This is a genomic window from Paenibacillus pinisoli (assembly GCF_003605435.1).
Lineage (GTDB): Bacteria > Bacillota > Bacilli > Paenibacillales > Paenibacillaceae > Pristimantibacillus > Pristimantibacillus pinisoli.
Window position 1 is genome coordinate 1,150,797 of sequence record NZ_QXQB01000002.1, and the last position, 57,671, is coordinate 1,208,467.

At 52.0% G+C, this 57,671-nt stretch carries 52 protein-coding genes and 1 pseudogene; 15 read left to right on the plus strand and 38 right to left on the minus strand.

Annotated elements, in window-relative coordinates; all coding sequences use genetic code 11:
• Window positions 1-87: 87 nt before the first annotated feature.
• The 3 genes from D3P09_RS12450 to D3P09_RS12460 all read left to right on the plus strand — a co-directional run bounded on the left by D3P09_RS12450 (window position 88) and on the right by D3P09_RS12460 (window position 3,091).
• The gene (locus tag D3P09_RS12450) at window positions 88-1,074 is read left to right on the plus strand and encodes a hypothetical protein (RefSeq protein ID WP_120110186.1); all 987 of its coding nucleotides are present in this window, start codon (window positions 88-90) and stop codon (window positions 1,072-1,074) included.
• A gap of 332 nt (window positions 1,075-1,406) precedes the next feature.
• Window positions 1,407-1,739 carry a PadR family transcriptional regulator gene (locus D3P09_RS12455; RefSeq protein WP_120110188.1) on the plus strand — a complete coding sequence of 111 codons (333 nt, stop codon included), beginning with the start codon at window positions 1,407-1,409 and terminating at the stop codon, window positions 1,737-1,739.
• Window positions 1,736-3,091 (plus strand): FtsW/RodA/SpoVE family cell cycle protein, encoded by a 1,356-nt coding sequence (locus D3P09_RS12460; protein ID WP_120110190.1) that lies wholly within the window; start codon window positions 1,736-1,738, stop codon window positions 3,089-3,091. Before D3P09_RS12455 ends, D3P09_RS12460 begins: the two co-directional genes overlap by 4 nt.
• A gap of 218 nt (window positions 3,092-3,309) precedes the next feature.
• On the opposite strand, the gene D3P09_RS12470 is transcribed toward D3P09_RS12460, so the two are convergent.
• The 7 genes from D3P09_RS12470 to D3P09_RS12495 form a co-directional block, all read right to left on the minus strand.
• The gene (locus tag D3P09_RS12470; RefSeq protein WP_120110192.1) at window positions 3,310-4,062 is read right to left on the minus strand and encodes an ABC transporter permease; all 753 of its coding nucleotides are present in this window, start codon (window positions 4,060-4,062) and stop codon (window positions 3,310-3,312) included.
• Window positions 4,063-4,770, minus strand: coding sequence for an ABC transporter permease (locus D3P09_RS12475; RefSeq protein ID WP_120110193.1), 708 nt, complete (start codon window positions 4,768-4,770; stop codon window positions 4,063-4,065). It abuts the gene before it with no gap.
• Window positions 4,767-5,681 (minus strand): ABC transporter ATP-binding protein, encoded by a 915-nt coding sequence (locus D3P09_RS12480; protein ID WP_120110195.1) that lies wholly within the window; start codon window positions 5,679-5,681, stop codon window positions 4,767-4,769. Before D3P09_RS12480 ends, D3P09_RS12475 begins: the two co-directional genes overlap by 4 nt.
• 87 nt (window positions 5,682-5,768) lie before the next feature.
• Window positions 5,769-7,196: an ATP-binding response regulator gene (locus tag D3P09_RS12485; RefSeq protein ID WP_120110196.1), complete on the minus strand. Its 1,428-nt coding sequence runs from the start codon at window positions 7,194-7,196 to the stop codon at window positions 5,769-5,771.
• Window positions 7,193-7,867, minus strand: coding sequence for a response regulator transcription factor (locus D3P09_RS12490; protein WP_120110198.1), 675 nt, complete (start codon window positions 7,865-7,867; stop codon window positions 7,193-7,195). The genes D3P09_RS12485 and D3P09_RS12490 overlap by 4 nt, the downstream gene beginning before the upstream one ends.
• Window positions 7,836-7,961, minus strand: coding sequence for a hypothetical protein (locus tag D3P09_RS28320; protein ID WP_279387125.1), 126 nt, complete (start codon window positions 7,959-7,961; stop codon window positions 7,836-7,838). Before D3P09_RS28320 ends, D3P09_RS12490 begins: the two co-directional genes overlap by 32 nt.
• 122 nt (window positions 7,962-8,083) lie before the next feature.
• The gene (locus D3P09_RS12495; RefSeq protein ID WP_120110817.1) at window positions 8,084-8,812 is read right to left on the minus strand and encodes a polysaccharide deacetylase family protein; all 729 of its coding nucleotides are present in this window, start codon (window positions 8,810-8,812) and stop codon (window positions 8,084-8,086) included.
• Window positions 8,813-8,922: 110 nt separating this feature from the next.
• Here D3P09_RS12495 and D3P09_RS12500 point away from each other — a divergent pair, with 110 nt between their 5' ends.
• Complete coding sequence (locus tag D3P09_RS12500; RefSeq protein WP_120110200.1) at window positions 8,923-10,056, plus strand: hypothetical protein; 1,134 nt, start codon at window positions 8,923-8,925, stop codon at window positions 10,054-10,056.
• Here D3P09_RS12500 and D3P09_RS27670 read toward each other — a convergent pair.
• The 11 genes from D3P09_RS27670 to D3P09_RS12550 form a co-directional block, all read right to left on the minus strand.
• Window positions 10,037-10,204 (minus strand): hypothetical protein, encoded by a 168-nt coding sequence (locus D3P09_RS27670; protein WP_165867415.1) that lies wholly within the window; start codon window positions 10,202-10,204, stop codon window positions 10,037-10,039. The genes D3P09_RS12500 and D3P09_RS27670 overlap by 20 nt on opposite strands.
• A 204-nt stretch (window positions 10,205-10,408) precedes the next feature.
• Window positions 10,409-11,584 carry a PQQ-binding-like beta-propeller repeat protein gene (locus D3P09_RS12505; protein ID WP_120110202.1) on the minus strand — a complete coding sequence of 392 codons (1,176 nt, stop codon included), beginning with the start codon at window positions 11,582-11,584 and terminating at the stop codon, window positions 10,409-10,411.
• 83 nt (window positions 11,585-11,667) lie between these two features.
• Complete coding sequence (locus D3P09_RS12510; RefSeq protein ID WP_165867416.1) at window positions 11,668-13,332, minus strand: RNA polymerase sigma factor; 1,665 nt, start codon at window positions 13,330-13,332, stop codon at window positions 11,668-11,670.
• A gap of 165 nt (window positions 13,333-13,497) precedes the next feature.
• Window positions 13,498-14,823, minus strand: coding sequence for an AAA family ATPase (locus tag D3P09_RS12515; RefSeq protein ID WP_243644111.1), 1,326 nt, complete (start codon window positions 14,821-14,823; stop codon window positions 13,498-13,500).
• Between the two features lie 2 nt (window positions 14,824-14,825).
• The gene (locus D3P09_RS12520) at window positions 14,826-16,253 is read right to left on the minus strand and encodes an RtcB family protein (protein ID WP_120110205.1); all 1,428 of its coding nucleotides are present in this window, start codon (window positions 16,251-16,253) and stop codon (window positions 14,826-14,828) included.
• A gap of 311 nt (window positions 16,254-16,564) precedes the next feature.
• Window positions 16,565-18,499 (minus strand): LuxR C-terminal-related transcriptional regulator, encoded by a 1,935-nt coding sequence (locus tag D3P09_RS28100; RefSeq protein ID WP_120110207.1) that lies wholly within the window; start codon window positions 18,497-18,499, stop codon window positions 16,565-16,567.
• Between the two features lie 136 nt (window positions 18,500-18,635).
• Window positions 18,636-18,908: a hypothetical protein gene (locus D3P09_RS12530; protein WP_120110209.1), complete on the minus strand. Its 273-nt coding sequence runs from the start codon at window positions 18,906-18,908 to the stop codon at window positions 18,636-18,638.
• Between the two features lie 110 nt (window positions 18,909-19,018).
• Window positions 19,019-19,690, minus strand: a complete 672-nt coding sequence (locus D3P09_RS12535; RefSeq protein ID WP_120110211.1) for a peptide-methionine (S)-S-oxide reductase MsrA — start codon at window positions 19,688-19,690, stop codon at window positions 19,019-19,021.
• A gap of 120 nt (window positions 19,691-19,810) precedes the next feature.
• Window positions 19,811-20,941, minus strand: coding sequence for a slipin family protein (locus tag D3P09_RS12540; RefSeq protein WP_243644114.1), 1,131 nt, complete (start codon window positions 20,939-20,941; stop codon window positions 19,811-19,813).
• A gap of 30 nt (window positions 20,942-20,971) precedes the next feature.
• Window positions 20,972-21,178 carry a hypothetical protein gene (locus D3P09_RS27375; RefSeq protein ID WP_133304997.1) on the minus strand — a complete coding sequence of 69 codons (207 nt, stop codon included), beginning with the start codon at window positions 21,176-21,178 and terminating at the stop codon, window positions 20,972-20,974.
• Window positions 21,179-21,565: 387 nt separating this feature from the next.
• The gene (locus tag D3P09_RS12550; RefSeq protein ID WP_120110214.1) at window positions 21,566-22,441 is read right to left on the minus strand and encodes a patatin-like phospholipase family protein; all 876 of its coding nucleotides are present in this window, start codon (window positions 22,439-22,441) and stop codon (window positions 21,566-21,568) included.
• Window positions 22,442-22,624: 183 nt separating this feature from the next.
• Between D3P09_RS12550 and D3P09_RS12555 the strand changes: the two genes are divergently transcribed.
• Window positions 22,625-22,945: a PadR family transcriptional regulator gene (locus D3P09_RS12555; protein WP_120110216.1), complete on the plus strand. Its 321-nt coding sequence runs from the start codon at window positions 22,625-22,627 to the stop codon at window positions 22,943-22,945.
• Window positions 22,946-22,949: 4 nt separating this feature from the next.
• Window positions 22,950-23,573, plus strand: a complete 624-nt coding sequence (locus tag D3P09_RS12560; protein WP_120110217.1) for a DUF2812 domain-containing protein — start codon at window positions 22,950-22,952, stop codon at window positions 23,571-23,573.
• A 111-nt stretch (window positions 23,574-23,684) separates the two neighbouring features.
• Here the strand turns inward: D3P09_RS12560 and D3P09_RS12565 are convergent, their stop codons facing one another.
• Window positions 23,685-24,437 carry an SDR family NAD(P)-dependent oxidoreductase gene (locus tag D3P09_RS12565; RefSeq protein ID WP_120110219.1) on the minus strand — a complete coding sequence of 251 codons (753 nt, stop codon included), beginning with the start codon at window positions 24,435-24,437 and terminating at the stop codon, window positions 23,685-23,687.
• 190 nt (window positions 24,438-24,627) lie between these two features.
• On the opposite strand from D3P09_RS12565, the gene D3P09_RS12570 reads away from it, so the two are divergent.
• Window positions 24,628-25,524 carry a LysR family transcriptional regulator gene (locus tag D3P09_RS12570; RefSeq protein ID WP_120110220.1) on the plus strand — a complete coding sequence of 299 codons (897 nt, stop codon included), beginning with the start codon at window positions 24,628-24,630 and terminating at the stop codon, window positions 25,522-25,524.
• A 92-nt stretch (window positions 25,525-25,616) separates the two neighbouring features.
• On the opposite strand, the gene D3P09_RS12575 is transcribed toward D3P09_RS12570, so the two are convergent.
• The 8 genes from D3P09_RS12575 to D3P09_RS12610 all read right to left on the minus strand — a co-directional run bounded on the left by D3P09_RS12575 (window position 25,617) and on the right by D3P09_RS12610 (window position 33,875).
• Window positions 25,617-26,282 carry a class II aldolase/adducin family protein gene (locus tag D3P09_RS12575; RefSeq protein ID WP_120110222.1) on the minus strand — a complete coding sequence of 222 codons (666 nt, stop codon included), beginning with the start codon at window positions 26,280-26,282 and terminating at the stop codon, window positions 25,617-25,619.
• An 87-nt stretch (window positions 26,283-26,369) separates the two neighbouring features.
• The gene (locus D3P09_RS12580) at window positions 26,370-27,644 is read right to left on the minus strand and encodes a TRAP transporter large permease (RefSeq protein WP_120110223.1); all 1,275 of its coding nucleotides are present in this window, start codon (window positions 27,642-27,644) and stop codon (window positions 26,370-26,372) included.
• Window positions 27,644-28,186, minus strand: coding sequence for a TRAP transporter small permease (locus D3P09_RS12585; RefSeq protein WP_120110225.1), 543 nt, complete (start codon window positions 28,184-28,186; stop codon window positions 27,644-27,646). Before D3P09_RS12585 ends, D3P09_RS12580 begins: the two co-directional genes overlap by 1 nt.
• A gap of 142 nt (window positions 28,187-28,328) precedes the next feature.
• The gene (locus D3P09_RS12590) at window positions 28,329-29,351 is read right to left on the minus strand and encodes a TRAP transporter substrate-binding protein (protein WP_120110227.1); all 1,023 of its coding nucleotides are present in this window, start codon (window positions 29,349-29,351) and stop codon (window positions 28,329-28,331) included.
• Window positions 29,352-29,453: 102 nt separating this feature from the next.
• On the minus strand, window positions 29,454-30,476 hold the full coding sequence (locus D3P09_RS12595) for a zinc-dependent alcohol dehydrogenase (RefSeq protein ID WP_120110228.1): 1,023 nt from the start codon (window positions 30,474-30,476) through the stop codon (window positions 29,454-29,456).
• Between the two features lie 47 nt (window positions 30,477-30,523).
• Window positions 30,524-31,171, minus strand: coding sequence for a GntR family transcriptional regulator (locus D3P09_RS12600; protein ID WP_120110230.1), 648 nt, complete (start codon window positions 31,169-31,171; stop codon window positions 30,524-30,526).
• A 40-nt stretch (window positions 31,172-31,211) separates the two neighbouring features.
• Window positions 31,212-32,585, minus strand: coding sequence for a four-carbon acid sugar kinase family protein (locus D3P09_RS12605; RefSeq protein ID WP_120110232.1), 1,374 nt, complete (start codon window positions 32,583-32,585; stop codon window positions 31,212-31,214).
• A gap of 21 nt (window positions 32,586-32,606) precedes the next feature.
• A complete protein-coding gene (locus tag D3P09_RS12610) occupies window positions 32,607-33,875 on the minus strand; it encodes a ribulose-bisphosphate carboxylase large subunit family protein (RefSeq protein ID WP_120110234.1) in 1,269 nt (422 codons plus the stop codon).
• Window positions 33,876-34,138: 263 nt separating this feature from the next.
• Here D3P09_RS12610 and D3P09_RS12615 point away from each other — a divergent pair, with 263 nt between their 5' ends.
• The 3 genes from D3P09_RS12615 to D3P09_RS12625 all read left to right on the plus strand — a co-directional run bounded on the left by D3P09_RS12615 (window position 34,139) and on the right by D3P09_RS12625 (window position 37,127).
• A complete protein-coding gene (locus D3P09_RS12615) occupies window positions 34,139-35,827 on the plus strand; it encodes a ribonuclease J (RefSeq protein ID WP_120110236.1) in 1,689 nt (562 codons plus the stop codon).
• A gap of 84 nt (window positions 35,828-35,911) precedes the next feature.
• Window positions 35,912-36,547 (plus strand): spore coat protein, encoded by a 636-nt coding sequence (locus tag D3P09_RS12620; protein ID WP_120110238.1) that lies wholly within the window; start codon window positions 35,912-35,914, stop codon window positions 36,545-36,547.
• Window positions 36,548-36,608: 61 nt separating this feature from the next.
• Window positions 36,609-37,127, plus strand: a complete 519-nt coding sequence (locus D3P09_RS12625) for a DUF3231 family protein (protein WP_120110240.1) — start codon at window positions 36,609-36,611, stop codon at window positions 37,125-37,127.
• Window positions 37,128-37,306: 179 nt separating this feature from the next.
• Here D3P09_RS12625 and D3P09_RS12630 read toward each other — a convergent pair whose 3' ends face one another.
• The 7 genes and pseudogenes from D3P09_RS12630 to D3P09_RS12660 form a co-directional block, all read right to left on the minus strand.
• On the minus strand, window positions 37,307-38,050 hold the full coding sequence (locus D3P09_RS12630) for an SDR family oxidoreductase (protein ID WP_120110242.1): 744 nt from the start codon (window positions 38,048-38,050) through the stop codon (window positions 37,307-37,309).
• A gap of 287 nt (window positions 38,051-38,337) precedes the next feature.
• A complete protein-coding gene (locus tag D3P09_RS12635) occupies window positions 38,338-39,003 on the minus strand; it encodes a TetR/AcrR family transcriptional regulator (protein ID WP_243644116.1) in 666 nt (221 codons plus the stop codon).
• Window positions 39,004-39,154: 151 nt separating this feature from the next.
• Window positions 39,155-40,294, minus strand: a complete 1,140-nt coding sequence (locus D3P09_RS12640) for a toxic anion resistance protein (protein ID WP_120110244.1) — start codon at window positions 40,292-40,294, stop codon at window positions 39,155-39,157.
• 66 nt (window positions 40,295-40,360) lie between these two features.
• Complete coding sequence (locus tag D3P09_RS12645; RefSeq protein ID WP_120110246.1) at window positions 40,361-42,049, minus strand: vWA domain-containing protein; 1,689 nt, start codon at window positions 42,047-42,049, stop codon at window positions 40,361-40,363.
• 13 nt (window positions 42,050-42,062) lie between these two features.
• On the minus strand, window positions 42,063-42,800 hold the full coding sequence (locus D3P09_RS12650) for a hypothetical protein (RefSeq protein WP_120110248.1): 738 nt from the start codon (window positions 42,798-42,800) through the stop codon (window positions 42,063-42,065).
• Window positions 42,801-43,124: 324 nt separating this feature from the next.
• Window positions 43,125-44,348, minus strand: a complete 1,224-nt coding sequence (locus tag D3P09_RS12655) for a hypothetical protein (RefSeq protein WP_120110250.1) — start codon at window positions 44,346-44,348, stop codon at window positions 43,125-43,127.
• A 191-nt stretch (window positions 44,349-44,539) separates the two neighbouring features.
• Window positions 44,540-44,859 (minus strand): annotated as a pseudogene (locus tag D3P09_RS12660) (response regulator); the annotation flags it as partial.
• 220 nt (window positions 44,860-45,079) lie between these two features.
• Between D3P09_RS12660 and D3P09_RS27380 the strand changes: the two are divergent.
• The gene (locus D3P09_RS27380) at window positions 45,080-49,252 is read left to right on the plus strand and encodes a fibronectin type III domain-containing protein (RefSeq protein WP_133304998.1); all 4,173 of its coding nucleotides are present in this window, start codon (window positions 45,080-45,082) and stop codon (window positions 49,250-49,252) included.
• A 79-nt stretch (window positions 49,253-49,331) separates the two neighbouring features.
• Here the strand turns inward: D3P09_RS27380 and D3P09_RS12670 are convergent, their stop codons facing one another.
• Together D3P09_RS12670 and D3P09_RS12675 are read right to left on the minus strand one after the other, a co-directional pair.
• On the minus strand, window positions 49,332-50,027 hold the full coding sequence (locus D3P09_RS12670) for a class F sortase (RefSeq protein ID WP_120110254.1): 696 nt from the start codon (window positions 50,025-50,027) through the stop codon (window positions 49,332-49,334).
• Between the two features lie 58 nt (window positions 50,028-50,085).
• On the minus strand, window positions 50,086-50,337 hold the full coding sequence (locus tag D3P09_RS12675) for a hypothetical protein (RefSeq protein WP_120110256.1): 252 nt from the start codon (window positions 50,335-50,337) through the stop codon (window positions 50,086-50,088).
• Between the two features lie 295 nt (window positions 50,338-50,632).
• Between D3P09_RS12675 and D3P09_RS12680 the strand changes: the two genes are divergently transcribed.
• The 4 genes from D3P09_RS12680 (at window position 50,633) to D3P09_RS12695 (ending at window position 55,198) form a co-directional block, all read left to right on the plus strand.
• Complete coding sequence (locus D3P09_RS12680; protein WP_120110258.1) at window positions 50,633-52,108, plus strand: sensor histidine kinase; 1,476 nt, start codon at window positions 50,633-50,635, stop codon at window positions 52,106-52,108.
• 6 nt (window positions 52,109-52,114) lie between these two features.
• Window positions 52,115-52,807 carry a response regulator transcription factor gene (locus D3P09_RS12685; protein WP_424452356.1) on the plus strand — a complete coding sequence of 231 codons (693 nt, stop codon included), beginning with the start codon at window positions 52,115-52,117 and terminating at the stop codon, window positions 52,805-52,807.
• Window positions 52,808-52,943: 136 nt separating this feature from the next.
• On the plus strand, window positions 52,944-54,440 hold the full coding sequence (locus D3P09_RS12690; RefSeq protein ID WP_120110262.1) for an S-layer homology domain-containing protein: 1,497 nt from the start codon (window positions 52,944-52,946) through the stop codon (window positions 54,438-54,440).
• A gap of 32 nt (window positions 54,441-54,472) precedes the next feature.
• Window positions 54,473-55,198 carry an ankyrin repeat domain-containing protein gene (locus D3P09_RS12695; protein WP_120110264.1) on the plus strand — a complete coding sequence of 242 codons (726 nt, stop codon included), beginning with the start codon at window positions 54,473-54,475 and terminating at the stop codon, window positions 55,196-55,198.
• A 66-nt stretch (window positions 55,199-55,264) separates the two neighbouring features.
• Here D3P09_RS12695 and D3P09_RS12700 read toward each other — a convergent pair whose 3' ends face one another.
• A complete protein-coding gene (locus D3P09_RS12700) occupies window positions 55,265-56,071 on the minus strand; it encodes a hypothetical protein (protein WP_133304999.1) in 807 nt (268 codons plus the stop codon).
• 23 nt (window positions 56,072-56,094) lie between these two features.
• Window positions 56,095-57,510, minus strand: a complete 1,416-nt coding sequence (locus D3P09_RS12705) for an RHS repeat-associated core domain-containing protein (protein ID WP_120110269.1) — start codon at window positions 57,508-57,510, stop codon at window positions 56,095-56,097.
• Window positions 57,511-57,671: the final 161 nt, after the last annotated feature.

The following is a 57,671-nucleotide window of genomic DNA, read 5'->3' on the forward strand; positions in this document are numbered from 1 at the left end:
ACCATCAGGGGGAGTCCAACATAATGTATAAACCATGCCGATCATTCCAGCTATGTACGAATCCGATGATTGAAGGAGGTTTACAATATGTTCCCTGCCTCGCCGGCCTATGTCCCGGTTCTCTTGCACGTCAAATGGTTCATTCGGGACCATGACTGGACACCGCAGGACCTTGTTCGCGTTATAACCCCTACGTTTCTCTTTTGGCTAGGTTTTACCCTATTCGTCCTGCTAATCGTTTCCTTGAGCACGCCTTATATTAACCGCCACCCTTGGAGCCTTGCCGTCGACCGGTTCATGAATCGGCTTAAGCCCCATATGCTTACAGTCCTTCGAATTGGGCTCGGCATCGGGCTGATTATGCAGCTGGCTACCGGCACCTACCTGGCGCCGACACTTGTATCTAATGATCCTGGAGTCTATGTGATTCTGACCATTGCTATTCTAGGTTTAATCCACAAGCGAACGCTTGTCATAAGCGGAGCCGCTATTCTTACGCTTTACATTATCGTTTCACGCCAATATGGTTTGTTTCATGCGCTTGACTATATGTTTTACCTCGGCATCATCTACACGCTGTTCGTCGCGAATACACGCCTTCATCACACTTACCCCATCGTACTCTATCTATTCTCGGGAGTCTCGCTCGCCTGGCTGGCGATGGAGAAATTTACGCTCGCCAAGCTGGCTTGCTCGCTGATGCACGAATACGGCATTCCTTCCTTAGGCTTTACGGTCGAAGACTTTGTCCTGATCAGCGCCTTCATCGAACTTGGACTGGCTTGGGCGTTTATCGCCGGACTATTGAACCGATTCAGCGCGCTTATGCTCACTGGACTTTTCCTGATGACGACCACGATATTCGGAGTAACCGAAATTATCGGCCACGCCGTCGTACACACCCTGCTTGTTGTATTCATTATTGGCGGCAGAGATGCCTCCACTACGCTGCATCGCCTAATGCCCAACGCCATTATGCGGCATACCAGCGTGCTTGTATCGTTCACCCTGCTGCTATTCGGCCTCATGAGCATTTATATCTGGATGGGACAACCGAACGGATGGTTCGCCTAACCCTCTGCGCTGCGACTCGCAGACGCAAATCCAAATGTAAGAAGCATACAGCCAAGAAACTCGGGTTGCAGCCGGAATCCCGACCTAGCAGCCGCCTTGGCGAAGGCATCTTTCGCCGGCGGCTGCTTATGCCAGCAGAAGTGATTGGTCCGCATTGGACAAGTCCGGAATCGCTCCATTCAACCCGATCCATTATCTGACGGATCGGGTTCATTCTTTTTTGGGCTCCCATTGCCGTTTACGCCTTGAAATATCGTGAATGTGATTATATACTTATACCTAGATATTCGATGCATTGAAAATAAAGGTATAGGAGGAGATGATACGAAGCCATGAAAATCAACAAAGAACTGATGAAGGGAAGCACTGTCATCCTTATTCTGTCGTTGCTTAGCCGAAAGGATATGTATGGCTATGAGATGACGAAGGAAATTGAACGGAGTTCAGCGAGTGTATTCACCTTCAAGGAAGGAACCCTGTACCCGATCCTGCATACGCTTGAGGTAGAGCGCATGGTCGAGGCTTATTGGCATGAGGAAGGCGGGCGGAAACGCAAGTATTACCGCATCACAGAAGAAGGACGGCGCCAGTTGGAGGAGAAGCATAAGGAATGGACGCTGTTCCGCACAACGGTTGACCGCGTAATCGGGGAGGGCAGCCTATGACCGGCCGTCTTGCAAGCCATCCTCTGGTTGGCGCTTACATAGAAGAAATTTGCACTCATGTGAAAGCCAAGGATGTCCATGAGGACATTAAGCTTGAACTGCTCGGGCATCTTACTGAGCGAATCGAAGAGTTAATGGAGGCTGAGTCATTAACCGAAGAGGAAGCCATTCAGACTGCTGTGAAGCAAATGGGTGACGCCAAGCAGGTGGGCGTCGGCCTCAATGCCGCGCATAAGCCAAAGCCGGAATGGAGCGTTATCGGCATAATCGCCGCCATGATTGGCATTGCGCTGTTCACGATTATATTCGCCCTGCCGGAATCGCCGCATGGCAGCTCATCCTCTGTTTCGAAAATAGTCTGCGGATTAATAGGTATCGTACTGCTGGTTGTCCTCTACTTCGCCAATTATCGCAAGCTGCTGAAGCTGTCGTGGCCCCTGTATTGGGCGACAATCATATTGATGGCTATCGCCGAATTGTACGGACCCACAGTCAATGGCTCTTCGAAATGGATTATGATAGGCAGCGTAGGCTTCAACATTTTTGCCTGCTCTCCTTATCTTCTGATTATCGCATGTGCAGGCATTCTCTATATGCAGAAGAAAGAGGCTGTTGTTCCTTCCCCTGGTCTTCTTAGCCAGTTCAAGAATGGACTGAAGCAAGCGGCTATATTAATTATGATTCCAGCTTATTTTTATTTGACCGCACCCGGGTTAGCAGAGCTCGCTATCTACTCGTTTGGCTTATTCGTCATGCTTCTCTTGTATGGAAGGCTTCGCTTTTTGACCTTAATTATCGGGTCGTTTGGAGTTGTGGCCTTCATCATGTTCACGCGTGTGCCCGCACGGTTCAATTATGCATGGGAAAGGATCACAGGATATCTAGGCAAGGACCCGAATATCAACTACCAGACTGAACGCTCCCTCGAAGCCATACAATCCGGCGGCATCTGGGGACAAGGACTTGCCAGCCCTAATAACCGATTGCCTCATCAAAGCAACGAAATGATGTATTCCTACCTGATCTACAGCCTCGGCTGGGTATTCGGAGCTGCTGTTGCCCTTCTCGTCCTGGCTTTTATCGTTCGCATTGTCCGCATGGCCTTCAAGACAAATGATTTCTACGGAAGAGGTCTCGTGATCGGCTTATGCGCTGTGTTCGGGATTCGTCTCGTGTGGAATTTGCTCATGTGTCTCGGTTTGTTGCCAATCATGGGCATTGAATTGCCGTTCCTGCATCTCAGTTCTGTATCCGTCCTGGAATTCGCTCTCGTCGGCCTTATGCTTAGCGTATATAGACGCAAGGATATGGCGGGCCGTTCCGCCGCCCTGCAATCGCCGACTCAGACCTAATTGCCAAACGATGGACAATCCTGACTGCCCAATGAAAAAAGCCGAAGGCTAATTAGCCTTCGGCTTCTTGGATCTGAAACGGCATTACTGCTTTTTCGCCAGCAATAACGAAGTGATTTTCTCTAGCTGCATCTCCAGGGAGAACGGATCTTCCATGACGAACTCGTCGCCGAACTCGCCATACATGTAGACATTGCCGTTTTTGACCGCTAACGAATCTAAATCTCTTTGCGCTGCATATGGACAAGGCCTCCCAGCAGAAACACGACAAAGCTTCCACCGATCGTGATCAACACATTCTCAATCGGCAGCGTAAAGGCGCCGAAGTCCATCCCCCCGCCGCTGACTGACAGCATGGCAAGCGCGGGCTGGGCCCATGGATAGAACGGACCATAATCTGCGGAGTTCACGATCAGGATATTAGGCAGCGTAAAAGCCACATTGATCGCAAGCGGAGCGGCAAAGCTGCTCCAGCCGATGGAAGCCCACAGCTGCAAAGCCGCTAGCGGCAAGCAGGCCACCCATCCGCTGAGGAGTGAAGGCCACGCGATGGCCCAGTCTATCCCGCCCGCTATGTCATGATAATAGGTTGCCAAGACCAGCGCAGCCATCGTCAGCAGCTGTGTAATACCCAGCAATACGGCTACCGTCACGAATTTCGCCAGATACAGCCCCCTTCTCGTCACGGGCAGCGACAGCATGCTCTTCCACCCGCCGCCCCCGTGCTCGAAGCGGCATACGAACGAAGCGAAGATGCCGGTCAGAATCGGCAGCAGCAGCATGGCGTGGAGAGTAAGCACTGCCGATTGAAGCACGGCATACTGCTCTGCAGCAGATGTGCCATCAAGCGATGTGAGCAAGCCGATAACAAGTCCGATGACCGGACTAACCGGAACAAGCAGCCAGATCGGGGACCGCCCCAGCTTCAGCCGTTCGGAGGCCAGCAAGCCCATAAAGGATTTCAGCTTCATCTAGTCCACGTCCCTTCTCGCAAAATGAACCATCCCCGCAAGCAGCACGACCAGTCCGCCCAGAGCCCCTGCCGCCAAAAAAATCTCCTGCTTCTGCGCTTTGTAGGCAAGCAGCGGCCAGGTCAGAGGAAGCCATTCCGCGATAGCGAACATCGACAAGACGGCAAGCACGACGCCAAGCGTGATGGGAACCGCCTGATTGCGCAGCGTGAGGCACATCCAGAGCAGCAGGGCCAGAAGCGGCAAGGCTGCGATAAACGGATAGAAGCCAAGCTTGGCAATGTCGGCTAGCGGAAGCGCCCATCCGAAGCCAAGCCCCAGACCAAGCGCTATGCTCCCCAGCGCCAGCACAATGCAGGATACGCCAAGCATAATGGCAGCAACCGCAAACTTGGAGAAAAACACGGCAGTCCGCGAGATAGGCAGCGCAAGCAGCTGCTTCCACGAGCTTGTATGATGCTCGATATTGGCGAGAAGCGAGCATAGAATCGTAATGCCCATCAGCAGGGCGATCGGTACGAATACAGCTATATTATTGAGCAAACCGCCCCATAAGTCGGCTGCATAGCTTTTCTTCAAATAGTCGTAGCGCAAGCCGAAATTAAGCGCCTGCATCGCGATCAAGCCGACGGGACCGAGGCATACGAGAAACCACAGCCCTTTTCCCTTAAGCTTGAGCCAGTCGGAATGCATTGCCTTCAGCATCATAAGCCCCGGCCCTCCCCGACAATGCGCAGGAAGAGCTCCTCCAGCGACTTCCGCCTTTCCTCCACCCGATATACGGCATGTCCGCTCGCCACCAGCTCCCTGACCGCCCTGGCGACATATTCATCATCCGTTTGGCCGATCGTGAGCAGCGCTCCTTCATGTTGCGATGGAATGCCGCTCTGCGCCAGCACCCGCATCGCCTTCATCGAATCGGACACGCGCAGCGCCATGCTGCCATGCGCTTGCTCCCGCAGGCTCGCCATGGAGTCCTGGAACACCATCTCTCCTTGGCGGATAATGCCTACCGTATTCGCCATTTGCTCCACTTCACTGAGCAGATGGCTGGAGATCAACACCGTAATGCCATGCTCGCGCGGCATCGCCTTAATCAGCTCGCGAATTTCCAGAATGCCTGCAGGGTCGAGGCCGTTGGTCGGCTCATCGAGCACCAGCAGCTCAGGGCTGCCGAGCAGGGCGCTGGCTATGCCGAGCCGCTGCTTCATGCCGAGCGAGAAGCCTTTGACCGGCCGCTTCGCTTCCTTCGACAGGCCGACAATGTCCAGCACCTCGCTGATTCTGTTCTTGGGCGCATCAATAATGCGCCGAATCGCCTCCAGGTTGTCTGTTGCGCTCAGATGACCATAGTAGGACGGGTATTCGACCAGGGAGCCTACTCTTCTTAAGATTTGCAGCCGGTTGCGCCGCAGCGGCTGGCCGAAGATTTGAATATTTCCCCCGCTGGGCTGGATCAAGCCGAGCAGCATCCGAATGGTCGTCGTTTTGCCTGCCCCGTTCGGCCCGAGAAAGCCGAATATTTCCCCTCTGCCAATCTTCAAATTCAAATTGGATACCGCATAACGCCCCTTATATCGCTTGCTGAGACCGCTCGTCTCGATAATCCATTCCTTCACCTTCCATCACCTCGACTACCAGCATAACGGCGCCAGGTTAAAAGAAGGGACGGCCAAGTTTAAATTTCGTTTAAAAAAAAGCCGGCATCAGACGCCGGCTCCGTCACTAGTATTCGATTCGTAGATCAAAATGCGTGTCCCTTGCTCCAAGCTTTCCCGCTGCCAAGCAAGCCCCATCTCCCGCAGCAGATACTCCACAATCGCGAGGCCGATGCCTGCCCCCTTGCCCGCTCCATGTCCATTGCCGGCATTCAAGCCCGGGCCGCGGTCTTCAATAACCAGGATGCTCTGGCCGTCCCGATGACCCAGGCGGATGCCTATATAACGGCCCTCCGCCGCATGCCTGACCACATTCTGGAACAGATTGTCCAGCACGCGGCGGAAGCCCTCCCGGTCTACCTTCCAGACAAGAGGCGCACCGGGCAAGCTGATGTCCGCTTCAATCCCCTCATTCTCCCATACGGGATACCAGGATGCGGCGCTCTGGCGCGTCAGCCTCAGCACATCCTGCGGCTCCAGCGACAGCTGGTAACGCCCGCTGGTCATAAGCGTATACGACAGCAAATTATCAATCAGGCCGCCAAGCCCTTCCGTCTTATGCTCCAGAACGGAGACCGCTTCCTTGCCCTTATCAGTTAGCGGCTCGCTCTTCAGCGTATAGAGATGCCCTCTCATCACGGTAAGCGGCGTTCTTAGATCATGCGACAAATTCGAGATCAGCCGTTTGCGCAGCTCCTCCTCCTCCGTCTGCCTAAGCCGCCCCACCTTCAGCTGCTCTACCATGCCGTTGAAGGCGGACTCCAGACCGCCGATCTCATCCTGCCGTTTCTCCTCTACAGGCGCGGGCAAGCCATGATCATCTCTAAGCGACATCGCAGCTTGAAGCGCCAGTAGCCGCTTGCGGATATGCATGAAGAACAGCAGCGATACCGCTGCCAGAAAAGCGAACATCAGAAAGATGAAGCCGACAATGAATGGCGTACCGGACGCGGAGCCGGAAGCGGCATGGAGCTCGCTCCGCGGCAATTGCAGCACCATAAAGGCTGTACTGCCATTCTCCTTCCCGAGGAAGGAGACAACGGTGAACGGATCGCCGTTAATGCTTGCTTTCATGAACCGGATCGCGCTGTCTGCTGTCCATTGCTCGTATCCCGCAGCCCCTTCGGGAAGCTCAAGCCGCGTCCTCCCCTCCTCGTCGACCCAGAAGAGGGAGGCGTCCGGATATTGGTCCGCCAACGCGCGGATTCGTATGTCGATCTCCTCCGGCGTCAAGCCTTCCATCTTCCCGGCTTCAGCATGCCATGCCGACTCGACTTCGCTCGCTCCGCCATACTTCATCTCCCCGGTCGTATCGGGGTACATCGCCAGTTGGGCGAGCATATAGAGCATGCTTGCCAGCGGGATAATAATCGGAATAAATAGAAAAGCTCCCAGCACAATCAAGAGGTACCGGGTGAGCAACGATTGCCGCGCCAGCCAGCCCGGCTTTCTGCCCTTAGACCAGCGGGCGCTCATGCCCTCACCCTGTAGCCGATGCCGCGCACCGTCTCGATGATCTCAGGAGCAGCCGGATTTCTCTCAATCTTCTCTCGCAAATAGCGGATATGAACCATCAGCGTCTTGTCGCCTTCGAGATAGGACTCTCCCCATACCGCCTCGTAGATCTGTTCCTTCGTCATAATCTGATTCAGATGCCGCAGCAAATAATGAAAGATATGAAACTGCTTGCCGCTAAGCGCAATCTCCTCGCCCGTATCCCGGTTCACGATCCGGTTCTCCCGTTCGTAGACAAGCAAATGCTTGACCGGCAGGCACTCCGTTTCAATCGAGCCGAAGCGGCGCAGCAGCACTTCTATACGGGCAGTCAGCTCATCCGGATGGAACGGCTTCGTCACATAATCGTCTGCAAACTGCAGGCCTTGCAGCTTGTCGTCGATAGCCGTCCTGGCGGATAACAGCAGGATGGGCAGCGCCGGCAGCGACTTCTTCAGCCTCTGTCCGACCGTAAATCCATCCAATCCCGGCAGCATGACGTCCAAAATAACGAGATCGCAATTCTGTGCCTCCTCAAGCGCCCGGTCCCCGCTCCGAAGCCACTTCACCTTATAGCCGCCGGCTTCCAGATGGCCGCTTACGAATTCCCCAATCTCCCGGTCATCCTCTATGTACAGCAACGTAGCCGTCAATTGCTTCTCCCCCCAGCAATGCGCAATGCATGAACCTGCGAGCAGCAGCCGTCTGGCCGATTCTCCCCTGCCAGACGAATGGCATACCGCTCATTTTATTAGTCCCCTACATCATATCATGGTCATTGCTTTAATCGCACACCCTGCATGGTTATGACCCGGTTATCTTCCAAAAAACGCAAAAAGGCCCGGCATCCGCCGGACCGCTTACCGGTCTTACTGATTCACATGCGGCACTTGATCGTACCCGATCAATTCCGATACGGTGACGAACCGGAAGCCGCGCTGCTTCAGCTCGGGCAAGATTTGCTGCAGCGCAGACACCGTCTGGGACTGCCCGCCCACAAAATCATGGAACAAGATAATATCTCCATTCCTCGCATTGCGGAGGACCTTGTTCACAATTTTATGTACGCCCGGCCGCTTCCAGTCCTCCGTGTCCTGATGCCAGGACCAAAGCACAACCTGATAGTGAAAAGCCTTGGCCGCATCGACCAGCCGGTCGCTGTAGTAGCCTCCCGGAGGACGGAAAAGAGTTGGCTTCCGGCCCGTGATGCGAGTAAGGGTCTCCTCTGTCTGTTCAATTTCTTTTTTCATCGCAGCAAGTGAAGAACGATTGTTAAAGAAAGGATGATTGAACGTATGATTCGCCAGCTCATGTCCCCCTTCAACTTCTTGTCTCACGATATCTGGATAGCGCTCCGCATGTTTTCCAATAATAAAAAACGTAGCTTTCGCATCATATTCCGCCAGCAGCTTCAAAATTTCAGGCGTATCCTCCGGGCTTGGCCCGTCGTCAAAGGTCAGGGCAATCACCTTCTCTTGCGTCGGCACTTCCCAGACGATCTCGCCCCTTGTCTCATAATATTTTCGTTCCTTCGCGCCCGCAGCGGGAGTTGCCCCGGCAGCCGGAGGCATCATCAACATGATGCAACAAAGAGCCATAGCCGCTTTCCATTTCACCGTACTCACTCCTACTCGTAATTTCAAGATGCCTAACGGGTAGGATTTCCTTATTCAGCGCAAAGCTATACCTTTTAAGAAGGAGACTGATTATGAATCGTCCATTGCAAAGCTTGCCAGTCGTCATTGTATGGAAAACAATTCTATCCGCCTTTCTCTTCACCGTCATCGGCTTGGCATATGCCTCCGGTCATGCCGACGCAGCCCCATCGAGCGCTGAGCTTCATGTGCGGTCCTCCCCAGATGCGCAGCATGAATCAGTCAAGCCGCTGCCGCCTGCGCTGCTGGATGGCTTGATGAGCATCGGGAACGGGCCGCAGCCTGCCTCCGATCTCTATCTTACGGTCCGGCAGACTGCAGGGAACAGCATTATGATCTATACGCTCGACGCACTCGGCAATCTTCATCGGGAAGACGGACAAGTCTTTCTCCTGAGGCCTGCCGCCAGAAGCAAGCTCTTGCATGAAGCGCGGCAACTGCGCTCTCAACATTACGGAGAGCTGCTTCCATGGCAGGAAGCGAAATCGGTCATTCCGCGCAAGGCCAACCTGACGGTCGTCGATCTGGAGACCGGCCTTCGCTTCAATGCACAGCGCAGGGCCGGGAGCAGCCATGCAGATGTGCAGCCTTTGACCAAAGTAGACAGCGAGACGATGAAGGAAATCTACGGCGGCAAGTGGAGCTGGCATCGCAGGGCGATTCTGGTCATTGCCAATGGCCGTACGCTGGCCGCTTCCATGCATGGCATGCCTCATGGCGGGGACGGCATCCCGGACAACGGCTTCCGGGGACACTTCTGCATTCACTTCCAGGGGAGCGCCACTCATGGCAAAGGAAATATTGATCTGGGCCATCAGCTGATGGTCGCCAAAGCATCCGGGACGCTTGAGCGCTTTATCGGCGCGCTCGATCCCTATGATGCCGTCAATGCCTTCTTTCTTGCCAATGAATATGGCGACCGGGCGCTTATGCGCGCCGTGTTCGCAGACAGCCTGTCGCCGCAAGCGAATAGCAGACATTTCGGCGCTGAGGAAGCCGCAATTCGCCACCAGTTTATAGAGTCGGAAGATATTCCCGGCACGGCATTGACGGCTGCAATCCGGGTAGAGACTTGCCAGGCGCGCGGAGGGAAATGCGTGAACAAAACCATGAGCCTCTTCCATCTGGGCCGTCTGTCTCCGATGGACGCATGGAAAATCGATGAAATTACAAGGTCGAAGCAATAGGCGCGACAATGCTTGTGTCTTTTTCTACTTTCGCCTTCTCCAATCCCGCAATGGCAAATGCGCCGGAGATGACCAGCATCACCGATGAAAGAATCAGCAGGCCGTCCGATAAAGAAACCTCCGGCTCGGCGGCCTTTTTCTTAGCCATAACGCAATAACCTCCCTTCACAATGATGCTTACCGTCAGCATATGAACGGGCGAATGCCCGCTCCACGGCGCATGCCCAGCTGAATACGAATAACGGCCCTCTACCTGATTGGAAGAGGGCCGCGGGTACCGGCAGCTTACGGTGTTGGACCTTTGCATTTTTTGGCGAAGAGTCCATTGTCTTATTCGTGTGCGACTGGCGTCTTAATGCAGCGCATAGAGGGAGCCGTCCTGAGAAGCATAATATACCGCCCCGTCGCCAATGGCAGGCGAGGATAGTATAGGCGCCTTCGTTCCCTCGAATCGCCATAGCTCCTTGCCCGTCTCCAGGTCAATCGCATAAAAAGCATCAATGCCAAGCGAATTATCTGTATATGCCGAGCCAAAATAAGCGATTTTGCCCGCTATGGACGGCGAGCCAAACACTCTGCTGGCCAGCGGAAAATCCAAACGATTCTTTCCGCCAAGCCTGTCGAATACATGCACGACTTTGGAATCTGATGCCCCAATGACGACATATTCTTCGCTCACGGCAGCCGATGAGGCGATCCAAGATCCGCTCGGCGACCGATGGCTCCACAGCTCCTTGCCGGTATCGGCATCTGTCGCATAAACGTATTGGTCGCGGGAGCCGTAATACAATACGCCATCTCTATAGGCTAGACCCCCATGAATCATGCCGTGAGTAACCGACCATATCTGTTCGCCAGTCTTGCGATCCAGAGCGGTCACCTTGCCCCGCGTGTCGGCGGCATAGACACGGTCCTCAGTGACTACCGGCTTTCCATGCACGGTTGCCTCCAGAGCATGCGACCAAATCACTGAGCCGTCCTTGCGGTCAATGGCATAGAACAAGCTGCCCTCTGAGCCTACGTAGAGCGTATCGCCGTCCACAGCGGGAGAGCTGTAATAATAATCCCAGTAGTCTACATTCTTCACTGCAAGCTGACTGTCCAGCTCCACGGTCCATTTTTGCCTCCCTTTATTGTCGAGCGCATACAGATTGGACTTCCCATCCAGAAAATAAATGAAATCGCCTGCCGCAAAAGAAGAAGACCGGATGGCGCCTTTGGCCTGAAATGTCCACTTCTCCGTCCCGTCTTCGGCATTCACCGCATAGAACATCCCCGCTTCATCTCCGATATACAGCGTATCTCCCGCTAATACCGGAGAGCTGTGGGTCTTGCTCCCCAGCTTCACACTCCACTTCTCGCCGGTCAGCACCGGAAGCCCGCTTGCCTCGAATACGCCTGTATTGTGCAGATCTCCCCGATACTGCCCCTTCGCCCCGTCTTCCACGGACGAATCATTGCCCGTCTTTGCGCAGCCTGTGACGAGCGTTACACACACCGCCAAAAGCAGCAGCCACTTCTTCGCCATCGGTATCCCTCCATCGTTATCAATCGCGCAAGCTTGCGCCCCAATAAGATGATCCCGGCCGCGTGTATTTTCTTACAACTTTTTTATGTCAAAAGCTGCAGCATCGTCTTTAAACGGCTTACTCCGCTGCGCTCCGCATCCCGAATGCCTCGAAGCAGCAAGACGCCTTCCTTCCTGATCTCGCTCCGGTCCATTCTTCCGCCATGGGGGAAGGGGAACAACGTCTTCAGCCGCTGGAAACCGGCGAGCGCTTCCAGGTATGACGCAGCCGCTTCTCCGGCCAACTCTGCCAGCGCCCGGCCGCACATACCGAAGGCTGCGCATTCCTTCTTCAGCTCCAGCAAATACTGATAAGCAAAATATCGGCTGCTTGCCGTGCTCCATACGAGGTGGGCATGCTCGTGAGGATCGGCTTTTCCTAAGTCTAACAGACCCATCCAGACATCATAAGCAGCAAGGCCGTATGCATACTCCGTATTAGGCGAGGATTCATCTCCTTCCGCATGTTCGATCACATCGGTCAAAGCCGCTTTTAACGCTTCTATAGGCTCAACTTCGGCAAACCGCCCGAGAGACAGCACGAACAGCTCCGAGCTGCCTGCCGGTCCAAGCTCTTCATAGGGAATGTCCGTCCCTTCGAACAGCCCCGTCATATGAAAGCGGCGACGCTGGTCGTCATATCCGTGTATGAGAGCAAAATATTCGACCCGGATGCCCCACACGATAACGGGATGGCCGGCATCCAGCGATTGTTGGACAAATGCATATGCCTCCATCAGCTTATCGCTCACCGATGATACCTTCCCCCCGTCGCCAATGCTCGCAGACTGGTAGCCCAGCCGCCGAAGCGCCTTCCTGTACACAGCGGGCCAATGAATCCCTCTTACCGCCTTGGCATCGACCGACGTCCGCTTTACTTGCAACCGGAATGCAAGGCCGGTTCGTCCCATAATCTCGGGAAGCGTGTATCGGACGCTATCCTTATATTGAATGGCATGAAGCACGCATAAGGCGAATGAATCCCAAATCTCCCCGAAGTATAGGCTATCAATGCCAAGCTGCTTGCTTCGCCGCTTTTCCCCGCCGCTGGATCGCTCCTTCAAGTATTGAGTCAGCTTCGACTGATAAGTCAGCAGCTGCAGCTTGCGCCGCGACCTTGACAGCGTTGTGTATACATTAGCGGAAGAGGTATCATACAGGCTGGCAATTTCCTGCGGCGTACGTTGATAGAACACCAGCTCCTCCAGCATGCCTCGCTCCTTTCGGTTCAATAAGCGAAGCAGGCGATATAATGCCTGCTCGTTCTCGTAACGCAAAAGCAGCTCAAGCGGATTGTCATCCCGGCATTGCGCACGCGATGCGGAAAGCAGCGTATGAATCCGCCACTCTACCGTCTCCTCTTCATTGCTTGAAGCGTCCCTGCTCCCGTAGGCGGCAAAAGGAAGCTCCTTGGCGTACGGCCCTCCCCTGCGGACTATCCGATAGGCGCGATTGCGCACAATCCGCTTCATCCAGCCGAGAAATTTCTCCGGCTCGCGCAGCGCGCCCAGCAGCATATAAGCTCGCATCATTGAATCCTGAAGCACATCCTCTGCCATATGCCTCTCCCGCGTCACCTCCAGCGACCAGCGAAGCATTCGGCCCCGATGCCTCTGCATCAGCACATTGTAAGCCGTATCACTGCCGGATTGCGCGAGTCGGACCAGCTCCGTGTCCATCATCTCATGGCATCGTTCGATCGAATGCATGCCGCTATTCCCCTTTGCCTCCGTATCTTCCTCCATGGTAGCAAATAACTTCGGCCCGGATAATATGACAAATCCACGATTAATAGGCCATACAGCGGAACTTTCCCTGCATGGCCTTGATTGATTGCCCTTTTATGTCCAGTTGACGGACTAGACCTCTAGGATTTACAAAAATCCGACGGAGCCTCTATCCTTCATCCAGTCGCCGCTCTTGCTCTTCGAATAATCCGACTTCATCTCATCGATAATGCCCATCAGCCGCACTTCGCCTTCATAATGCATCTGCAGCGCCGCCGACACATACAGCTCGCTCAGCTGGGCGAACGTAAAACCGTCTGTCCGTCTCGCCGCCTCATGCATGGTATCGCCGTCGACCAGCTTCTCCATTCCCTTGCGCTGCATATAAGCAAGCCGCAGGGGCTCGTCCGGCGATTTCACCTCATAAGCCCGGTCGAAGCGCCCGGCGCGATTCATGAGCGCAGGGTCGATCCGCTCGGGATAATTGGTTGTTCCGATCAGGAAGACGCCTTCCTTGGAGGCAACCCCGTCCAGAATGTTCAGGAAATACGAGCGGCATGATTCCGGCATGGAATCGATATCCTCAATGACGAGCACCATCGGAGCCATCCGTACGGCTGCCGAGAATACCTCGCTGATCGATTCGCTGTTCGTATACTCCGTAATCTGCCAGTAGGCGACCGGGGCGCCCACCGTGCCGGAGATCGACTTCACCAGCGTCGTCTTGCCGTTGCCCGGCTTGCCATAGAGCAGTATTCCCCTCTTATACGGAATGCCGTATGTCTGAAAGAAGGAGCCTTCCTCGTTGAAAAATTCGTCTACCGAGCGGTAAATATGCGTTTTCAACGTCTCATCCATGAAGACATCGTCCCGTTCGACAGGACTGGACGCGCTAATCGTCTCCCGCTCCAGCCCGTCCCTTGTATCGCTGTAGAGCATAATCTTCCGGCTGGCGAGCTGGCGTACCCTCATATCGGACAGGAACGCGGCCATCCCTTCGTCATGCTCGGCGAAGATCAAATCTTCATAGCCCAATCCGTGATTGAGCATTTTGGGGATACGGGCGAACGCAACCTTGAATTCCGGATACAGGAACAGGTTGTTGCGGACGGACGGCCTGATCTCGTACCCGCCCTGACGCAAGGCCAAGGCGGGATCCGCTTCATAGCGGAATGTATCCGTCTCTACCAGGTCGTAGAGGCTGGCCCCATGCTCGACACCGGGATGCCCTCTGCGGATATCCTCCTCCAGCGAGTCCCACATATCATTGCTGTCCTCCTGGTAGTAGAGGCGGAATGGACAACCGAACCGCTCCTGCAGATAGTGAAAGATGCGGCGTACCGTCTCCGGATAATCAAAGTAGACCTTGCCCGATAGAGAAGCTCCCTTGCCCCGAGGAGCAAGGAAAGGGGCAGCTTCCATCTTGGGGGCTGCGTTCATGACGACTGGGGTGAATGGCGCAGTTGCTCTCATGGCTATACTCCTTTTACTGTCGCGAGCGGGCTGCATTTGGCCACGACAGTGGCAAGACCGGCTCCTGCGACGCTTTCGATTATTTGGTCAACATCCTTGTAGGCTTGGGGAGACTCATCCAGAATGGTCTCCAGCGCGCGATGGTTGACAACGATCTCGTCTTCTTGACCTACACGCATGGCCGCAGCGAATTCATCGACGGTTACCAGCTGCTTCGTGGCATTCCGGGAACGAACGCGCCCCGCTCCGTGGCAGATGGAATAATAATTGCTTGCGCCGCCGGGCGCTCCCACCATCAAATAGGAGGATGTTCCCATCGATCCCGGAATTAGAGCGGGATGGCCTGTCGCCGCATAAGGCGCCGGATTGCCGGGATGGCCCGCCGGAAGCGCTCTTGTCGCTCCTTTCCGGTGGACGAAATATCGATCCTCCCCGCCCTCTGCGCACGCATAATTGTGCATCAAATCATATAGCGTTTTGAGTTCTGCCGCCGGGCCGAGAACTTCTCGGAATGCTTCCCGCACCGCATAAGCCAGCAAATGGCGATTCACAATGGCATAATTCAGCGCGGAATACATCAGATTCGTATACGTATCCCCAGCCTGGCTGTCTAGAGGCGCGTACTGAAGCTTGGGGTCTGCCGTGCCAAGGCCCAGCTTGCTCATGGTCTTCGCTACATCGGTGCTGCAATACTGATTCACCGAGCCTCCCCATGCGCGGGACCCGCTATGAATCATCACGACCACTTGCCCGTCGAAGAGTCCCCATTGCTCAGCGATTTCCCGATTCTCAGGGTTAATTTGCAGCGATTGAATCTCGATGAAGTGATTGCCTCCGCCCAGCGTGCCCAGCTGGCGATGCGACCGGTGCCATACCGGCTCCGGGAGCCGGTTCAGAGCATTCTCATCAAAGCGGAAGCCGCTGCTCTCCACATGTGTCAGCGAGGTCGCGCGCCTAGGCGTATAGGCATCCGGCACATATTTGCCCGGCAAGCCGTGAAGGCCCTTGCGCAGCACATGCTCCAGTCTGATATCCGAGAAGTGTCCTCTGGCATGAGCTTCAACCGGAATGAGCCGCTCTATCGCCTTCACCAGCTTTCGTCTCAGCCTGACATCCTTGATCTGGTCCGCCTTCAAGTTCGTCACATGGACACGCATCCCGCAGCCGATATCGCTGCCCACTATGGAAGGAGATACAAACCCGTCCTCTTCTCCCCATACCGCCGTCGTGCCGATGCAGGTTCCGATACCTACATGCGCATCCGGCGTATAGCTCATATAGCGGATGTTGGGGATTTGCAAATTATTGTTCGCCATCTCCAGTACCTTGGCCCCCATATCGTGGAACAGCCTGTCGCTTGCATAAATATGGAGATCTCCGGCCGGGAGATCGACCCGCCGGTAATACGTTTCTTGGTTGTTAGTATTCATATATTCGTGTATCCTCTCTTATCTTGGAAAATGAAAAAAACCGCAAGCCCAATGGCTTACGGTCTTCAAGCATAGGGAATATAGCGGCACTAGTGCACACCCATGGGATGCGCGCTGCCGCTTCATCTCAGCTCAGGCCCGTAGAGGCCGAAGGACAATGAAATCAAGTTTAACCGGGTTAGCATTTCGAATTCTCATCAGATGAACAATCACGGCCCTCGGCCCCCTTTCCAAATGTAATAGAGCAATCATACTCCATGAATGCAACAGCTTCAATGTAAAAAACAATTATAGCTGTTTTGGAGTTCCTGTCACTTCAGCAAGTTCAGCTTCTCGGCCACCGCAACAGCCTTCATCCGCCGGTCGACGTCCAGCTTTCTGAATATGTTGCGGACATGCGACTTCACAGTTTCGCTAGTTACCGTGAGGCTGGCAGCAATCTCTTTGTTCGAAGCGCCCTCTGACATAAGCCTAAGCACTTCCTTTTCCCTTTCCGTCAGCTCATACGGCAAATCTGCAGGATCCTCAGCGGCGGAATGGGCATTGCGCCAGAAGTTCATCATCCATACGCCGAAGCCGCCGGTGCGGTGATCGATCGACAACAGCTCGGAACGGGCGAATGACGTATCGCATTTGCCAGTGACAGCAGGGCTCGCCTGGAACCCCAGTCCCAACAAAAATGCCTTCAAATGCTGATTCGTCGCAACAAGCAGCACTCTGATCCCCTCGCCAAGCAGCGACATCCGGTCCAGAATCATATGGCCGACAAGCTCTTCCCTTGTATAGCTCGGATGATCGCCGCGTGCGGCAACAAGGACGGCCAAGTATGTATCGGCCTTATCCGGCGAGCCATAGACATCCATCACGGCTTCACATTCCTCCAGCTCGTCGAACTCGCTCCGCGCCAATAGAATGCTGGTCTCCCGGTGCAGAAGGGTCATGATAATCATCCCGATTGGTTCTCCCGCCCGGTCTCGCAGCACTGCAATGCTTTCGGGCGAATTAGCGAATACCTCTTCGAACATCCGCTGATACTTAAGAGCCTGCTCCGCTTCAACGCTATATTCGCACCATTGCCTCAGCAGCTCCTGCAGCATCCGGCAATCATCCCTGCGCGGCAAATCCAGATTGCCGGCAATAGGCTCTGCCGATATATCCGCATATTGGCGATTGAGCAGCGGCAAAGCTTCCCGGCAAATATGCAGCATCTGGGATGCGATCCGCATCCGAATCGCGCGGTTCCCGTTCTGCTGCAGCCGGTTATACAGCATGCCCATGGCGCGGTCCCTCAGCTCATGCAAGCGGCTGGGCTCGCGCAGCTTCAGGTCCCGCAGAAGATGCAGACGCGCTGAGTCGTGCAGCCCGATTCCGTCTGGCGTCTGCTGGATAAAGGAAAGCCCTGCAAGCGTCTCATATTCCTCCCTTGATACAGCTCTGCCGCTAATATGCGCCAATTCCTCTTGGTTGGCGCTGCTCAGCACGGACAAGACATCCACAAGCGGTAGCAGCCCGGAGCCCGCCAGCTCCTGCAGCATGCGTGCGGTAAACTGTCTGGCGATTTGGAATGCTCCTTGCGCAGACAGGACACCGCCTCGTTCCAAGGTCTCCAGCGTAAGCGCCAAGGTCAGCGGGTGTCCGCCGGTCAGCTCGTACAGGCCGGCGTTCTGGCGCGAATCGTCCCTCTGGCCTCTCACCGCTGAATAACTCTCCGTCTCCATGCGGTTAAAGTTCTCAAGCTCTATCAAGCGAAACGATGCGCCGAGCTGCGGGTGCGTTGACCAGTCCATAGAAAATGCAGGACGCGAGGCCAATACCAGCAGGATGCCTTGCCTGGAGAACTTAGGGATTAATGCATCGATCAGCCAGCGTTCCAGCATCCGCATATCCTCGTAATTGTCGAGACAGACGAGCACACGCCGCTTCGGCGTTGCCTTGAAGAGAGGCTCCAATGGCGCTGACCCATAGCCCCCTCCGGCTTCCAAAGCGACGGCCGCCGACAACTGTTCCATGAAAGCCAGCGGCGAAGGAAGCAAATGTCTCCCGTCCAGCCACAAACAAAGCAATCCCCGCTCAGAGCCAGCCCGCATATACTCAGACAGCAGCGTGGACTTGCCGACTCCGCCAATTCCGGTAATCCCTAGCATAGTGAGCGGCGCCTCCGCATGATCCAGCCACTTCTCCAGCAGCGCCTTCTCCCTTGCCCGTCCTACAAACCGTCCCATTACCTCTGCACCCGGCATGTTCATTAATGATTAGCCTCCGTAATCTTTCACTGCATTAATCGTATTATGAACAACGAAGGATGACAAGACATTCTCCTGTACCCTAATAGACAAAAAAAACCGCCAGCAGCGAGTCGCCCCGCCCTGACGGCCTGTTATTTTATAATAATAATAGAGATCCCAGCCCGATAATCCAAAGCATCGGTATCAAATTAACGATAACCGCCGTCCGTGCCTTCTTTTTATGAATGAGCCAAGCAATTAGCGAACAAGCCACAGCCGCTATCGGATAAGCCGAAATCGCTGCCACAAAAGCTGTGTTGCCAAACCCGATCCCATTGGCAAAGCTCATAAAAGACAATCCCCAGAACACAAACCAGGGCAGCAAGCATATCACATATAAAATTTGCGTCAAAATCAGATAGACCTTCATGCGTCTCCCCCATATTCGCTGGCAGCCAATGCCTTTCGCCCTCAGCCTTCGGCAGCCGGATAATTGCTAGAAAATTATAGCATTATTAATTAGGTCCAGCTATCGTTTTTCTACCACCGAATGGAAGTGATGGTTTCTAAAAGCCGGCTTCTAGCCCCATCACCGATCCCCCAAGCCTCTACCTCATGCTTAATGCGTTCCATATTGGTAAAGCCCTTCGCGAGGCCATTCAGCCTGGCGGCAATCGTAGAGCTGTTCAACTGGCTGTTGTGCGAAGGATACAGGGAAGTGAGCGCTTCGACCGCTTGCGGATACCGCTTCAGGTAATACTTCTGATGCCTTTCCTCTGCAGCATAAAAGATACTGTACGGCACAATGTCCGTCTCCGGCCTTCCAAGCCCGCTGCGCTCCCGATTCTGAAGCACCCGGTCAATGGCTTCACGCTGGCTGTCCGTCTCATAGATAAGCAGCGATTGGTACTGCCTGCCTTTGTAGCCGTTAATATTGACGGGCTGATGACGCTCCCAGAAGATTGCTGCCAGCTCCTCGAAGGTTATGACTTCGGTATCGAATTCTAGCTGAATGCATTCCGTGTGATCCCCCATCTCCCGATAAGTCGGATGATCCGCCGTGCCGCCCGCATAGCCGGTCTGTGTGCAAAGCACGCCAGGCATTGCGCCGAATAGCGCCTCCGGGCTCCAGAAGCAGCCCATGCCCAAGGTGATCCTCCCGGTCAATCCTTTTTCGCGTACGACTGCGCCTTCTATATGGTCTGTATTCATGTGCTCTACTCTCCTTTCTCCGCCACGCCGTTACTCAGTATCGATCAGATACACGTGATTAGTAAAGCCGCCCTGCTGCTCTGATTTGCGATACAAACAAAAAAGCCAAAGATCATTATATCACGAATGATCTCCGGCTTTTTTCGCGCCAACCAAAGCGTTCAGCTGTTCCAGCAAGTTGCCCCCGCCGGTCAGCGAGATGCTGCCTACCCGGTCACATATTTTCTCCAGATACTCCAGCTCCTTCAGGCGGTAGAGCGTTCCGTTCTCCTCCATCAGCTTCGCCGTATTGAGCAGGCTCCGAGTCGAAGCGGTCTCTTCGCGGCGCATAATCAGATTCGCCTGCGCCCGCTTCTCCGCTAGCAGAACGGTATTCAGGATATCCTTCACCTCGCCGGGCAATATGATATCCTTCACGCCAGCCGACGCGAATCGGACGCCGAACCGGGGGCTATGCCCGTTCAAGCGATCCAGCACATACGCGCCGATCTCTTGTTTCACGCGCAGCAGATCGTCCAGCTTCATGGTGCCCACATACTCCCGCAGGATCAGCTGCAGCGTAATGTAGACCTGCTCTTCGAAGCCCCTTATCTCAAGCGTTCTGACCGGGTCGACGATCTGATACTGGCACACAAAGTTAAGCCGCAGCGTAATTTTGTCCTCCGTCATCATCTCCTGGCCCGTCAGATCCAGCTGCTGCTGGCGCAGGTCGACCACTTTCACTTGCACGCCTACCGGACCGTTTTTCCAAAAATAATATTTGCCCGGCGCAAGCTCTCTTTGGAACACCCCGTTATAATGCAGCATTCCACGCTCATGGCTCGCCACCTCGAAGACGGTACAATAAGACATCAGCCGCATCGGCATGGAAGCCGCCAATTCGGCGGGCAGCTCAGGCTGGCGAATATCGACACGCGTGAAACGATGCTCCTTCAGCACATTCCAATAGGCATAGCTGCCCGCACTCAATACCGAAACAAGGCGTCCGTCTTCATAATGCAGCACATACTCGTTGTCTTGAACGTCCACAAATGCCACCTCTTGAGCAAGCTCCGCGTCCTGACGGAACAACGCGAGCTCTTTGCCGTGAACCGCAAATGCCTTGGACACTTCCAGCACTATAATTTCGTTGCCCGACCATCCCGCATGGCGGTATGTTCCCGGCTTCAGGACATTCTTGTAGCTTCCTTTATGAAAAAGCAATCCCCGCTCATCCTGCTTGACGATTGTGGTTTCCATCCATTTTTTCATTTCATTCACCTCGGCTCAGATATTGATCCTCTACAGGACCGGCCCTTCGGCATCGTGACGGAATCCATGTCGCCGGTTCGCATTCGGCGCCGGTCGGCTGCAGCTGCCATGAAAAGACGCTGGAGCCCTTGCCATCCATGCCTGCTCATGTGTCCGCAGCCTTGCCCGTTCGCCTGCCGCTATCCGCATCCCCGGATTGCAAAGTCCGGCCAAAGCGGAACCCGCGGCGCCCTTCACATTCGCTTGCCTCTTCTCCTTGCGAAGAAGCGCAGGAATACGCGGCGCCGCTGCCCCGACCGATCCTTAAGAAGACCTTTTCTACATTGCTCAATTGCTCGATCCCTTATCGAGTGTCCAACCTGGCGCCCTATGGGCGATTGGGATTCGAACCCAATAACTGTTTTGACGGATTAACGCCGCCCCATTGTTCAGTATGCCGGGTCCGATCCGGCCGGCACTGCGGAACGTCAGAAGTTCGCGCCTCGGAACAGGAGTGCTGACGATTAACCTCCTTCATCATGCCAGAATACGGCAAAAGCGAACATGGCGGAAGTATTACAACGGAAGAAAAATGTTTCTATTCGGTCCAGTAAGCAAAAATATATACACAAAAAAAGCCAGCCATTATTGGCTGACTTTATCTTTGGCGGTACTCCCCATCCATTCCTGAAGCGACGGCATCAGCTTGCCCGCATCGCGGTAGCCCTGCATGTAGAGCGCATCCAGCTTCCTCGGATCCCGCTCCATTCTGCCCACAACAAGAGGCTCCTGCGGCCGAATAACGAACACATTGCCCGACTTCTCTTGGCTTTCGATATATGCCAACGTTTCGTTATAGACCTCATATCTGTGCAGCATGGTCTCGACCAGCTTCGGATATTTGGCATAAGCGCGCTTAAGCAGCCATGGAAAACGAGAGCGGGATTTGCGATAGTCACTATTGCGCGTCAGTATGAGCACATTGCGCTTGTAGCCTTCCTTCTCCGCCTCTCGCAGCGGGATCGGATCGGCAATGCCTCCGTCGAGCAGCTTCCTGCCTCCGAACTCGACAATCGGAGCGATGAAAGGAAGTGAGCTTGATGCTCTCAGAAGCTTTAGCAAATCATATCCGGGATCACTCTTACGGTAATAGACGGCCTCGCCAGTTATACAGTCCGTCGTACCGATCACATATTCCTCCGGACTATTCTGGAAGGCTTCGTAATCAAACGGCACCAGCTTGTTCGGAATCTCGTCGAATATAAAATCCATGCCGAACAGCTGCCCATTCCTCCATAGATTTCTCCATGATATATACCTGGGATCGCTCACCCAATTCACATTCACAATACGATTGCGTCCAAGCTGCCGGGACAAATAACTCGCTCCCATACAAGCGCCGGCCGATACGCCGATCGTATACGGAAAATAGATCCCATGCTCTGAGAAATATTCCAGCACGCCCGCTGTATATATCCCGCGCATGCCTCCGCCTTCCAATATTAAGCCGTTCGCACTCATGAGCAGCCTCCTTCGCTACAATCGCCAAGCATTTAACCTCTTTATTCAGCCTAGCACTTGCTTACTTAAAAATCCATAGCCCTATTGCCATATACAGTTCAACTGTATATAATCAAACTATACAGTCGAACTATACAGTTGAGTTGTATAATTACACAGAATAACCATACAGGAGAGAACCTGATGCAGAGAGACAGACATTTGCCGCTTACCGAGACGGTCTATTATATCCTCCTTGCCTTAACTGAACCCGCACATGGCTACGCCATTCTGCAGAAGGTGGAGGAGCTCAGCCACGGACAGGTGCGAATGGCAGCCGGAACGCTATACGGCGCTATCGATAACTTGCTGAAGCTGGGATGGATCGGACCCGTTCCGAGCGAGGACAGCCGCCGCAAAGTATACGTGATCACAGAGAATGGAGCAGCCATGCTAAGAGCTGACTTCGACCGGATGATGCATATGATTAACGTGACGAATGACAGATGGAACTACAGGAGGTAAGGACATGCGCAGACATAAATATTTTGTCGACCTGGAGAAGGAAGAACAATGGCTGAATGATATGGCAAGCCAAGGCCATCTCCTGGCCCGCAAGTCGATGTTTGGCTATGAATTCGAGCCTGCTGTGTCCGGCCTCGACACGGTCATTCGCATCGATTACCGCACTTTCCGCCGTACTTCCGACTTCGAGGACTACCTAGCTTTGTTCGAGGACTGCGGCTGGACGCATATAGCCGGTACTAGAAGCTCCGGCGCTCAGTACTTCAGGAAAACAGGTACAGCAATGGGGGAAGATATCTTCTCCGATATGGACTCCAAAGCTGGACGCTACAAAAGATTGGCGGATATGTGGACGTCGCTCGCCGCATGCTTCATTCCGCTCTTCGCCGTCTTGCTTACCACAAAGAGCATTGACCTTGCCGCATTCCTGAATCCCAAAGAGCTATATCTGACACCAGGGCTATGGGAGAAGCAGGGATCGGCGTTCTGGGGCTCGTTCCTGTTCGAGACGCCTTTTGCTCTGGGCCGCGGCTTCCTCTGGATGACTATTCCGGTCATGATTGTGCTGGCCGGCTTCTGCTCCTACAAGGCCAAGAAACAATATGACGCCAATCGGAACATGCAATAAGCAGGGTCTCGCATCAGAAAAAACCACAACGCTGGCTTGCACTGCACCTCATCTAACAAGCGAGGTGCAGGTTCACCGTTGTGGTTTTCTTCAGGCTATAGATTGGATCGTTTATTTAAAAGAAGCGTAGCCTTGGTCCGCCATGACGACGCTGCCGTTGATCGCTTCAGCTTCATCCAGCGAGATCAGGTATACCGTCTTCGCGAGAGCTTCCGGCTTCGTCAGCTCGCCGCCCATGACTTTGGCTCTCATACTGTCGAGCATGCCATTGTCCTTATAGCCTTGGATAATCGGCGTATCCACTGCGCCAGGAGCAACGGCTACGACGCGAATGCCATGCGGCGACAGATCAAGAGCAGCTGATTTGGACATCATAATGACAGCGCCTTTGGTCGCATGATAAGCGAATGTTCCGGGCGATGCCAGGAAGCCGAATACCGATGCGGTGTTGATGATGATGCCTTTGATGCCAAGCTCGCGCATCTTTCTGCCCGCTGCCATGATGCCATACGCAACGCCATGCTGGTTAATGGCGATAGTGCGGTGATACAAGTCCATATTCTGATCCAGCACAGGGCCCGCGCCGCCGATACCGGCATTGTTGAACATAACGTCGATTCTGCCGTAAGCTTCTACCGCTTTGTCGACAAGCGCATCGACTTCCTCTTGCTTCGAGACGTCAACTTTGACGAAGATCGCCTCTCCGCCTTCTTTCACGATTTGCTCTACCGTCTCAAGTCCGCCCGCTTCGTTAAAGTCAGCTACCACGACACGGTCTCCCTTACGGGCAAAATGAAGGCTCGTCTCACGGCCGATGCCGCTCGCTCCGCCGGTAATTACCGCTACACGTTTTGATGTTGTCATCTGAACAACCTCCCGTTGATCTAGGGCGTGTCTGAGAACTCAGGGGGTAACGGGTTTTCAGACACGACCAAGTTGTGAACATCTATTGAATAAGGTCTTGTCATCATCGTACTGCTGTTTTATATTTAAGTAAATTTAAACGTATTAAATGTTACTTAAGTACAGCTTAAGGTAAATGGAGGCGGTAAGCATGCAGCTGGAGCAGCTGGCTTGTATCGTGGAGGTCGCCAAAACCGGCTCTGTAACCGGTGCCGCTCAGAACCTCCATATCAGCGTCTCGGCTGTCAGCCAATCCATCTCCAACTTGGAGGCGGAGCTAGGGCTTGCGCTGTTCCATCGCTCCCGGACCGGCACGGTTCCGACAGCGGAAGGCAAAGCCATTATTCAGAAGGCGTTCGAGGTGCTGGCCAAAATCAATGAAATCGAGGAGGAGGCCAAAAGCTATACTTCCGAGCTAAGCGGACAGCTCAGACTGGCGGCCATACCGGTCCCCCTCTCCTTATTCGTCGATGCGATCATCAGCTTCAAGCGGGACTATCCCCGTGTTGAGCTGGAAATTACCGAAAAAGGAACAACCGAGATTTTGAACGACCTTCGGCACAACAAGATCGATCTCGGGCTTATTATTTGGAATGAAGAGCTGCATCGCCATATGAGCGTAGCCTTTGAGAGATTGCTGGAGGGCAAGCTGATTGCCGGAGTCAGCCGTTTCTCGCCGCTTGCACAGCGATCGTCGCTATCGCCCGATATGTTGCGAAGCCAGCCCCTTGTCTTGTATAACGACGATTATTTGAAATGGTTCATTCAAGACTTCGAATCCCGCTACGGTGCGCTTAATGTATTGTTCTACACGAACAACAAAGATGCCATCATCAAAGCGGTGGAGGAAGGCTCGGCGATTACGATTGGCCTCGACTTTTCGTTCTACCCTCCCTCTTCAGCCAAAGGCATCGCAACCATTGATCTGGATATTGCAGATAACGATCCGGTCTATCTGGGCTGGGTTCGTTCCGAGGAGCAGCCGCTTCCGCATGCATCCAAAATCTTTATTCAGAAGCTTAAATATCAGCTGGATAAAATAAATTAATGTCACTGTATCACACAAAAAAGAGATGTCTCCAATCAGGTTCATAACCTGATGAGACATCTCCTTATCGCTAAGCTCTCATTCACCTGCAGCTATGACAGATTCCATTGCCTGCGCGGCTTATAGCCCGCTTTCTCCAGGAAATCCATCTCCGTGCCACGCGGCAAACCCGTCATGCCGATATTCGCCGATTGCGAGACGACCAGCATGCGACAGGCCATCTCCAGCGTCTGCAGCGCCATGCGCGCTTCCCGAATTGACGTATCGTACACAAGAACGCCGTGATTCTCCAGCAGCAATATATTGGCATGCTTCGCTTTCTCGCGAACGCCTTCGCCAAGAGCATCAGTGCCGGGATGATAATAAGGCACTCGCTCAACCTTCTCCAAATAATACATCGTCTCCACAAACCAGTTGGACGGAATCTCCATATCCGAGCAAGCGACAAGCGCGCTGTAGAATGGCGATGCATGCAGGACTGCACCGATCTCCGGGCGGCTCTCATAGACCGCTCGGTGCATAGGCGTCTCCTTGGACGGAACCTTGCGCTCTGTGCCATAGACAGCGCCGGACATATCGCATTCGATGAGATCGCCCTCGTCCAGTTCTCCGAGGAAGGTTCCGCTCGCTGTAATGACATAACGATCCGCTTCGGTTCTGGCGCTGATATTGCCGGCATTGCCCCAGGCAAGGCCGTATTGCATCATATATTTGCCAGTATGCTGCAATTGCTGCACTACCGCTTCGACGGAAGGCATCTTCGCTTCAGCTCCTCTCGTTCGTATTGGGTTTCGTGCTGGCTGACCGCTACTCTCTGCCCGCTTGAAGCGCAGCTCGGTGTTCCCTTACTTCAATATACTAGGCAGGAACAACGAGATTTGCGGGATATAGGTGACTAGCATTAGCGCTATGAGCAATGCAATATAGAAAGGAATCATGCCCCGCGTTATCTGGAGCAGATTAATCTTGGCAATCGACGAAGATATGAACAAGTTGATGCCAAGCGGCGGCGTACACATGCCAAGCGCCAAGTTAACGATCATAATCATACCGAAGTGTACGGGGTCTACTCCAAGATGCACCGCAACCGGCAACAGCAATGGTGCCAAGATAATAATCGAAGCATTGGTTTCCATAAACATGCCGATGAATAACAAGAATAAGTTGACAAGCAGCAAGAAGACTATTGCGCTATCCGAGAAACTGATAAAGAATTCCGCCACCATCTGAGGGATGCCCTCTCGTGTCATAATCCAGCCGAACAGACCGGCGCTGGCCAGAATAAACATAATGGCCGATGTAGTCACAACTGAGGATGTGAATACATGCATCAGCTGCTTGAACTTAATCTCGCGGTAGACGAATACGCCAATGATGAAGGAATACAGCACCGCTACGCCAGCCGCCTCCGTTGCCGTAAAGAAGCCGCCGTAGATGCCGCCTAATATAATGACAGGCATCAGCAAAGCAAGGAAAGACTGCTTGAATGCCACCCATAATTCCTTGCCCGTCTTTTTCTGCTCGCTTGGGTATTTTCTTTTCTTCGCGATAATGACAACCGTAATCATAAGCGAGGCTGCGATAAGAAGGCCGGGCAGGAAACCCGCCATAAAGAGGTCCCCGATGGACGTCTCGGTCGAGATGCCGTACAAGATCAACGGAATGGATGGCGGCAGGATTACGCCCAGCTCACCGGATACCGACTGGACTGAGCCGGCAAAATTGCGGTGATAGCCACGCCGTATCATAGCCGGAATCAGAATGCTGCCGAGCGCTGCTGTTGTTGCAGCCGCCGACCCGGAAATTGCCGCAAAAAACATCGAGGTAACGATCGTTACGAATGCCAGACCTCCGGAGAAATGACCCGTCAGCGCATTGGCAAAATTTATTAGGCGCTTGGATATTCCGCCATACTCCATCAAAACGCCTGCAAGTACGAAAAACGGAATCGCCATAAGCGGGAACGAGTCTATCGAGGTGAATGACCTCTGTACGAGAACGATTAGCGGTGTACCCCCGTCCCACCAGATTGCTACGGCTGAAGCAAGTCCCATGGCGACAGCAACGGGAACGCCAATAATGAAGAATAGCAGCAAACAAATAAACAGTATCAGACCCATTACAGCTGCTCCCCCTTTCCTTGCTGTTCAACCGCTTGAAGTTCTAGTGCAGCCTCATTTGTCTCTACATGCTCATTCGTCAGAAATTCCAAAATAACTGCAATCGCATTCATAATCATAAGCATAGCGCCAACAGGAATGGCCATGTACGCCATACTCATAGGCATACCCATAGCAGAAGATGTCTGCTTGCCTACGATCGGCATCATCTCAAAGCCTTTCACTGTCAAAATAAGCATAAATACAATTGTAATCACCATTACGGCAATTTTTAAAATTTTACGGGCTTTGGGCTTAATATTCTCCGCGATAACTTCTACCGCTATCAGTTTATGGTGACGCAGCGCCAGTGCAGCGCCAAAAAATACAGTGTAAATCATGAGATACCGCGCAAGCTCTTCGGTCCAATGGATCGGAACGTCAACGACGAAGCGGCTAATAATCTGTATAATAACGAGAATTGACATCACCATGAGCATCAAGCCTACGACATAGCCGACAAGCTTGTTGACGACATCAATTCCTTTGATGATCGCTTTCATCCTTTATCCTCCCGTCTTCGTACGGAAAATTTCACAATATAGGCCGACGTTCTTCCAATGGTGAATCGAGGATAAGCCGGCCCCAATTAGTTGTACAAGCAAGCTGAATTATCACACAGTTGGCTTCCAGCTTGCATAAGTTCTATTCTGTTGCGACAATGCTGTCATACAGCTCTTGACCGTAACGAGCTGCGAATTTCTCCAATACAGGCTGTACCTTCGCAGCAAATGCGGACGTATCGACTTCGATCAGCTCCATGCCTTCCTCGTGCAGCGATTTCAGCAACTTCTCTTCCTGCTCCGCCACTAAAGCGTTTTCAAACTCGGTCGCCTCTTTGGCTGCTTCTTCGACTGCCTTGCGCTGGTTCTCGGAAAGCTTGTTATACGTAATATCGCTCATCGCCAGAAGAACATAGCCGTAAACGTGATTCGTCATAACCAGGTAATCCTGAACCTCTTGCATCTTGTTGCTCGAAATAAAGGCAAGCGGGTTCTCTTGCGAGTTGATAACGCCTGTCTGAAGCGAAGAATATACTTCACCAAAGGCCATCGGCATTGGCGACGCGCCCATCGCGCTCCACGCTTCAATCGATGCCGGAATTTCCGGTACGCGGATCTTCACGCCTTTCAGATCGTCAACCTTCTCTACTTTCTTGTTCGTGGTCAGCTGGCGCGGGCCGCGCACCCAGAACTCAAGGCCGCGAATGGTCGCATCTGACAGCAGGTCCGCCTTCAGCTTGTCGCCCACTTCGCCGTACAGCACTTTCTCCAAGTGCTCTTGGTCACGGAACAGATAAGGAACTTCCAGAATCGAGAATGGCTCATGGAAGTTGGACAATACGCCTGCTACCAGCGCAAAGTCTACGGAACCCAGCTGCATGCCCTCGATCAAGTCGCGGTCATTGCCCAGCGTAGAGCTTGCGAATACGTCGACCTCAACGGTGCCGCCGCTTTTCTCCTTTACCAGTTCGGCGAATTTCATTGCTCCGATATGCCATGCGTCGCTTTCGCCCGTAATATGGCCGAGACGCAGCTTGACTGTTTTTTCATTCGATGATCCGCCGCCGTCTCCGGAACCGCCTGTGCCGGCATTGCCGCCATTGCCGCAGGCAGCGGTAACGAACATCGCTGTAATGACCATGATTGTTGCAAGCTTCTTGAACATGATACATCCCCCTATGAGTTAGTCTTATGATGTATGGCAGCCGAAGCGGCGGCATGCGCCGCCCGGATATACCCTGCGCATCGACGCGATTCACTCGCGTCCCTAGAATGTAACCAGCACTTTCATGGATTGATCTTCCTTCTTGTCGACAAGGCGGAAGCCCTCGGCCGCTTGATCGCAGGTCAGCTTGTGCGAGATGATGGCCTGCTCATTGACGGCTCCGGCCATTAGAAGATCGATGGCTGTCATGGTATCGACTCTGGTATAGGTCATGCAGCCGATAATTTCTTTCTCTTGATTTTGCAAGTTATGAATATCAAAGGTTTGCGTACCGTGGAACATCGCGATCGTTACGATGCGGCCGCCTTTGCGAAGCAAGCGAAGCGATTGATCGATAATGCCGGGAACGCCTACTGCAATCAGCACTTTGTCGAATTCCCCGCCGACCTCCGCTTTGGCTTCCTCCGTCCAGTCCTGCCGGTCCATAGTGTTCATTGTATGGGTAGCGCCCATCTCGGAAGCGATTCCAAGAGCGTAGTCCATCACATCGGTAACGAGCATAGTTGTAGCGCCTGCGGCCTTTGCTGCCGCCATCGCCAGCAATCCGATCGGCCCTGCCCCCAATATCGCCACTTTGTCGCCTACCTGAATCTCCGCCTTCCTGACGGCATGAACGCCCACAGCGAAAGGCTCTACCAGAACGCCGCTGTCATAATCCATCTCATCCGGCAGCTTGAACACCGTCAGCTCCCGCGCGGCGAAGTATTCCGCCATGGCCCCATACCAGCTGCCGATTCCGGGCGCTCCGCGTTCAGAGCAATAATTGACATGGCCTGCTAGGCAATATTCGCAATGGCCGCAGCCTGTCTGCGGCTCCACCGTCACGCGATCGCCAGCCTTGAACTTGGTAACGCCTGGCCCAACCTCGACAACCTCTCCCGCAATTTCATGCCCGATAATGACCGGCGGCTTGCGGAAAGGATGTAGTCCCTTGTACGTATGAATATCCGATCCGCATATGCCTGCCGCTTTGACTCTGATCAATACATCGTTATGCCCCACTGCCGGTTTGTCTACTTCCTTCACTACGACTTTATAAGCGTCGTCCACATATACGGCCTTCATTTAAATTCCCCCATTCTGCCATACTCATGCTGTCTGTCCCTTGCTTATTAGAACAATAGCTTCCGCTTCGATGCCTGGAGATGCTCCTTCATACGGTCGACGCAATCGCCGTTCCCCTGCTGAAGCAACGCGAATATATCTTGGTGGTCCTGCAAGAAATCTCTCATCCGGTGCGGATCCTTCTTCAGATGTCTTAGTGTGATACGCAGCAAATGATCTTGATAGTTAAGCAGCACTCTATAGATTTCCTGATTGCCTGCAAATTTGCAGATGAGCAAATGAAACTCATGGTCCGCCTTGGCGAATTCCTTCACATTCAACCGGCCGACAATCTCTTCCGTCGCCTCCAGATTGGCCTTAAGCGCCACTATCTGCGATTCGGAGAGGCCTCTGCCCACAATGCTCTGAATGTTGAAGGTCTCCAGAGCTGTACGCAAGTCGTAAATGTCAATAATGCGGTCAATCGCCAGATCATTGATGATGATGCCTTGCTTGGAGGATACGGTCAGGAACCCCTCCGTCTCCAGCCGCGTAAGCGCCGACTTGATCGGCGTCTTGCTCATCTCCAGCAGCTCGATCAGCTCGCGCTCCGACAAGAAGCGGCCAGGCTCGAAGCGCTCATCGAGAATATGCTCCTTTATTTGATAGTAGGCAATATCCTTGAGCAAGAGTGATTCCTTCTTCTGATCAGCCATTGTACAAGTCAACATCCTTTCCCGACACGATTCCTATTGTTTAACCCGATGCGGCGTCCCGCACCTTCACGAAATAATCCGGACTTCCGAACTGTCCGCCTTTAAGAGCAAGCTCCAGTCCGTCCATTCTCTCATCCTGCGAGTAGACCTTGCAGAGAGGCGCTCCCGGCGAGATCGGCAATGCCATCTCAAGTCCGTATATGCCCATCTCGCTTGTCACAAAGCCGGATGTGTCTCCGCCTGCAATGACGACCCTGCTTAAATTCGCCTCAAGCATCACATGCTTCGTCCATCTGCCGAGCTGGCGGCCGATATGCTCTCCTGCCTGGGAGCTGGCGATGCCGCGATCGGCAATGGCCCGGCGGGTTGCAGCGATAGCAGGATCTTCAGGCCCTAGCGCGGTATACAGCACCACGCTTCGTCCTTCTTGAAGAAGGCCGATGGCCTCCTTCAGCAGCTGCTCCGGCAGACTCCCGTCCTCGGCCAAGCATTCCGGCTGAATGCGGATTCCTGCGAATCCTTGCTCGATTGCGGTCTCAACCTGACGCTGGCTGACCGGTGAAGCGCTGCCGGAGACCGCCAGTATCCGCTCCGCTGGAACAATGCCTGCTCCTGCCGGGCTCGCCTGTTCGTCTGCCTTCCGAATGCCCGCTTCGCTCCAATGAGCGGTCAAGGCATATTCAACACCGGAGGAGCCCACCACGAACCGCAATCCCTCACCTGCCGATTCCCAAATCAACTGGCCTGTCAGCCTCATTGTCGCATCATCCAGCGCATCGAACAAGATAACGCCCGGTTTGCTTTGCAGCTTCTCTCGATAAGCCCTTCCTGCCGACTCGGCATCGCCTTGCAGATCTGCAACGCTTACCAGCTCCATCCGGACATCCAGCTGCTTCTGCAGATGGAGCCGAAGATCCGATTCCGCCATCGGCGTAACAGGATGGCGCGACATGACCGGATGACGGTCGAGCCGGTACACCTCTCCGTCATACCTGGCGAAGTGATGGCCGAATACCGTATATCGGCCTAGCGCCGGGGCCCCGACCAGCAGCGGAACCGTCTCTTGCTTCTCGAAGCAAGGCAGCGTCACTCTTATCGCTTCGCCGATACTGCCGAACTCTGGCGAGGAATCAAAGGTCGAGCAGGTCTTGTAATGGATGACGCCGACAGGCAGCTGCGACAGCATCTCCATCACCGGCTTCACTTCCTGCCCCAAGTCCTCGGGATTCTTCGCCCGGCTTGTTCCTGCGACCCCAATGCACCGGATGCCTTCGAAGCGCTTCAGCATATCGGCCGAAGGCGCTTCCAAAAACAGCACCGTTCGATATCCGCTTCGAGACAGTGCTTCCATGGCATCCGTCGAGCCCGTAAAATCATCTCCGTAAAAAGCCAGTAGAAGCTCATTGTCCTGCATGTTCTGTACCTCCGCCATAGTCTAGTTGCGAGCTTTCCCGAATTTATCTATCGCTTGTTGAAGAGCAGGATGCGTCTTGGCATATTCCGTTATGGCAATGCCGCTCGACGCTGCCTCCCAGCCTTGTCTCATGCTGAGTACACCTTCGGCTGCGCCTCCCGGATGAGCCAGTATGCCTCCGCCGGCCAGATGAATCACATCCGTCGTGGCAACTGCTTGATAAGTAGGCTCCGCAGTTCCCGCCCACTGCGCGGATGAAAGCACCGGCATCACAGGATACCCGCCAAGGAATGGCGCAAGGCAAGCCTTGATGGACTGCGCGACAGCCTTGTTGCTCTCGGCAAATTTGCTATTCAGCCCGTTCGTATGAAGGTGGTCTACGCCGGCAAGCCGGCATAGCTTCTGATAAGCCTTGAAGCTCATGCCCAGCATCGGAGCGCGGGTCATCGCCCCCCACTGCGTGCGATGGCCGTGGATCGGCAGCTCTGCGTATTGCCTCAGATGAGCGACGGCCGGCAAGCCCATGCTGTTGACGGCAACCATTACGCAGGTTCCGCCCGCCTTCACGACGATATCGTGATTCCGCCGCATCTCGTCAATGTCGCCCGTTATGTTAAAGGCATACATCAGCTTCCTGCCTATTCGGTCCGCTGCCCGCTCAATCGCCTCCATTACGATCTTCACCCGCTGTTCGAAAGGCGCATATGGCGGATTGGCGCAGAGCTCATCATCCTTAATGAAGTCCAGGCCTGACTCCGCCAGGCTTGTGACAAGCGGTCCATATTCAGAAAGCGGGAGGCCGATGCTCGGCTTCACAATGGTGCCAATGATCGGCCAGTTATAGACTTGCGCCAGCTTCCTGGTCCCTTCGATGCCGAATTGAGGTCCGGGGTACTTCTCGGCGAAGGGCTCCGGCAGCTCGATATCGGTCAGCCTGATGCCCGACAGCTCACGCAGCTCATACAGGTTGCCGGCTATCGTGCTCAACAGATTGGCAAGTGATGGACCGAAATTATCTAGCGGGAAAGATAACTTGACCAATCCTCTTCGATACACAGGATTGTCCCCCCCAGGCGGCGGGACACTATGCGGCAAGGAGGGTTCCAGCATCTCTTCCAGCTCTTCGGTGCCAATAATCTCCGCGCTGTGGCGGGCCTTCAGCTCCGGCGTCTCGCCAGGTACCGCAACAAAAGTTCCTGTAGATTGTTCTCCAGCCATCAACTCCGCGGCATGGGCCAAGGAATGAGGAGTTTCGATGAGATAGGATGCGATAACCCGATGTTGTGACAACCTCGATCAACCTCCACTTCTGGGGTTTGTTCGATAGATCTATGATAGATCTATGTTGGATCTATTAGTTTTCATGATAAATAAACCGTTTTCAAAAGTCAACGGATTTGTGATCATTTTTTTCAAAACAGTGACCGTCTTGTCCGCCAGAGCAACCAGCGGGTGCATAGATTAACCAAATTATCGAATATTAAAAACAACCAAAATTGTATGCCTAACTTCGGACCATCGACTTTAGGATAATAACTGGAAGGACGGATAAGATGGCTCACCCTAACAAGCCGCAGCATGCTGGCAAGCTGTCCGTATTCGCGCTCGGCGGCGTATTCGAGATCGGCAAGAACATGTACGTGATTCAATACGGCGACGATATCGTCGTCATCGATTGCGGCTCCAAATTCCCGGATGAAAGCCTGCTTGGCATCGATCTCATCGTCCCGGATATTACATATTTGATGGAGAACAAGGAGCGCATCCGGGGGTTATTTATTACCCATGGACACGAGGACCATATCGGGGCTATTCCCTACATTTTGAAACAGTTGAATATGCCTGTATACGGGACTCCGTTGACGCTGGGTTTGATAAAAGGAAAGCTGAAGGAGCATAGTCTGAGCGATAAAGATTTGCATGATATTCACACCGACAGCGTCTTCGAGCTTGGCTCGCTGAAGCTCTCCTTCTTCCGCACGAATCACAGCATCCCGGATTGTGTTGGCATCGCGATCGATACCCCGGAAGGAACCGTCGTCCACACCGGAGATTTCAAGTTCGACCTCTCCCCTGCCAACAAGCAATTTCCTGATGTGCATAAAATGGCCCGAATCGGCGAACGCGGCGTGCTGCTATTGCTGTCAGAGAGCACGAATGCGGAGCGTCCCGGCTTTACGCCTTCCGAGAAGCTGGTTGGCGAAAGGATTGAGGAGGCTTTCCAGAAAGCTAAAAACAAAATATTCCTCACTACCTTCGCTTCCAATGTGAACCGGCTGCAGCAGGTCATCAACGCTGCCGCCAAAACCGGCCGCAAGCTGCTGCTGCTAGGGCGCAGCATGGTTAATGTCGTGAAGGTGTCCCAAGAGCTTGGGTATCTGGATATCCCTGAAGGAATGATCATCGAACCGAAAGAAACCGGACAATTTGGCCGCGAGCAAATCGCAGTGCTATGTACGGGTAGTCAAGGCGAGCCAATGGCCGCTTTGTCGCGTCTCGCCAGCTCTACACATCCTTTAATAACGGTCGATCCCGGCGATACGGTTATTTTTGCTTCTTCTCCGATACCCGGCAATGAGCGCAATGTAGCCAGCACGCTGGATCATCTGTATCTGCTAGGCGCGCATGTCATTCACGGAGGCCACGGAGGAACCGGCATGCACGTATCCGGCCATGGCAGCCAAGAGGAGCTAAAGCTGATGCTTACGCTTATGAAACCGACCTACTTTGTGCCGATTCACGGAGAATACCGGATGCTGCATCAGCACCGCCAGCTTGCTGTAGACGTGGGAGTCGAACGGGAGAACATCTTTATTCTGCGTAATGGGGATGTACTGGATATTAGCGAAGGGCAAGCCGTCAGCACGAGGCAAGTTCCTGCAGGCAATACGCTGGTAGACGGATTCGGCATCGGAGATGTCGGGAATATTGTGCTGCGGGACCGCAAGCATCTGTCTGAGGATGGCATCATCGTTATCGTCGTTACGCTCAGCCGCCAAGAGAACGCGCTGCTATCCGACCCCGATGTCATCTCGCGAGGGTTCGTCTATGTGAAGGAATCAGAAGGACTGCTTGGCGAAGTCAGCCGTATCGTCATCAGGACAATCGAGGAACTGCAGGAGTCAGGCAATGACTGGAAATGGTCTCTTCTTAAGACGAAAACAAAAGACTCGGTTGGCGCCTTCCTGTACGCGAAGACAAAAAGAAGGCCGATGATCCTTCCTATCATTATCGAGGTATAGGATAAACTTTTCCATCACATAAATAACAGCCCATGTAGGCAATTTAAACACGTTGCACCATTTAACTTTCGAGGAGGAAATAGTTTGGCAGCACATTTAGGCGCACACGAAACGATGGAAGTACATGAGGTGCTTTCGGCAGCAATCTCCATTATTAATACGATGCAGCTGTATCGTCCGCATGTAAGGGATCCGCGGCTGGCAGGAATCATGGATAAGCAGCTGCAATTCACGGTCAATGAATACAATCACTGCGTTCAAGCCGCTCAGCAATTGTCCGGCCAAGGAGCTGTCGCAGGTTCGCCTTATATGGCACCCAAAGCCTTTACACCAACTTACGGCCTGGACCATCCGGCCCCTGCAAGCCCGAACGCATCCCCGAATCAAATTGACGACAAGGATGTCGCTTGCGCTTTGCTGATGCTTCACAAATCTTCCGCATCCATGAAGATTATTGCCGCACTGGAATGCGCGAACCCGCAGCTGCGCTCCATGATGCAGCAGGGTGCAGTGAATTGCTCCGAGCAAGCTTATGAAGTATGGCAATACATGAACGAGGCGGGACATTATCAGGTTCCAACGATGAAGGAAATCACGACGAATACTGTATTGAACCATTACCAGCCTGCCAATGTAAATGTTAATGCAAATGCGATGAATACAGCTGGCTACTACCAAAGATCGGCGACGGCTATGACGTATCCGTCCATGACACAATAGCCATCGGACTAACCTTTAATTACGATGCCTGCAATGTCAGGTAAATAAGGAGAATCTAAACATGGGCATTTTATCTGGTAATCCGAAGGACAACCCGCTTCATTACGGCGAGATTTATGATATTTGGCAATTCTCCATGGTCGCCAAAGGCTGCATCTCCACATACAGCGCCCTCAAAATCCATGCAGGCGATAAAGATTTGAAGAAGCATCTTGATCAATGCATCGATCAAGCCAAGCTTGAAGCGGAAGAGTGCGATGAAATATTAAAGGAGAACGGCATTGCTCCCCCTCCTTCGCCACCGGCAAGGCCCGAGGCAAGATGGGAGGATATCCCTGCGGGGGCTCGATTCGCCGATAACGAGATCGCACCGATGGTTGCCGCCGACGGCGCAGCAGGGCTTGTGGCTTGCAGCCAAATTATGGGCAAGTCCATCCGTGAGGATGTAGGGGCCTTGTTCGCCAAGTACCATGCAACCAAAACGGCAAATGGCCTAAAGATATTGCGCATCAGCAAAGAAAAAGGATGGCTTGTCCCTCCTCCCCTCCAGATTAAACGCCCGGAAGCAGTAGAAGTATAGTCAGCGAATAGGGATGGCGCGGCCTTCGAAGCCAGTGCCATCCTTCCTTTTAGATACCAGCGCTTCTGCTAACTCTTTTAGAACCTGCTGCTGCCGGCCATATAGGTTCAGAGGCATGCAAAAAACCGGACCTCCAGGTCCGGCTTTTCTCTATCTTATGCTCTAAAACATACATGCGATTAAATAAATCCGCCGTTCGCGCGAAGCGTCTGCCCTGTCACCCAGCGCGACTGCTCGCTGGCTAAGAAGAGAACGACATCGGAGATATCCTGCGGCTCGCCAATCCGGCCGAAAGCATTCATGCTGCCGACTGCCTTAATCTGCTCCTCCGACTTGCCAACGGTGAACAATTCCGTATTCACTGGACCCGGCGCTACCGCATTGATCGTAATTCCTCTTGGCCCCAGCTCCTTCGCCAGCTGGCGCGTGAACTGCTCTACAGCGCCCTTCGTGCCTGCATAGGTGCTGTAAGCCGGGAACATCTGTCCAGCCACCGATGTAGAGAAATTAATAATCCGTCCGCCATCGCCCATATGCTTCGCTGCCTGCTGGATCGCAAAGAACGTCCCTTTCACATTGATAGCGAACTGCTTGTCGAAGTCTTCTTCCGTCGTCTGAAGCAGCGGCTTCGTAATCATAACGCCTGCGTTATTCACCAATATATCAACTCGTCCATAGGCGTCCAGCGTCTCCCGGAACAAGCGTTCAACCTCTGTTACCCCGCTTATGTCCGCTTGAATAGCGATCGCTTCGCCGCCGCGCTGCACAATGCCGGCGACAACTTCCTCAGCCTTGGCGGGACTGCTCGCATAGTTTACGACAACCTTGGCCCCATGCTGCGCCAAATCTTCTGCGATCTGCTTCCCCATGCCTCTTGATGCCCCAGTGACGAGAGCCACCTTGCCAACCAATGCTTGTTCCATCTCAATCCCACCTCTGTATCGTTATTCCGTTGCCCAGCATAGAAAGCATATCCATATATCTGTTGTTCTATTGCTAGTCTATCCTTATATGCCGCTTGAATACTTACCGCATGCGGCGTGAGAACATCATAACGCCGTGCAAAACAAATGTCAAATGACATTTTTTATTTTTTGTCATTCTAAATTACTCTCGCTCCCTAAATCCTCATATCGCCAAAACAAAGCAAAAAACCTCCGAACGGAACGTCGAAGGTTAACATCGTGAATTTCGTATGCGCTAATCTATCCTAAGAGCTCAACATGCCTCTCATCAGCAGCGTCCATACCGCTTCAAAGTCAGCTGCATTCCCTTCCAACAGCCATTCCGCGGCATGAGCGGGATGATGGAAGCGCGACGTCGCCAAAAATAATGCACGGGCAAGCTGAGCTGAATCTGCGGCCTTGAATTCTCCATTCTGCATGCCCTTGTCGATCAGCCGGCCCACCTGCTCAATAAGCCGCTCTACATGCTGCGCGATCATCTCTGCTTCGATTAGCGTAACGGCAGCATACATGCTGAACATCTCCGCATCCTGAGTGGAGAAGCTGCGTTTGAGCCCGATTAGCGTCTCCATCCATAAGCGCAATTGCGCAGCCGCGCTGCCGCCGGCCTCGTCCCCAATCGCCGCAAGCGGGATCGTAATGCTCTGATGCAGCCACCGCTCTGTCACCGCTTCCCGAATGGAAGCTTTGCTTGCAAAGTGGCGATATAGCGTGCCATGGCTGACCTTCAGCACCTTCGCTATATCGACTACGGATGTTTTGTCCGGTCCGAACCGGCGCAGCACCTGCTCCGCTGCATCCAGTATCGCCTCTCTTGTCAGAGGCAAGTCATTAGCCGTCATAGGAATCAGCAGCCGTATATTCACTAAAGCTCGAACAGCTGCTTGCCTCCCCCCTTTCACTCCGTTCATTATAGCACCGCTGAGCATGAACACAACTATCCATTTCCTTAAGACCTCTTGACGGACATGACTTGGCCCCAACATACGCGCATATACCAAAATGCCACAGCCAAGCTGGCTGTGGCACTCATCACATATGATCTTATTAGAACAATGCAGCTTACAAGCCGAGCTTATGCCCCTTCTCCAGGCGAAGAATCTGCTTCTCTCCCGTGTCGGCCAGCTCTCTGAATTGCGTGATGGTATCTCTCATCTTCGGCAAAGCATCCTGCTTGTAGGTGCTGATCGAATCCAGCGCGTCCAGCACATCGGAGAACGCCTGCTTAAGCGTATCGACCGAGATGCTCGTCTCCAGCGATTGCTTGTGAATCGCCGCGCCTTGGTTCTTCAGCATCTTGGACGTGCCGCTGATCATATTGTTCGTCGTCTCGTTGAGCAGCTCAATCTTCTGCAGCACAATTCTTTGATTATAGAGCGCGCTTGCCACCGTTACCGAAATCTTAAGAGCGGAGACCGTAACATTCCGGGCGCGGTCGACACCGCGAATCAGCTCTTTATTATTCCGCATGACGACTTCAATCGCCATAATGCCTTGCTGGTTCACGACCTGCATCTGCTGCAAATCCATCACCCGCTGACGCATCGGAAACAGCACTTCCTCGGTTATGAACCGAATCTTATCCTCCGATTCCATCCGAAGCTTCGCCGCTTCAATCTGGGACTCGATCTCCTGATCCATCAGAATGCCGAGCTGAATTTCCTTCTGCAGGCGCTTGGTCAGATCCCGCAGCGCTTGCTGCTCGAATTCCAGGGTCGTATTGTCGTTGCGCAGCACCGTCTTGCCTTTATCCAGCGATACTATAATGTCAGAGATGACCGAATCAGCCTTCTGAAACTTGGCAAAATATTGGCGCAGCGGATTAAAAAGCTTGCCCAGAAACCCGCTCTTTGCAAAGTCTATTGCGCTAGGATCCAGATCCTTAAGCTGCAGATGCAGCTCCGATAAGCCTTTCGCCACTTGCCCGCCTTCATCGCCGGTCTTGGACAGCTTCCCCACAGAAACCTGCAGCAGCGCGTTTTTATCCGAGGATGATCTCATCGTGTTCATGCCAAAGCTGTCGATCGACTGCAATATTTCTTTGCGCTTCTCCAGCGATTCGATATCGAGAGCCAGAATAGTAGATACGTTATTATGCGCAAGCTCCTTGAGCTGCTGCACTTCCTCAGGCTCCGGCTTCACCTGCTCTTCAATCGCGGTCTTGATTTCCTCAGGCTTAATCACTTCCATTGTGAAAGACATACAATCCCTCCTCAGCGAATAGATGCTCCGTCTATATCCAAGCACTTGACTTAAACCGAATGTAAATTACATCTGCACGTTCAGCAGATTGCCGATTTTGTATACGACATCATCGTTATCGGCATTGATGCTGGCCGCTTCATTAATACTTGATATGCTCTTCAGCGCTTCAATATTAGCGTTATAGCCGATCGTGTAGACCGGGATTTTGTAGGTTTCGATCAGACCTCGAATATCCTTAAGCGAATGTCCTTCATTCGTCTCCCCGTCACTCAGGACGAATATGACCGGCTTCACGTCGGGATTCACCGCCACCTCATCCTGAAGCATCTTCATAGCGACGACGATGCCGTCAAACGTAGCCGTTCCGCCGCTTGCCTGCAAGCTGTTGATCGCCCCGACGAACATGGACTGCTGATTCGTATCGTATTTGGCAATCGGCAGATTGACCGTCACGTCGCTGGAGTAGGATACAAATCCGATGCTATTGTCACGGCCGAGATACTTCTGACCTTGCAGCAGGGACTCCTTCAAGCGGTTCAGCGGCTCGCCGTCCATGCTGCCGGATACGTCGGCTACGAATACGGCTGCGATCGGCTTGCTGCCGTCCTTCTTCTCTTTCCACAGCTTCTGCGCGGATACCAGCGTGCCGCCGTCTACCGCTTCCAGCTCGGACTGGTATTCCTCCAGGCCGTTAAAGCCCTTCTCTGTTCCAAGCTTCTGATTCTTATCCTGTGCGACGAAATCCGCGAACGCCTTAATAATATCCCGTTTCTCCTGCGGCAGATCGCCAAGCGCGTACAACGGGCTGTCATGCCTTACGCCGAACGGCGTGAACACATAACCGCTCTTCAGATCAGCCGCATTGACATACGTCTGGTATTCCAGCACGAAGGAGTCCAGCATGCCCGTCTTGGCTGCGTCACGCATCTGAATCGTCGTCGAAGCGATGAACGGCACATTCTCCTGGAAGCGCTCAAACCCTTGCACCGCTGTCTCGCCCAGCAGATTGTTATGATCGAATGTGCGCAGCGAAGTGACAAGGAAATTAAGGCCCGTCGAGCTTGCAAAAGGATCGGTGTAACCCATCGACAGCTCATTATCCGCAATCGCATCTGTTATCGTCTTGACATTAATCGAACCGTACTTCTCGACCAGTTCGTCATACTTCGCTTTCCGTGTCACGATACCCGTCACGTTGCCGACTAGCCGCTTCGAGACCAGCTCGGCCGGCACCCCCTCGGCCTTCACCATCTCGCCCCACAGCTCATTCGACGGCGTGAATGCATCCGGGATATATTTGCCCGACCGTATGTAATCCGCAGCAGTACCGGAAGCGATATTGCGAATCTTCACGGATACCGGCTTGCCGTTCACCTGCGTATTCGACTGATTGAAAGCTTGAGCCACTTCATTCAGCCAGCCGTCAATGCCGGTCCCGGACTTCTCCGTGGAGGAGAAAATCTCAACAAAGCTGTCCGTCGAATTCTCGACCGACACCGCAAATTTCGAGATATCCGGCAAGGAATCGCCGACTGCTACCGGATCAAGGTCGATCTGGCCTTTTACCGGAACGGCATTTTTGACTTGAATATTTTTATAGAGCTTATCCAGCCGCTTGCCTGCATCCTCCATGGTCACCTGCGAATCCGGTTTGCCCAGGTTGGAGGTTAATGTAATTCCTGCATATACGAGTCCAAAAACAACAGCGGCTATAGCAATAATCACAAAAAACGCTTTGCCTTTGTTTGCCATGCTCCACTCCCCCTTATTGCTTATAATATTTGGTTTGGTTAATCAGCTGATCGATTTCCTTCATGCAAGGCATCTCTTCGACATCGCGGTAATCCGTGCTGCCCAGCAAAGAAATCTCCAGCAGCAACTTATCAAGCTTCAGCAATATCTCCTCATTCACGCCCAGATACCCGGACATATGAGACAAATACTCCTGATAGAGCGCCGCTTTCTCCTGGACCAGCCTGTTCGAGAAGAGGCCCGGCTTATTCTGTTGACCCGCAAAGCGGGCGAACTCCTGAGCGTCAAAGACGCTAAGCTTGTTCAAGATGCCGCGTATATTCAAATAAAACAGCTTGCGAACCTCGTCGATCACCGAAATAAACTTCTTATAGCTAAGCTCCGAAGGCTCGAACCGTTGCGCCAGCACATCAAGCAGCGTATCCTTCTTCTTGTCGAGCCGCTCCAACTGATCCATGGCGAGGGCGATTTCTTTCTTTAGCCCCTTCACATTGCGGAACTGAGCAAGCGCAGCTGCATAATCCTCGTGTGTCTTCACCTCTCTAACGGCCGGCACATGCGGAGGCTTGATCAGCAGCGAGTAGCTTCCATATGCCAGTACCAGGAAGCTGACAACCAGCAGCGTAACGCCGGAGGCCGTCTCCAGCACGCTGTCGCCGCCAATCTCCACTCCCAGCAGTCCCGGGGACAATACGACGATATTCACAACCACGACTCCGATCATTAATCCAAGCAGCTTAATGCCCTTCATTCGACACACCCCCTCCATTCCTTCGAATGGGCTATCCGAGCTATGAGTGGAACCATTATCCATCTCTCCATAAAATTAATTACGTGCGACGTTCCAGATCGATGCAAAATTTACAAGACAACATATTGCTGCCAGTCCGCATCCCCCTGTTATTTTAGCAGAGTTTACCTGTATTGGCTCCTTAATTTTACTGGACAATCTGCAGCCGGCATGCCGATTCGATTAACTAGCCCGTTCCAACTGGAAGCACACAATAATGGCTGTTCAACAAAAAGAAGAGCCCGAATGGGGCTCGGACTCTTCAAGCGCGGCGGTTGGCGCATATTATTTTTTCTTCTTCCAGGTTGTTCCGTCCGTATAATGCACGTTCACTACCGTAACATTCACCTTGGTCGCGTTTTCGAATAAATTCAATGTCCATACCATCGTTTCTTCGGCTCCAGGCGGAATCAAAATTTCTTGGGCGATCCCGAGGGTCAGGTTGCCATATCCAGGGAACGTAACCGGTCTTCCGAATGTGTCAAAGGTGCGAATCTCGATCTCAAAAGCATCAATCGATTTGCCGGACAGATTCTTGAACGTAATTTGCGGCTCCGGAACGCCAATCAGATTGTAGGCCATCGTCGTTCCTGTTACTTTAAGCGGGACATGATTATTCGCCCTAAGCTCACTCGCCAAATTCGTCTTGCGCACCTTCTCCAGCATAAGCGCATATTCCAGATATTTGGTTTTAACGTAATTGGCCTCGTCCTTATAAATGGGATTGTTGACGACTGCTCCATTCTCGTCCGTTGTCGATTGCAACACAATACCAAGGAATACATATTTCCATGCATCCGCATATTCAAAGTGTATCTCCGGGCTCACATAGGTGAAGTCCATTTTTTTGCTGGCCTCAATGCCGGAGAAGATATCCGAGAACGTCTCTACTTTCTGAGTCGCCCGATTATAGTAGAACAAGTCGAAATTGATAAAGTGGTACTTTGTGCCGGAATAATTGGATATATGAATGGAATAGTCCGCCTCTGATACTCTCATTCCAACCGGCAGGTCCTTGCCGGGATATTTGGACAGCGTCAATCGCTGTTCCTTGGCTTTTGTATCATAGCTGATCGATCCATATCGGAATAAATCTTCTGCGTAAATTGCTGTCGCATTATCCACATAGAACGCAGGCACTATGCGGTTATCCAAATAAACTTTAATATCCGTATAAAGGACATTAACCGGTTTTGCGCTTGTTGTATCCTTCATTTTCGCAAATTCATTGCGGCTCAAGTCTCTGCGGACAACGATATCCCTTTGCTCTTTATTCCATGTCGTGCTGAAACCAAAGTTTTTCAGATCCTTCGTAAACACAATCAGCTTGCCGTTAAATGTCATCGCAGGCACTTGTACGCCATTCACAAAAAACTTTGAAACTGATTTAGCAGCTTGGCCAAGCACAATTCCGGACTTCAATTCGGACATAGTAATCGCTTGGGCTGACATAGGCATCATCCAGATTGCTGCAGCAAGGATGACAACGAGCCATTTTCTCCACTTCACTGTATTTGCCTCCACATATGATAATCGGATATATTTTAATGGATTTTCTACTTTTTCCTATTAAAATACATCCTTCCATATTCTATATTAATATGCGAAGACTGTATAGACATGAATTATTATATTTTTCCATATGATAAAAGTGTTATTAATCCATAAAATTGCTAATACCTTACCCGAGCCCCAGTCAGCAGATCGAACAGCTTCGTTATATAATCATCCGCCCCGAATTCGAGGCCGAGAATTTTATCGGTTATGTCGGATTTGGCGGTAATCATCAGGATCGGCATGCCCGACTCCGCAGTTACTTTTTTGCATAGATCAAGCCCGCTTATATCTGGCAGCATCCAGTCCAGCAGGAGCAGATCGGTCCGGAATTGCTCTGCCTCGCGCAGTCCTTCCGCACCGGTGGACGCCGTCTTCACCTCATAGCTTTCTTGCTTAAGCCATAGGCAAGGAGGTCGGCGATAGCCGCTTCATCCTCAATGATAAGAATCTTGGTCTTCTCCATATGAATCTCCTGATCTACTTAGGATTTGACACCATCATAGCATGAGGAGGCAATATTTTTAAGACAAGAGCCTCTTGAAATCCGTTTATATAGATAATCAAAAACCATATATCTCCTCTACATCCATATGTAAATCATGGTTGGTCTTTTTTATACACTTTTTCAATAATTAACCGATAGTATTATATGTAACTTTAATTCATTTTCAAGGAGGAGAATCATGAAAAGAAGTACAAATGCAATAATTTTCTTGTTGATGGGCTTATTATGTATAACCGCATTTTCCCCGCATCAGGCAAATGCAAGTTATTCCCTGCCTAGCTCAAACGGTCAATATGAGCTGATTGTTGATGGAGGCCAGGTATCCATTAACGGAGTGCCTATAGAGCTGAAATGGCAACGTGATTATTCTTCCGGTCCTGGATCTATTACTTTTATACGCGACCAGACCATACGACCGCTTTCTGCAACAACAGTAACGGAAGCATCTTTCGGCACCTATTATTCAACATATACAGGTTATGTGCCTAATGCATACCGCGTTAGAGTGGATGTCGTATTTTATACATTAAGAAAAATGATGTTCGATAATATTGGCGGGTCTTACATTTCGGATTATGTGGATGTATATGGCTTTAATACGCCTCGGCAAACCACATTTCTAGACCCTCCCTTATATCTGATCATTGACGCAGACAGCAAAAAAGTAATTGATCTCGATTCCCGCCTTAATTTCTTCTATTATCAAAATGCAGAGCCTCGTTCATTTACAGCTGAAACAAGTGCAATACCCAAAGTAACAGCTCAGGCAACAGAAGATAGCATTCATCTGTCTTGGAATGCAATTCCGGGTGCATCTGCATATGAAGTGGAAGCAGACGGCTTTATTCACGAAGTAAACGATACTGCCTTCACGCATAGCAATCTGCAACAGGCAACACTCCACTCCTATAGAGTAAGAGTCAAGGGAGGGGTATGGGGACAGCTTTTCAGTTATTCGACAACCCCACCAACGCCTACTAATATCTCAACCGTTTCTGATACGGACAGAATTACAATAAACTGGTCGAATATACCGTCTATTAAAAACCATGAGGTGGAATTTAACGGAACGATTGTTAGTGTTGAACATTATAATTCACTCATTCAAAGAAATTTACCGCCTAATTCAGAAGCCGCTATCCGAGTACGGTCAAAAAACAGCGTGTCTTTCAGTGAGTGGAGTCCAACCGTTGTGGCGAAGACGCTGTTACCTACACCCGTATTAAGCGGCATTTCTTCCAGTGATAACATCACACTGAACTGGGAATCCGTTCCAGATGCCACATCCTATGAGTTGGACGTAGATGGCACTGTGATCAATGTCGGCAACGAGAAAAGCTACGTTCATTCTGGATTAGCTTCCGGAACTCAACATAGCTATAAGCTTCGTGCTCTAAGCGAGAATAACCATAGTCATTGGACAGCCGCTTTGACACGATGGACGAGTCCAGGCCTAACTACGATCTCTGAGGCCATATCAACCGCAAGTAATTCCATCAATATAAAATGGACGGCTGTGACCGGCACTAGCGGATATGATGTAGAAATCAACGGAGCCATATCCCACAATAACAGCACAACTCTAAATAAAATAGGATTGACGCCTAATACCGATTATACAGTTCGTGTCCGTTCCAAAAACACTGGCGGGACCGGAGAGTGGAGCCAGCCAGTCGTCGTGAAAACACTGTTGGCTACACCAACTCTCAGTGGGGCTTCTGATAGTGACAGCATTACGCTCAGCTGGGCAGCTATTGCTGGCGCTGCCTCCTATGAGCTTGAACTGGATGGCGTTGTCATCAATGTTGGCGACGTTACAACTTACATTCATGCTGGCTTAAATGTCGGAACTCAACACAGCTACAAGCTTCGTGCATTAAGTGAAGACAACAATAGCTTGTGGACAGCCGCGCTAACCAGATGGACCCTGCCAAGCACTCCCGTTATCTCTCAAGCTGTATCGAGCGCAAGCAGCTCTATTACAGTGCAATGGACAGCTGTGACGGGCACTAGCGGATATGATGTCGAGATTAACGGCGCCGTGTCCGGCACCAGCAATACAACTTTGACCAGAACTGGACTAACAGCCAACACTGAATATACCGTGCGAGTACGTTCCAAAAATGCTGGCGGGGTCGGGGAATGGAGTCAGCCGGTTGTCGTTAAAACCTTGCTGACCACGCCCGTTTTAAGCGGGGCTTCTTCCAGCGACGCCATCACACTCAACTGGAGCGCTATCGCAGGCGCAACTTCTTACGAGCTTGAATTAGATGGTACGGTCATTGCTGTCGGAGATGAAGTCAGCTACACCCATTCCGGCTTAGCAGCTGGGACCCAGCACAATTACAAGCTTCGCGCATTAAGTGAAGACAATGCCAGCCTCTGGACGGCTGCGTTAACGAGATGGACAATTCCAGGCATGCCTGTCATTTCTGAAGCTGTATCCAATACCAGCACGGCCATTACAGTGAAATGGGCATCTGTGGCTGGCACCAACGGATATGATGTAGAAATTAACGGAGCCGTATCCAGCAATACAAGCACAACCTTGAACAAAACCGGGTTGACGACTAATACCGATTATACAGTTCGTGTCCGTTCCAAAAATGCTGGCGGGACCGGAGAGTGGAGCCAGCCAGTCGTAGTGAAAACATTGTTGGCTACACCAACTCTCAGTGGAGCTTCTGATAGTGACAGCATTACGCTCAACTGGGCAGCCATTACAGGAGCTTCCTCCTACGAGCTTGAACTGGATGGCGTTGTCATCAATGTTGGCGACGTTACAACTTACATTCATACTGGCTTAAATGTCGGAACTCAACACAGCTACAAGCTTCGTGCAATAAGTGAAGACAACAATAGCTTGTGGACAGCTGCGCTAACCAGATGGACCCTGCCAGGCACTGCTTCTATATCCGAAGCTGTATCGAATGCGAGCAATTCCATTACATTGAAATGGGCAGCTGTGACAGGTTCGAGCGGCTATGACGTGGAGGTTAACGGGGCCGTATCCAGTGTTAACAACACAACGCTGACCAGAACTGGACTAACAGCAAACACAGAATATACCGTTCGTGTCCGTTCTAAAAATGCTGGCGGTGTCGGGGAATGGAGTCAGCCGGTTGTGGTTAAAACCTTGCTGACCACGCCCGTTTTAAGCGGGGCTTCTTCCAGCGACGCCATCACACTCAACTGGAGCGCTATCGCAGGCGCAACTTCTTACGAGCTTGAATTGGATGGTACGGTCATTGCTGTCGGAGATGAGGTCAGCTACACCCATTCCGGCTTAGCAGCTGGGACCCAGCACAATTACAAGCTTCGCGCATTAAGTAAAGACAATGCCAGCCTCTGGACGGCTGCGTTAACAAGATGGACAATTCCAGGCATGCCTGTCATTTCTGAAGCTGTATCCAATACCAGCACGACCATTACAGTGAAATGGGCGGCTGTGACCGGTACTAACGGATATGATGTAGAAATTAATGGCGCCGTATCCAGCAATACAAGCACAACCTTGAACAAAACCGGGTTGACGACTAATACCGATTATACGGTTCGTGTCCGTTCCAAAAATGCTGGCGGGACCGGAGAGTGGAGCCAGCCAGTCGTCGTGAAAACACTGCTGATCACACCTGTTCTTAACGGAACCTCTGCTAACGACAGCATTACGCTCAACTGGGCAGCCATTACAGGAGCTTCCTCCTACGAGCTTGAACTGGATGGCGTTGTCACCAATGTTGGCGATGTGACAAGTTATACTCATACCGGTCTTGGAGCCGGAACACAACATAGCTATAAGCTTCGCGCTTTAAACGAAAACAACAATAGCTTGTGGACAGCTGCGCTAACCAGATGGACCCTGCCAGGCACAGCGGCTATATCCGAAGCTGTATCGAATGCGAGCAATTCCATTACATTGAAATGGGCAGCTGTGACAGGTTCGAGCGGCTATGACGTGGAGGTTAACGGGGCCGTATCCAGTGTTAACAACACAACGCTGACCAGAACTGGACTAACAGCAAACACAGAATATACCGTTCGTGTCCGTTCTAAAAATGCTGGCGGTGTCGGGGAATGGAGTCAGCCGGTTGTGGTTAAAACCTTGCTGGCTACACCGGTGCTGACAGCCACTGCTACCTCATCTTCCATAACGGTGAATTGGGCGGCTATACCAGGCGCTGAGGGCTACGAGATCGACTTTAACGGCACGATCATTCATACAGAAGACATCTCTTCGTATACCTTTGACGGGCTAGCACCCAATACCATTTATAAAATCACCATCCGCTCTGTCTCCTCTGATAACGAAAGCACATGGAGCAAGGTGTTAAATCAAAGAACCGCTAGATAACAAAAAATTCCAACTTCGGGCAGGCCTCTTTTGAGGCTAGCCCTTTTTTCTGCGCGCTGGCTTAGATCAAGCTAGGATATCAAGAAGAGCTTTGTTCCTTAAGCTTTGTATATACCACCAATCTTTTATCGTATTGCTTTGATTTGCGATCGTATTTTCCTGTGCATGTAATCAAATTAAGGCGCGTCTCTTCCGTATCGCCATAGATAAGCTCTAGTGGTGCTTCATTCGCAGGATAGCTTGCCAGAGCCATTACCTCAAACTCCAGATACTCTCCAGAGGCTTGATGGACTTGCACGGAATCTCCTGCCTTCAACTGCTGCAGCGGATAAAATACTGCCGGCCCCTGCTTGCCGTCTACATGGCCGGCCATAACCGCATTGCCCGCTTCCCCCGGCAATACCCAAGGATACAGAACACCCACGGTGTCCACCGACGACGGAACACCCATCTTGCCATTCTCCAATACGCCTACTTCAACAACGGGGGCGTCAATATGTACAGATGGAATAACAAGCCTCCTGGGAACGGATAACTCAGCTTCTGGCTGATCATTGCCCGGAGTTCCCGATGGCATTGAATTAGAAATATCGGCCGGAGCTACTGGTGCAGGCGGCGGTGTTAGTAATGGCAACGGAGTTGCGTGCGCATAAGGGACGGCAGATGGAATGGGATGCGGGGTCACTTGTAAAGGATCGTTCTGACGCTTGTTATCCGAGCAGCCTGTTAACAACAATGAAATGAGTAAGACTATGGCTAAAACCTGTCTCTTCATGGCTCGATTCTCCTGAATGCCGAAGAGAAGAAGCTCTCTTCTCTTCGGCTGTCATTTATTATTTGCTCATGCCGCCATTGCCAGTCTCAGGCAATGCATAAGGACGAAGACCCTTCGCGTGAAGCTTGTGCTCGCGAGCTTTATGCTGCTTGGCATGAAGCTTGTGCTCATGGGCCTTCACTTTGTGCTCGGCCGCATGCATTTTGTGTTCGCGGGCTTTGTGATGCGGGTTCGTAGCAGCAGATGCCGATGCAGCGGATACAGTCAAAGCAACAGTTGCAGAGAGCATAAGAAGAGCTACTTTTTTCATGATGTCGATGTCCACCTTCGCTTATATTTTTTCCCCAGTGGTTAGAATCACCCTTCACCACTAACCTTATGACTGGTTTTAGATGGATCGAGAGATGTATAGCCGCGCAAGATTTGAAGCGTTTGTCCCCCGAAGAAATATTAGCTGCTGAATGGCAAAGGCTATTCTCTATAAGGAGAATGGCCTTTTTCATGATCTTCGGTTGCGAATCCAGGCTTTGTCCACTACAATTCATAATTAAATGCAAGCCGCTGCTTGCTGCTGAGGAATTGAACCAGGAAAGGAGAACTTGCGCATGTCCATCCGCTTCAGACTGCTTTTGTCATTCACCTCGGTCGTCGTCATCTCCGTTATCTTGTTCGTGCTGGCAGCGTATCTGCTCTCGGTTGCCGTAACAGGCGACTTCCGCAGCATCAGCAGCTTTTACAAGATTCATCTTTCCCTTCACCCCCTCTCCGAGGAGGAGGAGAATCTATTTCTCGACTTGAAATATTTGGCTAAGCACGACCCGGCTCAGCTCAAAAACAAGCAAATCCTTGAGGAATATGATTACCAGCTGAAAATGGTGCAGGCAATGCTCGTCGTAAGGGAGAACGACAAGATCCTGTACGCTGCTCCGAAGCTTGAAGATGCCAATCTGACCGGGGCATTGCCGTCTTACGATATGTACAACAACACCATTCGCAATACGATGAATGCGGGCAATCATTTTTATTCATACGCGAAGTTTGATTTCTACTTCTCCGCCGAGTCGGATGTGAAGGGCAGCGTCTTTGTCATGCGGGAGCGCAGCCCCTTCGCCGAGATGGTCAGAACCTTGCTTCCCTTGTTAATATTCGTCTTTGTCGCGATATTATTATTAACCGGCTTCCTTCTCTACCGCTACGTCACCCGAAAGATCGTCCATCCGCTGGATCAGCTCCGCAAGTCCGCCGAGCATATCAAGGATGGCGATCTGAGCTATGAGTTGAAAGCCTCCTCGCGCGACGAGGTCGGGCAGCTCGTTCAGACATTCGACCAGATGCGCGAGAAGCTGCATCAGTCGATCCAGCTTCAGCTCCATTACGAGGACAACCGCAAGCAATTGCTCTCGAACATATCGCATGATCTGCGAACGCCAATCACGACAATCAAGGGATATGCGGAGGGCATCCGGGACGGTGTGACTCATACGCCGGAGAAGCAGGAGAAGTACGTGGAGGCCATTCATACCAGAGCGACCGATATGGAACGGCTGGTCGACGAGCTGCTCTTCTACTCCAAGCTTGATCTGAACAAGGAGCCCTTCTCATTCGAGCAAGTAGAGCTGAGTCCGTTCCTGCATCGCGTTGTAAGCGAGCTGTCGATCGAGCTCGACAACCAGACCGTGGAGGTTCGCTGGGATGAAGAAGAGCAACCGCAGCCGATATTCGTACTGGCTGACCGCGAGAAGCTGAAGCGTGTCCTGATGAACCTGCTGGACAACTCCCTGAAGTATATGGATCAGCATCCCAAGCAATTGGCCATCGGCATCAAGCGCCAGGAGGATGGAGTCCTAATCAGCATCACGGATAACGGACCCGGTATTGATCCGGACGCTCTGCCCCATATCTTCGAGCGATTCTACCGTGTCGAGCCGTCGCGGAGCCCTTCCGTTCGCGGCAGCGGACTGGGGCTTGCGATTGCGAGGCAGATTATCGAAGGCCATGGCGGTGAGATATGGGCGGACAGCGCGCCAGAACAAGGCACGACCATTTCTTTTACTTTAAAAAACTTTGTAGATCGTCGGTGATGAATCGTGAAGCAACTGTTAATCATTGAAGATGACCCTTATATTGCGGAGCTGCAAAAGGACTATTTCCTGCTGCATGACTTCGGCGTGGACGTGTGCCTCGATGGACGCGAAGGCGTGGAGAAGGCGCTTGGCGGAGGTTATGACCTTATCATTCTTGATCTCCAGCTTCCGGGCATGGATGGCTTCGAGATCTGCCGGACGATCCGCGGCCAGCTGGATGTGCCGATTCTGATCGTATCCGCCAAGAAAGAGGATATCGATAAGATCCGGGGCTTCGGGCTTGGCGCTGACGACTTCGTCACGAAGCCGTTCAGCCCGAACGAGCTGGTCGCCAGGGCGAAGGCGCATCTGGCGCGATATGAGCGGTTCACAGGTGGGCAAAAAGCCGCGAATACAGATCGGATCGATATCCGCGAGCTGTCCATTCATAAATCGTCACATCGCGTGTTCGTACATGGCAAGGAAGTCTCGCTTACGGCCAAGGAATTCGAGGTGCTTCTGTTCATGGCGTCCAATCCGAACCATGTGTTTAATAAAGAGGAGCTGTTCGAGCGAATATGGGGCTTGGAATCCAGCGGCGATATCGCTACAGTAACCGTCCATGTCTCCAGAATCAGAGAGAAGATCGAAGCCGATCCCTCCAATCCCCAGTTCATCGAGACAGTCTGGGGCGCCGGATACCGGTTTACGATATGATAGCCTGACCTTCGATTTTGCAAAAAGTTATCCTTCCGTTTAGAAATTGTTTATACTTTCTTATCTGCTGATTTAGAGTGGTCGCTTAAGATGAATGTAAGCTTCACACCACTACTATGGAGAGGAAGATAAGCAAATGAAAACAATCAATCAGAAAGCGGCTATCGTCGCTCTATCAGCCATTATCGGCGGAGGCGCTTTGCTCCCGTTCACGGCAAAGGCGGCATCACTGGCGCCTGTAGCCAATATTCAGCAATCTGCAGTTACAAATTTCAACCAGCAAGCCGAACAGGCGATTCAACAGCTAATTAACCAAGGTGTACTGAGAGGCTATGCAGACGGCAGCATCAGAGCCGACAAACAAGTAACCAATGCCGAGATGATGAAGATGATTCTGCTCGCGCTGAATCCTGACCAAGGCAAAGCAGCTCAGCAACTGGAAGGCAAGCAGGACCGCTGGTACACTTCGTATCTGGACACCGCTGCCGCAAGCGGCCTGGTAGAAAGCGCAGACGCCCTGCAGCCGAACGCTCCGGCAGCAAGCTCCGATATCTCGGCGATCATCGCCAAGTCGCTGCAGCGTGATGCCAAATCCGTTCAATATTGGATGGAGCAGCTCGATGCCGGGGAACAAGGTCTGACTCGCGGACAAGCCGCTCAGCTGCTGGTATTGTCCGAGAAGGCGATTCGTTCCGAAGCCGCCGAGATCGTATCCATCAGATCGCTGAACAAAATTACGCTGGAAGTGACATTCTCCGCACCGCTTACGTTGGAGGATGAGACGACAGCTGCTGCCAATGCCAACTTTGCCTTCGACCATGATCTGAAGCTCGTCAATCAGCCGCGTCTGAAGACGGGATCCATTGCCACTTATATCGTTCCGGTACAGACGATGACACCAGGCACAACATACACAACAAACTATAAAGGCGAACAAAAGCACACGGTACTGGCAAGCGATGAGATGATTCAGCTTCAAGATGTCCGCCAAGTAACCGCCGATACGTTCGAAGTAGACTCCTTCCGTGCAGACGGAGTTGTCGATTACGGCTACCTGATCTCCGCTTATGCAGGAGGCCGCGGCGCCAATGCGATCGTCGTGGATGAGAATAACAAGTGGAACGGACAGCCGATGCAGATTATCTCTTCCCTAGCGACAAGACAAGCTACGCTGACGCCAGAGGGCGGAGAGCCGATCACAGTAGGCTATGTGGGCTTCACGCAATCGACCGACGGCAAGCAAGAGCCGAAGTTCCGTCTGCCGGCTGGCACTACGCTTCAGCCTGGCGTGAAGTATACGGTAACAGCGGACTGGTTCGAGCTTAAGAACAACACGTTCACGGCTGAAGCAATGTCGCCGCTCCAGATCGCTTCCGCAACGAAGGTCGATGCAGCTACGCTGAATGTAACGCTGACAGCGGACCCTGGCGACGAGCTGTTCGCTTACCGCTCGGTTCAATTGAAGGGCTCTGACGGCACGACCCTGACCGCTCAATATAAAGTACAAACCCGCAAAGGCGCAGTTGGCGTATTCGAACTGCAGAATGAAGGCAAGCTTGCGGATGGCGTAACCTATGAAGTGACACCTGTAGGCAGCTGGGCGACGGCAACTGACGTAACCCTGCAATCATAAATTAACGTTAATCTTGAGAGAAAGGATGGGACATGTTGCGAATAAGCGTCTTGATCCTGCTAGCCCTAGCCCTGACCGTATCCGGCTGCCAGAGCGGCCGCGGCTCTCAGACGGAAGGCCAGCCGCAATCCTCCCAGACGGTGAATGATGTGGGAAACCTTAACCAGAATCAGTCATTATGGAACGCAGTCGCAGAAGGAGATCAGGATACGGTCCTCAAGCTTCTGATTGATGGCGCCGATCCGAATGCAACCGATGCGAAAGGACGGACATCCGCCATGATCGCCGTCCATTCGAATCAATTAGACGTATTCAATCTGCTTGTCCAGCATGAAGCGGATATCAATGTCCGCGACCAGCGCTCCGACAATCCGCTGCTCTATGCGGGAGCCGAAGGGCTGCTCCCGTTCGTCCGGGCCGCTGTCGCAGCTGGCGCGGATACGACGCTGACCAACCGGTTCGGCGGCACGGCCCTCATCCCCGCCGCTGACCGGGGTCATGTCGAGATCGTGGAGGAGCTGCTTACGACCTCTGATGTGAACATTGATCATGTGAACAATCTGGGTTGGACCGCTTTGCTGGAGGCTGTCATACTAGGCGACGGGGGCGAGCGTCACCAGCGTATCGTCGACCTGCTGATTGAGCACGGAGCCGATGTCAATCTCGGCGACTCCGCAGGCGTCACCCCGCTCCAGCATGCGAAGAAGCACGGCTATCAAGAGATGATTAAGAGCTTGGAGCAAGCTGGGGCGCGGTAGTCGAGCTGAATCACAAAAGGGCTGTTCCGCAGATCATCTGCTGGAACAGCCCTTTTGGCATTTGGTCTATTCACAAGTAAACTTAAGAACAGTGTCTTTGATCTGTTGCTGAAACGTAAATCCAGGGTCTTGCAAGTGTATATTTTCCAAAGAGAAGCCCTTTACACCTACTGCTTTGAAGGTATTGTTTCCCTCGACGAAAGCAAGCGGTGTATAGGCAGCATATCCATCGTCTCGGATCAGCCAAGCCGAAGCGCCCTCCTCATACTCAAAGAAATCAGTTAGGTAAGCTGTAGCGCCAATCCACTTCTCCCCGCCTTCTCCTCGGACGAAGTCTTCACATAGATAGTATTTTAACTGAGCTTCTGCCGCAGCAATCATCTGGTCTTTGCGTGGAGATGATCCATAGTTTGGCTTACGGGGCTTCTCGATCGAAATTGGAAATTGAGCCACGGACTCCCACTTCCCTTTCGGCCAGCTCGTTTCCCCTTCGCTCACTTGTCCGTCTCCGTATACAATGTCCACTTTCCGCTTTAACACGATCAGCCAATCCGCCTTATTGGTGTGGGCATACACCGTCTCCTCCCCTGCTTCATCGGCATATACTCGGACGTCTACATCAATCGTTTGACCAACGAAAGGCTCAAAACTTTTTTCACTAACAGTCTCGTTAATATGGTCCCGACTAGTCCACATTCGATAATTGGCATATTCTATAACTGCATTTTTAATAGCATCAACGGTGTAACCATCAGGAAGAATACTCCTATTCAATTCAACTTCTTCCTGACTATTAGGTTTGGTTACAGAACAGGAAGACAAGAGTAGCGCAGTACACATCAGAATGCAGAACGTTCGCCATTTGTTTTTCACTTTATGCACTCCAGTTCTTCAGTTTATATATTGAAAAAGATATTATGCCTGTTCCGTTTGCTGCTGTCGTCCAATTGTGATTGTGATTCAATAGCAGATTTTTGGGGCGGATTCTGATATGAAGAAGTTGTATCATAAACGATGACTACATTTTTCATATCGACGATACCAACCCCGCTTCCCATATCGATGCGTATCCCAGAACCAACAGGTGTCTTATTGTAGCCGACATATGATAGCATATAGTAGTTCAAGCCCACAAAATAAAGGTGGTTCGATATTCCGTGTCCTTTTGGTATCAAGTTATCGTAGTCCATCGTGCTGGTAGTATACGTCATGGTACATGCTGACCAGATAGCCGTTTGCCATTGGTTCGAACTCGTGCTTGGAATTCTTGCATGCTTCGTCTTATCAGCGTCACTTCCAGTAATAGGTTGAAATTGTCCTGATTTAGTAGCTACTCCGTGATACGTTGATCCACCAAATTTAGTTTGGTTGGCATTTTTACGGTTGATGATGACCCATGCGACCGAATACTGGTCAATGGGATTAAGCGTATTTTCCGCATATAACAATCGAGCTAACAGTTCAAGAGTACTTAAGTTGCTATACCAATTTGTACTGTGAGTGTTAAAAGCTTTACCGAAGGTGTTGCTATTCAAGCTGTCCGTTTGACATTGCTGGATTTGCATAATCAACTGATAGTTGGTCATTGGAGCAATAATTCCGTTATTTTTCATCAATACCTCATCCAACGGAAGGGAAGGCAGCTTATTAGCACCTTTAATATATTCATTCTTTACAGAGTCATAGTATCTTAACCCGTTGTAATACCATTGGGTTTCTTCGTCGTAGTACAAGGAGTATAGTCGAATGAGATTGATTGTACCGATAAAGTCACGCTCTTTGCTTCGATCCACCCAACTACCATCCGGGCCTTGCCCAAGAATGGATGACACAATTCCGTTCGAATCATATTCATATTTAGCCACCTCTTTTCCATTCTCATCCAAAATGGAAATGACACTGAAATTGCTATCTTTAATATAGTAATAGGTTTCTTGGTTCAGTATAAATCCTGTAATAGTTTCAAAGTCGTCGTAAAGATAATTGATCTGTAATGCTTCTCTTGTTTCAGAGACAAGATTATTAGAATTATCATCGTAAGTATAAGTAAATTGGTTATTATCCGTTTTTTTGGCGATTCGATTGTTCTTATTGTTATATGAGTAATTAATTTCGTTCGTGCCGATAGACACTTTGGTTAATATTTCGCTTCCCGGCTCTACATCCCAAGAAAGCTCTTTACCCTCTGTTTGTTTTTGGATTTGATACTGCCCTCTGTCAGATGAATTCTCCGACGCGTGCACCGCTAAAATATTCAATGAACTGAAAACCATTGTGACCGCCAATAAGAGCTTGAGCTTTTTAAACTTCATAAATAATACCTCCTTTAGTACTCTATTATCTTACTGCTTGCCAAACGTCTAACTCTCTATCGCTCCCTCTTAAAAAGATCGATAATCACATCTATAAATTACCATAAATACCATTTTTGTAAATAGCTCTATGTGGCTATATTGATATATTTGTATTAAAA

Coding starts and splice junctions, on each gene's coding strand:
- D3P09_RS12455 (WP_120110188.1), top strand. CDS start 1,407: ATGAAAATCAACAAAGAACTGATGAAGGGAAGCACTGTCATCCTTATT.
- D3P09_RS28100 (WP_120110207.1), bottom strand. CDS start 18,499: ATGAACATGCCGGGTGCAGAGGTAATGGGACGGTTTGTAGGACGGGCA.
- D3P09_RS12625 (WP_120110240.1), top strand. CDS start 36,609: ATGGGCATTTTATCTGGTAATCCGAAGGACAACCCGCTTCATTACGGC.
- D3P09_RS12475 (WP_120110193.1), bottom strand. CDS start 4,770: ATGATGCTGAAGGCAATGCATTCCGACTGGCTCAAGCTTAAGGGAAAA.
- D3P09_RS12570 (WP_120110220.1), top strand. CDS start 24,628: ATGCAGCTGGAGCAGCTGGCTTGTATCGTGGAGGTCGCCAAAACCGGC.
- D3P09_RS12505 (WP_120110202.1), bottom strand. CDS start 11,584: ATGGCGAAGAAGTGGCTGCTGCTTTTGGCGGTGTGTGTAACGCTCGTC.
- D3P09_RS12595 (WP_120110228.1), bottom strand. CDS start 30,476: ATGAAGGCCGTATATGTGGACGACGCTTATAAAGTCGTAGTGAAGGAA.
- D3P09_RS12495 (WP_120110817.1), bottom strand. CDS start 8,812: ATGGCTCTTTGTTGCATCATGTTGATGATGCCTCCGGCTGCCGGGGCA.
- D3P09_RS12450 (WP_120110186.1), top strand. CDS start 88: ATGTTCCCTGCCTCGCCGGCCTATGTCCCGGTTCTCTTGCACGTCAAA.
- D3P09_RS28320 (WP_279387125.1), bottom strand. CDS start 7,961: ATGAGCGGTATGCCATTCGTCTGGCAGGGGAGAATCGGCCAGACGGCT.
- D3P09_RS12680 (WP_120110258.1), top strand. CDS start 50,633: ATGTCCATCCGCTTCAGACTGCTTTTGTCATTCACCTCGGTCGTCGTC.
- D3P09_RS12605 (WP_120110232.1), bottom strand. CDS start 32,585: ATGCAGGACAATGAGCTTCTACTGGCTTTTTACGGAGATGATTTTACG.
- D3P09_RS12535 (WP_120110211.1), bottom strand. CDS start 19,690: ATGAATACAGACCATATAGAAGGCGCAGTCGTACGCGAAAAAGGATTG.
- D3P09_RS12585 (WP_120110225.1), bottom strand. CDS start 28,186: ATGAAAGCGATCATCAAAGGAATTGATGTCGTCAACAAGCTTGTCGGC.
- D3P09_RS12555 (WP_120110216.1), top strand. CDS start 22,625: ATGCAGAGAGACAGACATTTGCCGCTTACCGAGACGGTCTATTATATC.
- D3P09_RS12695 (WP_120110264.1), top strand. CDS start 54,473: ATGTTGCGAATAAGCGTCTTGATCCTGCTAGCCCTAGCCCTGACCGTA.
- D3P09_RS27670 (WP_165867415.1), bottom strand. CDS start 10,204: ATGGCTAAGAAAAAGGCCGCCGAGCCGGAGGTTTCTTTATCGGACGGC.
- D3P09_RS12635 (WP_243644116.1), bottom strand. CDS start 39,003: ATGAACGGAGTGAAAGGGGGGAGGCAAGCAGCTGTTCGAGCTTTAGTG.
- D3P09_RS12510 (WP_165867416.1), bottom strand. CDS start 13,332: ATGCATTCGATCGAACGATGCCATGAGATGATGGACACGGAGCTGGTC.
- D3P09_RS12650 (WP_120110248.1), bottom strand. CDS start 42,800: ATGAAGGGCATTAAGCTGCTTGGATTAATGATCGGAGTCGTGGTTGTG.
- D3P09_RS12530 (WP_120110209.1), bottom strand. CDS start 18,908: ATGAAGGTCTATCTGATTTTGACGCAAATTTTATATGTGATATGCTTG.
- D3P09_RS12550 (WP_120110214.1), bottom strand. CDS start 22,441: ATGAGTGCGAACGGCTTAATATTGGAAGGCGGAGGCATGCGCGGGATA.
- D3P09_RS12575 (WP_120110222.1), bottom strand. CDS start 26,282: ATGCCTTCCGTCGAAGCGGTAGTGCAGCAATTGCAGCATACTGGCAAA.
- D3P09_RS12565 (WP_120110219.1), bottom strand. CDS start 24,437: ATGACAACATCAAAACGTGTAGCGGTAATTACCGGCGGAGCGAGCGGC.
- D3P09_RS12485 (WP_120110196.1), bottom strand. CDS start 7,196: ATGAGCGCCCGCTGGTCTAAGGGCAGAAAGCCGGGCTGGCTGGCGCGG.
- D3P09_RS12615 (WP_120110236.1), top strand. CDS start 34,139: ATGGCTCACCCTAACAAGCCGCAGCATGCTGGCAAGCTGTCCGTATTC.
- D3P09_RS12560 (WP_120110217.1), top strand. CDS start 22,950: ATGCGCAGACATAAATATTTTGTCGACCTGGAGAAGGAAGAACAATGG.
- D3P09_RS12645 (WP_120110246.1), bottom strand. CDS start 42,049: ATGGCAAACAAAGGCAAAGCGTTTTTTGTGATTATTGCTATAGCCGCT.
- D3P09_RS12640 (WP_120110244.1), bottom strand. CDS start 40,294: ATGTCTTTCACAATGGAAGTGATTAAGCCTGAGGAAATCAAGACCGCG.
- D3P09_RS27380 (WP_133304998.1), top strand. CDS start 45,080: ATGAAAAGAAGTACAAATGCAATAATTTTCTTGTTGATGGGCTTATTA.
- D3P09_RS12630 (WP_120110242.1), bottom strand. CDS start 38,050: ATGGAACAAGCATTGGTTGGCAAGGTGGCTCTCGTCACTGGGGCATCA.
- D3P09_RS12540 (WP_243644114.1), bottom strand. CDS start 20,941: ATGAAAAAATGGATGGAAACCACAATCGTCAAGCAGGATGAGCGGGGA.
- D3P09_RS12690 (WP_120110262.1), top strand. CDS start 52,944: ATGAAAACAATCAATCAGAAAGCGGCTATCGTCGCTCTATCAGCCATT.
- D3P09_RS12460 (WP_120110190.1), top strand. CDS start 1,736: ATGACCGGCCGTCTTGCAAGCCATCCTCTGGTTGGCGCTTACATAGAA.
- D3P09_RS12590 (WP_120110227.1), bottom strand. CDS start 29,351: ATGTTCAAGAAGCTTGCAACAATCATGGTCATTACAGCGATGTTCGTT.
- D3P09_RS12705 (WP_120110269.1), bottom strand. CDS start 57,510: ATGAAGTTTAAAAAGCTCAAGCTCTTATTGGCGGTCACAATGGTTTTC.
- D3P09_RS12670 (WP_120110254.1), bottom strand. CDS start 50,027: ATGAAGAGACAGGTTTTAGCCATAGTCTTACTCATTTCATTGTTGTTA.
- D3P09_RS12515 (WP_243644111.1), bottom strand. CDS start 14,823: ATGAGAGCAACTGCGCCATTCACCCCAGTCGTCATGAACGCAGCCCCC.
- D3P09_RS12470 (WP_120110192.1), bottom strand. CDS start 4,062: ATGAAGCTGAAATCCTTTATGGGCTTGCTGGCCTCCGAACGGCTGAAG.
- D3P09_RS12600 (WP_120110230.1), bottom strand. CDS start 31,171: ATGGCTGATCAGAAGAAGGAATCACTCTTGCTCAAGGATATTGCCTAC.
- D3P09_RS12580 (WP_120110223.1), bottom strand. CDS start 27,644: ATGGGTCTGATACTGTTTATTTGTTTGCTGCTATTCTTCATTATTGGC.
- D3P09_RS12520 (WP_120110205.1), bottom strand. CDS start 16,253: ATGAATACTAACAACCAAGAAACGTATTACCGGCGGGTCGATCTCCCG.
- D3P09_RS12675 (WP_120110256.1), bottom strand. CDS start 50,337: ATGAAAAAAGTAGCTCTTCTTATGCTCTCTGCAACTGTTGCTTTGACT.
- D3P09_RS12500 (WP_120110200.1), top strand. CDS start 8,923: ATGAATCGTCCATTGCAAAGCTTGCCAGTCGTCATTGTATGGAAAACA.